This is a genomic window from Timonella senegalensis JC301, from assembly GCF_000312125.1.
GTDB classification, from domain to species: Bacteria; Actinomycetota; Actinomycetes; order Actinomycetales; family Cellulomonadaceae; genus Timonella; species Timonella senegalensis.
This window is the reverse complement of the sequence record NZ_HE978643.1, coordinates 480,943-538,613: the sequence shown is the minus strand read 5'-3', so window position 1 is coordinate 538,613 and position 57,671 is coordinate 480,943. Positions and strand designations below refer to the sequence as shown.

Genomic DNA, 57,671 nt, shown 5'->3' with positions numbered 1-57,671 from the left:
GTAACAACCCCGATGTTGATAAGGGCCTGACCTAGGATCCACGCCGCGATACCCGCGGTCGTGATCTTGACCATCGGATCCTGGTGTCGGAGGATCACGCGAACCATACCAATGCCGAGCGAGACGAAAGCAAGCAGGACAAGGAGGGAGCCAAGAAAACCAATCTCTTCCCCAATGACGGCGAAGATGAAGTCGTTTTGCGCCTCAGGCAAGTACTTCCACTTTTCGGAGCCGGAACCCAACCCGACACCTGTCAATCCCCCGGAACCAAGCCCTTCAAGGCCGCGGATCACTTGGTAACACAACTGGTCCGAGGCATCGCATGTGGAGTCGTACGCGGCCATGATGCGGCCCATGCGATTGCCGTTCGGAATGACGAAGATCGCGACTGCAACTGCGCCCAGCGCGCCGAGACCTGCAAACCACTTGAGCGGAATACCCGCAACAAAGAATGCGGAGGCAATGACCAGACAGATCACGAGCGCGGTTCCAAGGTCGTTTCCGGCCATCACAAGGCCGAGTGCGGCGAGCGAAGCCGCACCCGTGGGAACCAGAACGTGCACCCAGCTCTTAGAGGTTGCAAGAGTTCTCGAGAGCATCGTGCCCAGCAGGATCGAGAGCGTCACCTTGATGAACTCCGAAGGCTGCAGCGAGATTGGGGTGCCAGGAATCGCGAACCAGTTGTTGTTACCTAGAACTCCACCGGACATACCGTTGAGCGGAGTAAACACTAGAGTTTGCAAAAGGAGCGAGCCCCCAAACAGAATCCAGGCCAGGCTCTTGTAGATTCGCAGAGGAATCCTGCACGCGACTGCCAGTGCGACCGCGCCGGCAACTGCAAAGAGCAGCTGCTTGGTGAAGATCCCGTACGCGTTCCCGCTGCGGTCTAGGGACTCGATGGAAGAACTCGAGAGCACCATAACCAGACCCAACACCACCAGGGTGCCGGTGGTCCAGAGGATGAGGTAATAGGAGGTGATGGAGGAGTTCCAGACACCCGCCCAGTTCACGCCACGGCGTGAATTAGTATCCTCGACGCGGCGGACTCGAGTCACCACATTCACCGCCCAACCGAAGAAGTCTCATCTACGAGTGCACGAGCTGCAGTTGTGAACGCATTACCGCGGTCAGCATAGGAAACGAACTGATCCATCGAGGCACACGCCGGAGCCATGAGAATCACGTCGCCGTCCTCTGCGTACCCGAAAGCAGCCCGCACTGCACGGGCCATGACGGTCTCAGCCTCGGCAGGGTCAATGACCGTCACCGGTAGTTCAGGGGCGTTTCGTTCGAGCGCGCCGAGCATTGGGGCCTGATCCACGCCAATAACAACCACAGCCTTCATCTTGGCCGACCGAGTTGCCACGAGGCTGTCGAACGACGCACCCTTGGCGAGGCCGCCAGCGATCCAGATGACCTTGCCATTGTCGAACGAGTCCAACGATGCCGCAGCCGCGTGAGCGTTGGTCGCCTTTGAGTCGTCGACAAAAGACACCGTGGCGTTGTTTCCGGAACCACCACGGGTCGTTGATGCCACCAAGGCGATGCGGTGTCCGCCAGGGTGGAAGTTACGAAGACCGTCGCGAACAGCGCGGGAGGATACCCCCGCCGCGCGTGCCAACGCCGCAGCGGCCAGGGCGTTCGCAACGACGTGCGGCGGAACCATCCCGCCCGGCCCCGCTAGGTGGTCAAGGTCCGCAAGCGTGGCAAGTTCGGCCGCGTGGTTGTGGCGGTCCGGGTGATCACTCGCCATGTGGAACGCGCGATCGCACAGGACGTCCTCTATCAGCCCAACTTCGCTTCTACCAGGAGCACCGAGCGTGAACCCCACAGCGCGGGCGCCGTCTGCCACATCCGCGTTCTCGACGAGAACTCGGGTCATGGGGTCAGAGACGTTGTACACGCACGCGGTCTGAACATGCTCGAAAACACGGCCCTTAGCCTTGGCGTACTCCTCAAGAGATCCGTGCCAATCAAGGTGGTCCGCCGCGATGTTGAGGACCGCACCGGCCACAAGTTCCATGGAGTGGGTGTAGTGCAGTTGGAAGCTCGAGAGTTCAAGGGCCAGCACGTCGAGGGTTGGGTCGAGCGCCGCCTCGATTACTGGCTTTCCCACGTTTCCGACCGCAACGGTGTTACGGGAGTCAGCCGCAAGGATGGACTCAAGCATCTGCACGGTAGTGGTCTTGCCGTTCGTACCCGTCACACCCAGCCAGGGAGCGGGTACGCCGGTTTTCTCATTCGGCACACGCAGGTGCCATGCGAGTTCGATCTCGCTCCAGATCGGGATGTTGAGTGCGGCCGCAGTGGAAAGTACCTCGGTCGAAGGTGCCCAACCAGGTGAGGTGACAACGAGGTCGATGTCATCAAAGGAAATCGCGGAAGCGTCCGAGAAGGTTGCGTCCGGGTTCTTGGAATCGAGGGTCACCACTGACCTCGGGCGGTCCTGCTCCAGCAGCGAGCCGAGAGCCCGAACCACGGCGAGCCCGGTGACGCCAAGACCAACCACGAGAACCCGCTTACCAGAAAGCTGCGTCACCGTTGCACGACCCATTCGCCGTAGAAGACGCCAAGCCCGAGGAAGACAAAAATTCCCGCAATGATCCAGAACCGGATCACGATGGTTACCTCACCCCAACCCGACAGTTCAAAGTGGTGGTGAAGCGGCGCCATCTTGAAGACGCGTCGTCCTGTGGCCTTGAAGAATCCAATCTGGATGACGTCCGAGAGAACGATGACCACAAAGAGTCCGCCCAGGATGACTGCAAGGAACTCGGTGCGGCTCAGGATTGAGAATCCAGCAAGTGCACCACCAAGCGCCAAGGAACCCGTGTCACCCATGAAGATCTGAGCGGGTGAGCCGTTCCACCACAGGAAGCCAAACAGCGCCCCGATGATGGCTCCCGCGATCACCGCAAGGCTCAAGGGGTCACGCGTGTCATAACAGCCAGCAATGCTTGTGACTTGGAAGGCGCAGTTCTGGTTGTACTGCCAGATGCTGACAAAGAGATAGGCACCGAACACGATGAGCGAGATACCCGTGGCGAGGCCGTCTAGGCCGTCGGTCAGGTTGACGGCGTTCGACCACGCGGTGATCAGGAAGTTTGCCCAGATGACAAACAGGATGAGGCCGACTGTCGCACCCGCAAAGGCGAGATCGAGGTTGGTGTCACGTATGAACGAGATCTTGGTAGAGGCCGGGGTCGCTCCGTTGCTGTTCCTGAACTGGAGCGCCAGGACCGAGAAGATGATGCCCACAATGCCCTGGCCAATGATCTTGCCTCGCGGCGATAGGCCCAACGAGCGTTGGTTCGAGATCTTGATGAAGTCGTCAAGGAATCCAATTAGTCCCATGCCCGCCATAAGGAAGATCAGCAGGACTGCCGAAGCAGTCGGCAACTTTCCGGATTGGACGATCGAGGCTAGCCAGCCCGCGATTGTTGCCAAGATGATGACCACGCCACCCATGGTGGGTGTGCCGCGCTTAGTGAAGTGCGCGGTTGGCCCATCCTGGCGGATGAACTGTCCATAGTTCCGATGAACAAGGAACCTGATGAAAAGCGGCGTTCCGACGAGTGACACAATCAGTGCCACTGAAGCGGAGACAAGAATCGATAACATCTGGGCTTATGCCTTTCCAACGAGTTCATCAGCGAGTTTCCACAGGCCAGAGCCGTTGGATGCCTTGATCAAGACGACGTCACCCGGAGCCAAGGTTTCTTCAAGAAGTGCACGAGCTTCATCAACGCTTGCAACCTCCACGACTTCCTCGCCCCACGAGCCCTCCTGTTGGGCGCCGTCAGCAAATCCACTTGCGCCTGCACCCACAACAACCAGGAGCGAGATGTTCAGGCGCACAACCAAGCGCCCAATCTCGTCGTGCTGATCCCGTGAGGTCGGGCCTAGCTCGAGCATTTCGCCAAGGACTGCGATCGTCCGGCGCTTGCGGCCTGCGACGACTGCCAGCGACTTGAGCGCGGCACGCATCGAGTCAGGGTTTGCGTTGTACGAATCGTCGATGATTGTCACGCCGTCTTCGCGCTCTGTGACATCCATGCGATGCGGGCTCAGTGCCTTCGCGTTGTTGATGTGGCTCACCGCATCTGCAAGGGGCACTCCCAACGCCGCAACAGCAGTGATTGCTGCAAGGGCATTCGTCATGTGGTGTTCACCCACGAGGCCAAGTTGGACGCGTTCGCTCGCACCCGTGCGAGCGTCTGTCACGTCAAAGTGGACTCGACCAAGTGGGTCGATCTCGGTATTGGTTGCCTGGAACGTCGTGTTTCGCACGGCGCCGAAGGTCAAGACCTCGCCTGCAGCCTTCTCGCGCATTGCTAGGACGCGAAGGTCATCCGCATTGAGGACGACCTTTCCACCCTCAAGCACGCCCTGAACAAGTTCTGCCTTTGCACGAGCCACGTCCTCGATACCTCCGCCAAAGCCGCCGAGGTGCGCCGCACCAACGATAAGAACAACGGCGACGTCCAATGGCGCTATTGAGGTGAGATACGTGAGGTCTCCGGGGGCAGATGCGCCCATCTCCAGCACGAGGTAACGGGTGTCAGCCGTGGCCTTGAGAACCGTGAGCGGAAGTCCGAGTTCGTTGTTGAACGATCCAGCGGGGAACACCGTTTCACCGACCGAAGACAGCACGGTCCCGATCAAATCCTTGGTGGTCGTCTTGCCGGCAGAGCCCGTGATTCCCACAACGCGCAGATCACCGGCTTTGCGGAGCACGGCCAGGTGAGCCTTGGCCAACAGGCCGAGCGCCAGTTGGACGTCATCCACGACGACACTTGGGATACCGGGTAGTGGCTTGGACGCAAGCACCAACGCTGCACCGTTACTGACAGCCGCCTGCGCATAGTCATGCCCGTCGCTGTTTTCGCCAACGACCGCAATGAACAATGAACCTGGCACGGCCGCACGAGAGTCAAGGACGGCCTCTCCGGCCACCAGAATCTGCGGGTCGGCATCCAGTCGACCACCTGTGATGGAAGCGATTTGCTCCGCCGAGAACACGCTACGTTTCTCCCTGATCTTCTTAGGTCTATCCGACTGTTGAACGTAAGTACCTGCCCAGCGATGGCTAAGCGGTGCGACCGTTCCCTCTCGGGCGCACAGTACAACTCATCTATTGAACCACCGTTTGAGCCGCCCACTACGCAGGCTGGTACCTGCACAGAAGATGTCCCACCCTACCTTCACATTTGAGGAGTCGAAACGCGCCGACGCCGCAGGACCTCACGCGCGAACGCTCGATCATCGAGGTGATGCTTCACGCCATTGATTTCCTGGATCGTCTCGTGCCCACGTCCCGCAAGAAGTACGGTGTCACCCTCCTTCGCGAGTTCAATCGCCTTTTCAATCGCCTTGCCCCGGCCCGCAATCTCCAGCACCCGAGCCTCGCGTTCCCGCTCGTCCAATGCCTGGAATTGATTGCTTGAAGTAATGCCCTCCAGAAGGTCGGACCTGATACGGGACATGTCCTCGGAGTAGGGGTCATCGTCGGTAATAATCGCAATGTCAGCGAGATCGAAGACCGCGCGGCCCATGGCCGGGCGCTTCGTAGCATCGCGCTCCCCTGCAGATCCCGTCAGACCGATGAGTTTTCCCTGGCCCTGCGCGTGGTGGCTCGCACGCAGCGAACGGAGCGCGAACTCAAGCGCTTCCGTGGTGTGTGCGTAGTCCACAATCACGAGTGGTTCGCCCGGCCCGGACACGACCTCCATTCGACCTGGAACGATCGCGAGCTGGGTGAGTCCCCGCAGAATGTCCTCGGGAGAGTATCCAAGGTCCCTCGCCATGATCGATGCCAGCGCAGCGTTCGACACATTCACGTCCCCGAGAAGGGGCGAATGGCTCGCTAGCCTGGCACCGTCCGGGCCTTCAAGGTCGAAATCTAGACCCAGACCGTGGTCTGCGAGCCGTACATTGACTACTTTCCATGTGGCCTGGAAGTTGAGGTCATCAGTCAGCGGGGTCGAAATGGTCTGGAGCGGGATATCGGACTGAACAGCTAGTTTGCGGGACCAGGAGTCGTCGGCAACAATCACACCGCGATCGGCGTACTCCGCGCTGAACAGCACCGCCTTGGCCTCGAAGTACTCCTCCATAGTGTGGTGGAAGTCGAGGTGGTCGTGCTGCAGGTTGGTAAAGCCCACGACTTTGAAGTGTGTACCACGGACGCGCGACAGAGCGAGGGCGTGCGACGACACCTCCATCGTGACAAGCGACGTACCAACGTCCTTGCACCGGGCGAGGAAACCCTGCAGCACCGGTGCTTCGACGGTTGTGCGCTCAGAGGGCTCCGAATCCTCGCCGAGCCTAATTTCAACGGTACCTAGAAGTCCCGTGCGCTCCCCTGCCGCACGCGCGATCGCATCAAGAAAGAACGAGGAGGTTGTCTTGCCGTTCGTTCCGGTTATGCCTGCCATCCGAATATCTGCGGATGGGTTGCCATACAGAAAGGCCGCGCACTGCGCAGTCACTGCGCGCAGATCAGCAACCTCAGATACAAGCAGTGGCACGTCCAGGCCACCCGCCGCGTTCAAGACGTCAACGCCTGCTGGATCTGTCAGAACGGCAACTGCGCCGCGGGCCAATGCATCAGCGGCAAAATGAACTCCGTGGGTCTTCAGGCCAGAAAGAGCCACAAACAGATCGCCCTGCTCGACTGACGCACTTCCAATAGCAATCCCTCGGATCACCGGAAGTTCTGGATTTGCACCCGCCGCAGAGGTGGCTTCAGGAGAAGCCTCGCGGGTCGTACGGACGACGCGCAGGCCACACTCGACAGCAAGATCAGCCAATGGAACACGTGGCCGGTTGTGTGGGCGAAGCAGCCCAGACTCAGAACTCATATATCTCAATCTAGTTGTTGAAGGCAGTCAGTGACGGGTCATGCGCGCGTGAGCAATGTCGCTTGGGGATCTAAGTCCATGCTCAGGGCTACTTTTCCCAAGATGAAGGGAACAGGTCGGGCTTCGACGTGGAGGGTTCGATGTTCAGTCGCTGGAGCGAATATGACATGACATCCGCAAACACAGGCGCCGAAACTTCACCACCATAAATAGAAGCCTGAGGGTCTCGAATAATAACCGACACCACGAGCTGCGGATCTTCAACAGGAGCGACACCAATGAACGACGCAACAAACGAGGAGAGTTTCCCATCGGCGCCTGCTGCCTGCGCAGTACCCGTTTTGCCGGCTACCCGGTAGCCCTTGACAGCACCCGTCTTACCCGAGCCCTCAACCACAACGGACTCCATCATCTTGAGCACCTTGTCAGCAGTGTTCTTCGAGACGACGGTCTTGGTGTCGGACTTCTGCGACTCGGTGTAGACCCCATTGGTGTCGGTTGTCCCCTTGACCAGGTGAGGCTGGCACATCTGCCCTTCATTCGCGATGACCGCGAAGGCGTTGGTTGCCTGGAGTGCATTCGCTGCAACACCCTGACCGAACAGAACGCCATACTGCGTACGCCCGTCCCAGTCCTCAACCGAGTGCAGGATTCCTCGAGACTCTCCCCCGAGTTCGATTCCGGTCTTTTCACCAAAACCAAACTTCTTCAGGTAGTCATAGCGAACCTGCTTGGGCAGCAACTCTCCGACTTGGACGGTTCCCGTGTTAGACGAGTCCGACAAAATTCCAGTCAGCGTCATGGGCTGGGTCGGGTGCATGTGAGAGTCCTGGAACACCTCGCCGTTCGAGGTGGTGTATCGGTATGGCACAGTGAACTTCGATAGTGGCGTAGCCTTCCCCGTTTCGATTGCGGCTGCCATGGTGATGATCTTCGCGGTCGAACCAGGCTCGAACACATCCTGGACAGCGCCAATACGGCCCGTCGTAGCAGTGTTTCCGTCCTGAGTAGTACTACGGTCTGCAAGCGCGAGGATCTCGCAGGTCTTGATGTCCTGGACAATCACTGTCCCCGCAGAAGCTCCCACCTTTTTGATCCTGTCATCCAAAGCGGCCTCCGCGTGCCACTGGATGTCGGTATCGAGGCTGGTAGTGATATCAGTCCCCGACACGGCCTCCTGCGTTGTCACCTCGCCAGACGGAAGAATATAGCCATCAAGCGAGCGTTCAAACGTGGTCTTTCCGTCCTTGCCTTGAAGGAGGTCATCAAGCGAGTACTCGAGACCCGACAAGCCCTTCTCCGTGCCAGCGATGCCGATAATGTTCTTGGCGGTATCCCCCGACGGGTAGACCCTCTTGCTCAGAGTCTCCTTGAAGATTCCCGTTATTCGGAGTTCTTTGATCGCGTCCCAAGTCTCCGACGGCACGTCCTTTGCAATGACCACGTACTGGTTGAACTTCTCCTGCTCAGGAGACTTTGTCAGGAGCTGCGCAAGTTCGTCCTCGTCAACATTGATGACGGGCGCGAGAAGCTCGGCAGCATATGCCGGACCCTCACCAATGACGTCACCATTCTTGTCCTTGACCTTCCAAGCGTCGAGGAGCTTCTGGTCTCCATACACTTTGTACCGGGTCACAGACTTGGCGAGCGCTTGCCCATTGCGGTCGGTTATGTCGCCACGGGAGGCGGGCAGGACCTCGGTTGTGGTCCGGAGCGCCTTAGCCTTGGCTGCCAGTTCCGATCCCTGGACAATTTGAACCTGCGCAAGTCGCGCCGCAAACAGGGTCGTAATAAGTAGGAACACGCCTGAAATCGCAATAATTCGCTTGCGTGAGAACTGGAACCCAATTGGACCAGCGTTACGTTTTTTGGCTCGCTCCTGACGGCGGCGCTCACGTTCCCTATCCGCCTGTGCCTTTTCTAGGAGGCGCTGGCGCGACTGAGCAGCGGATGATCCTGCTGGACGTGACGTACCCTCTACGGCGCGAGGACGGGCATCATCCGTTCGACGAACACGTACTTGATCCCGCTGCGACTGGCTGCGTGGAGCCCCAGAACCCGGGTTTTGGGAGCGAGTAGCTGGAGCCCTGTTGGACTTGGCGCCTGCGGACGGCCCACGCTCAGGATGAGATTGCGGGTTTCGAGCACGGCCCTGACCCGCGGCTGTAGAACGCGATGTGGCGTTCTGGCGGGGCGTACCTGGGCCTGCGGCCTGCCCACGCTTCGAAGACGCTCCTGAGCCCCGAGTTGCAGAAGTGCCACCCGGGACTGGGCGTGAGCCTTGGGCCGGTCGATCTGATCGGGAACGCGCGCTAGAGGCCGAGGAGAACCCTGGCTGTCCAGGAGTTGCTCCTCGACCCACGTTTGAGTTCCATGACTGGCCTGAACTGGAGCGTGAGGCGCCTTGACGGGCTGAGTCGCCCGGACGCGAACGGTTCTGCCCCCGGCGGTTATCCTCAGTCAATGGTCCGTGCCTTAATTGCTCGTGGTGTCCCGATTAATCTTCGATGAGTCTATGTGAAGCACTTCGGGATTTACCATCTGCTTCATTCCGAGTCGCTCAGCCTTCACAGCGAGATTCTCGGGAGTTGACACGTCCGCAAGACGCTCGGTCAGCTGTTCCGTGGTCAGGACCTCGGCGGATAGCTGCTTTGTGAGAGCAGAACGCTGGTAAGCACCATCCGCAAGCTCGGTGTTCATGACAAGGACAGCCAGTACGGAGCACACCAGAAGGGTGATGCACAGGTACACGACACCGGCAATCGGACGCTCAGTGGACGGAGCCGTGATGAGCTTGAGCTTCGGCTTGGATGCCGTTGTCGGGAGCGCCCGCTCGTGCGGACGTACTGGCAGCGCGCGGGCTGCACTTGACTGAAGCGCGCTCATGTCACTTCTCCTTCCTGTTACGCATGTGTTCTGGTGTTGGTCGCAGGCGTTCCACCGCACGCAAACGTACGGAGGCTGAGCGTGGGTTCAGTTCCAGCTCGGCCTCGTCAGCCTTTTCCGCGCCACGAGTAATCGCCTTCAGGTATGGGCGGTGAGTCTCTGGCTCAACCGGCCACTCAGGCGGTGCACTCGAGTTGATTCCGCGCGCAAACTCGCGTTTGGTCGCGCGGTCCTCAAGTGAGTGGTAAGACTCCACCACGAGGCGTCCTCCAATAGCGAGGGAGTTCACTGCGGCGGGAAGCGCCCGCTCGAGCACTTCGAGCTCGCCGTTCACTTCAATGCGCAACGCTTGGAAGGTCCGCTTGGCAGGGTTTCCACCCGAGGTTCGCTTAGCGGCCGGGATACACGCACGTACGAGGTCAACCAGATCAGCCGAGCGCTCCCACGGTCGATCCGCACGCTTCGCCACAATCGAACGCGCAATCTTTGAGGCAAACCGCTCTTCGCCGTACTCTCGCAGGATTCGAGTGAGCTCGCCTTCGGTGTAGGTGTTCAGAACGTCTGCCGCAGTAAGGTCAGCCGTGGTGTCCATGCGCATGTCCAACGGCGCGTCATGCGCGTAGGAGAAGCCTCGCTCGGTCTCGTCAATCTGGAGCGAGGAGACACCAAGGTCCATCAGAATTCCTTGAACCCCGTTGAGCCCCTGGTCCGCAATGACCTCTTCGATCTGGTCGTAGGTTGCGTGAACTGGAACGAAACGGTCACCGAACTCGCTGAGGCGTTCTCCTGCAAGCTTAAGTGCCTGGGGATCACGGTCAATTCCGATAGCGGTCACATGCGGAAATGCCTTAAGCACTCCCTGTGTGTGTCCACCCATGCCTAGAGTGCAGTCCACATACACCGCACCCTCCGCGCTCAGCCCAGGAGCAAGGAGGTCAATGCACCGCTGCAGGAGCACTGGGACGTGCTTGCGCGATGCTTCGGAGTTGTCCGTGAACTCGTCCATCGATCTCCTCAATTCGTCTGGCTAAATGCGATCTTTCTTCGCACGTGGGGGTGCTGACAAACTCTCTTCGATTCGGTCTCGGGTCTCCCACCGCCGAGGTCTGACATCGGGGAAGTGATGTCAGAGTCGCGGGAGGAGGCCCGAAACCGCTCGAAGTATCAGAAGTGCAGGTCCGGGAAGATTTGCTCGGCCGTCTCGGAGTATCCGGCTTCGCGTTCCGCGAAGTAGGTGTCCCACGTTGCGGCATCCCAAATCTCTACTCGAGACCCAGCTCCGATGACCGCAATATCGCGGTCAAGACCTGCGTAGGTACGCAGTGGCGCCGGGATTGAGATACGTCCCTGCTTGTCTGGAACTTCGTCACTCGCACCGGAGAGAAAGACACGCATGTAGTCACGCGCCTGACTTGAGGTGACGGGGGCCTGCCGCAGGTGTTCGTACATCCGGCGAAACTCATCGAGTGGAAGAAGGAAGAGGCATCGGTCTTGCCCACGCGTAAGGACCAAACCAGGAGCGAACTGGTTGCGGAACTTCGCGGGCAAGATGAGACGACCCTTCTCGTCCAGCCGTGGCTTGTAGGTCCCCAAGAACAAGCTGGGGATACCGCCAAGTAATTCCTGCATGGGTAACCCCCTCTCGCTCCGAGTACCTCCACGTTACTCCACTTCCCACCACAAACTGGGCAGGTTTGGCGAGTTTCACCTCCATTTTCCGCAAACTTGCAGGTCAAGGCGGTGGAGTGATGTGGAGGGATTTTCGGCGTTTCCTGTGAATCCCCTCCACATGCACCGCTCCTGCGAGGCGGATCACACAGAAGGGCCGTCCAGAAATGGCGAGATTATGCGGTTCTTGCGCGCGGACGAGAGCACCACACCCAACTCGCCTTATCGGTGGAGGGAAGTGGAGAGCTGGGTAGAGGCTCTGATTGGCAACCTGGCAACGAGCACGCGAGCGACGGGCCGAAGTTAGGGCGAATAACTAGGGCGAAAGGTTGGTACCCAGAGGCAGAGTGGGGCCAAGTGGAGCCCAGGGCGTTCCTCAAGGAGTGTCCGGACACAAAAAGTAGGGACGCCGGTCAATGACCGACGTCCCTACGAAGTCCTGCGCCGTTGCGAGCAACTCATTGCTTACACAGTTATGCAGTCACACCTTGTGGCAGTTATAGATCTCCCGAAGAGCGGTTTTCCCAACGTTCTTCCATGCGCTGCATGAAACTACCGCCGGAGCGATGGTGCTTCTTTGCTGCAGCTGGCGCCCCAGCTCGAGGGTCACCAGGAATCACATGCAGGTCGTGCTTCTTCTTCGAGCCTGACGCCGCAAAAACCACAGCAAGAAACATGATTGCGAAACCGATTACACCTACCCACGCCTTGGAGTTCGCTACCCCAATAACTAGGAGCAGGATCCCAATAGCAACGCCGACAATTCCAGCAACGATGCGGCCCATCGAGGCACCACGGCTACCTGTCATTGTGGTAGCGAGCTTTGGGTCTTGCGAGGAGAGGTCGCGCTCGAGTTGCTCGAGTATCCTCTGCTCATGCTCGGACAGTGGCATTTTTCTTACCCCCGAGTTCAAATAGGGCCTTGTCTTATGTCAAGGATAGTTGCTGACACGCATACTTGAAAGTCGTGCAGGTCTCTGCGCCGCGCGATTTATCGCGCCTTGCCCAAACTTAGCTCGAATCTCATCCATAACCTTCTCGGACTCGCTCATTGCCACGGCGGCACCTGCAATAGCGTCTTCGAGTGTGTCTTGGACTGGGTTCATGTCGGCAGATTCCAAGTTCTCTGCGCGCACACCCAAAAGCCTTACAGCCTTATGACGTGGGAGCGCGAGGAAAAGTTCCCGCACGGTCTGATAGATCACGGAGGTGGTGTCGGTTGCGGAGGGCAACGTCACTGACCTGGCAACCGTTACAAAGTCCGCATCCCTGACTTTGATTGCGACGGTCTTTGCAACCAGTCCCCTAGATCTCAACCGTGAGCCGCACTCATCGGCAAGGCTAAGCAGCTTTTCTAGGAGTACGTCCGTATCAGTTTGATCTTTGAAGAACGTTGACTCGGAGCCGATGCTCTTTTCTACTCGTTCGTGTTCGATCGCACGCGAGTCTTTACCCCACGCAAGCGCATGAAGGTGTCTGGCTCCAGCACGCCCGACCATGCGCTCCAAGGTTGCGATGTCAGCATGAGCTACCTGTTCGACACTCGTAATCCCCCACTGCCCCAAGCGTTCCTGAGTCTTTGCCCCAACACCCCACAGTGCACCCACGGGAAGCATGTGTAGAAACTCAGTGGTGGCAGCGTCGGGCACGAGCATGAGCCCATTCGGCTTTGACTGCGTGGAGGCAAGCTTGGCCACGAACTTGTTACGGGCAATACCCACGGAGCAGGTTACGCCAAAGGCCTCGAAGACCTGCTCGCGGATCATCGATCCGATGTCCAATGCGCTTCCGAGCCTTCTGCGGGAACCGGAGATATCTAGGAACGCTTCGTCAACGCTGACCTGCTCCATCTCGGGCGTCACCGCGGCAAGGATTTCCATCACGCCGCGCGACACGCGCCGGTATTCGTGGTGATCTGGCTGAACGAAGATGGCTTTGGGAGCGAGCGCTCTTGCGCGCACGACAGGCATCGCAGAGCGAACTCCGAACTCCCGTGCCTCGTATGTCGCGGCAAGGACGACGGACCGCTCCCCACCGCCCACGACAACAGGTAGGCCCCTGAGTTCCGGATGCCTTGCGACCTCGACAGAGGCAAAGAAGGCGTCCATGTCGACGTGCATGAACGGGCAGCCGGTATCGTCGCTCCCCCAGTCACGGCGAGCCTGACTCAGGCGCGGTGCGTTACTCATCGCTCCGCCTCCTTTCGCACGACCGATCGTGTTTTTCTAGCACTCCAATGCCTCGACTTCTCGAGCGGGAGGAACTGCAGGTGGACTCTATGCCACTCGATCGTACGACAGGCTGAAGTTTGTCAGCGGATCGATTCCGAAGGACTGCAGAACCTTGACCCGGAACTCCCGCGTTTGGTTGAGCCAGTACTCTGAGTCACTCCGGGAAATGGTGTCGAGCCGTCCAGACTCCATTGCAGCCCGGACCTGAGCGCCCTCCTCGAAGATTACCGCCCAGAGCGCCAGCTCCGGTGCTACCCGGGCAAACCGCTCCCAGAAGCCTTCCACGCGGCGGACCCGTTTGGCTCCGACAACGGACTCAACAACGGCGCCAGCAAGCCGCAAGGCGGCGAAGTGCGCGTGGCTGAACCGGTCGAACCCATCGGACGCCGTGAGGGCGAGACCAAGTTGAGTATCCGCGCTCTTGATGTACTTCACCGCATTGGGCACGAGCTCGTACGCACTCACATCCGTGCGACCTAGCGCGCTCGTGGCGGCCACAGCCGCGACAGGACGGGTGTCAACCCGCGCTTCCATTCCGGGAACGGCCAGCGCATTGCGAACCATTGATTGTGTACTCATCAGTGTCACCTCCGTCGGTCAATCCATCTTCGAACATTTGTTCGAAGATGTCAATGGATAAGCAACCACGCTATTGCGGTTAGGCTTGAAACATGGCCGCTCGATCATCACGTTCATCATCCCGCGCCCCTCTGACATCCACGGGTGACACCATCCCCGAGGCACCCATCACCACCGCATTCACAACCATTCGCTTGGAGAAGGACCGGGACAACCCGCGGAGAATCACGGTCTACCTCGACGAAGCACCGAGCTCGTTCATCGACCTTGACGACCCACTCAACGTGGGGTTCGAGTACATGAGCATTTTCCTTACGTTCATCGAGCAACTCCCCGAGGGCCCCATTTCCGTGGCTCACCTCGGTGCTGCTGGCTCCACCATGGCTCGCGCCGTCGCGCATGTGAGGCCGGGGTCCCGCCAGATCGGAGTGGATATCGACGGGGAACTGATCGACCAAGCGCGCTTGTGGTTTGATCTGCCACGTTCTCCTCACCTCAAGCTGCGAGCGGGTGACGCCCGAAAGGAACTCGCCACTCTGCGCGACTCGAGCCAAGATGTCATCATTAGGGACGTGTTTGCGGATGCGCGAACCCCCGAGCACCTCGCCACCCACGAATTCACGGAGCTCGTCCTGTCCAAGCTCAAGCCAGGTGGCCTCTACCTGGTGAACTGCGCAGACAAGCCCCCGCTACCGATCGCGCGCCAAGAGGTCGCGACCCTTCTAAGCGCTGCCGCCGCATTCGACGCGCGATCCGAGCACACGATCTCTTCCGAAGTCGCTTACGCCGCGGAAACTGCGATCGTCAAGGGCCGGCGATTTGGCAATTTGGTCCTTGTGATCGCCCGGGGGGCTCAGGACGATCAGGCTGGCTCCGCGTTTGATATCGAGTCAGCAATGCTCGCTCGCGCGCTACGCACGCTCGCGATCCCCGCTCACATATTGATTGGCGACGATGTCCGCCAGTTCGCGAGGACTTCGAACGTCCTGCGCGACTCGGCTCCCGAAACCCAGCCGCACGTTTCATAGTCCTGAGGGCCGTGGGACCTCTACCCGCAACCTCTTACTGGCGGCAAAAATGCGGCACTCTGCCCGCAAGGCCAGGGTGCCGATAGCGCCGACTACTCTGCGTCGGGCATTCCTGGCTGCTGGGAGAGGAACTGTTCGAACTCCGCACCAAGTTCCTCAGCGGTTGGGATGCGCGTGGTCTGCGCTAGTAGGGACTCCTGTGGGTGCGCTGACACGAACGCGTCGTACTGATTTTCCAGACCCTTGACCATTTCCGCGACTTCGGCCGAGTTCTCTACCTGTCGGTCGACCTCTGCCACGGCCTCGCGTGCGTCCTCGACGAGGTCCTCGGTGGCGAACGAGAGGCCGGTGATTCCCTCGACCTTGGTCAAGCCGACGATCGCGGCCGGGGCGTACTGCGACTGCGCGAGATAGTGGGGCACTTGCACGGCCACGCCTATAGCGTCACGCTCACTCTCACCGAGACGGTACTCGATCAGGTTGGACACGGACGCGGGCACTGTCATGCTGCCCATCCAGTCCTTAACCTCGTCGAGCAACCCTTCACGGCTTGCGTGCAGAACCGTGCCCTGAGGGCGCGTGTGAGGTACACCCATGGGAATCCCATACATGCCGACAGACAACGACACGTTGAAGTCGTTGATGAGCCCAATCACCGCTGCAACAAAACTGTCCCAGTAGCGGTCGGGTTCATTTCCGTGGAGAAGAAGATAGTTCGCGCCATCGGCGTCTTCGAGGAGATCGAGCACTATGTGGGGCCCATCGTACCGACCCCAGCGGGTACGTTCGAACAGCATCGTTGGGCGCTTTGCGTGATAGTCAACGAGCCTGTCGTGGTCGAATGTGGCCACCCGCACGGGGTTTCCAGTGGCGAGGAGGTGCTCTACTGCGAGCTCTCCCATGTGGCCCGCGTCGATGAAGCCCTTGAGGGAATTGACGAGTACGGGTCCAATTTCGCGCGCTTGGGAGCGCGCACGCAGTCCGTCAACTACGGGTTCGTTGAGCTCGTAAAGATCACGAGGGTCAAGCATTAGGGGTTCCTCCAAGGTGTTGCGTTCTGTCTTGTCTAACCACTCATCGCCGCAGATTGTTCCCTCATAACCAGAGTAATCGTCCTCGCCAGCTCACGACCCCATACATCCGGACAGGCCCCACCAAACCCAGCTACCCTCCTCCGCATCACACGCCATGGACAGAGGGTCCCACCAGCCGGATTGGAGGTGCGTATCATCCACTTTTCGGGGGATAATAGACGGCCCGCTTTTATCGTTTGAACAGGAATGCGTGTGTCTGAGCAGAATCTCGATCTGGTCCATGAGCAAGAGCGACTGGACGTTGTCTATGCGCGACTCGATGAAATGCGCCAAACGGCGAGAAACCGTCTTGCCGCCATTCGTCGGGCTGGCCCATCGGGCTCTCCGCAGAACCGCAGCGAGCGGGACTCCTTCGCAACCCTCTACGAGGATCGCATCGCGCTGCTCGAAGCGGTCGAGGACCGCCTCGTGTTTGGCCGACTGGACTTCGATGAGGGATCTGAAAGATACATCGGCCGCATCGGGCTCAACGACACCGAGCAGGTTTCGCTCCTGACCGACTGGCGCGCGCCGGCAGCACAGCCTTTCTACCGAGCGACGTCCGCCAACCGCGACAGCGTTAAGCGCCGCCGCCACCTCGTCACGCAGATGCGCAAGGTCACCGGTGTCGAAGACGAAATACTTGACTTGACGCTCCCCCAGTCCGAAGTGGAGGAACTCAACCTCTCCGGTGAAGGTGCGCTGCTGGCTTCGCTATCCGCTGGGCGCACCGGGAAGATGCATGACATCGTTGCCACCATTCAGGCGGAGCAGGACGAGATCATCCGAGCACCGCTGAACGGCGCGCTCGTGGTTCAGGGCGGCCCTGGCACCGGGAAGACTGCCGTGGCACTGCACCGCGCCGCGTATCTCCTCTACGCCCATAGGCGCGTTCTCGAACGCTCGGGTGTTCTCCTCGTCGGCCCTAGCTCTTCCTTCCTTCGCTACATCGATCAGGTTCTGCCATCGCTCGGTGAAACGGGCGTCGTGTCGACCACGCTTGCCTCGCTCCTACCGGATATCACCGCCACAGCAACCGATGACCCGGCCGTACAGCGACTCAAGGGCGACCCTCGGTTTGCCACATTCATCAAACGTGCAGTCAAGGCGCGTGAGCGTGTTCCTTCGGCGGACCAGACGGTCCGCATCGACGGGCACGACCTCGTCATCCGGAGGCGCGACATCCGCGATGCGATGTTCCGCGCGCGCCGTACGAACAAGCCACACAACTTGGCCCGCAAGACCTTTGTCAAGGACATGCTGTCCAAGCTTGCGGCCCAGTACGTTGCGGACATGCCGTACGAGGTTGCGCCCGAGGACCGCAGCGAGATCATCGACGAGATTCGCCTCAACCGTGAGGTTCGCGTAGCTCTCAATATTGCGTGGTTCCCGATCACCCCGATGAAGCTTGTTGAGGATCTGTTTGCCAAGCCGCACCGCCTCGCGCAGGCCGCTCCTGAGTTGACCGCAAGCGAACGCGCGCTGCTCGCCCGAGAGGCAGGCTCCCCGTGGACCGATTCCGACATCCCGATCCTTGACGAGGCCTTCGAAATGCTTGGTGAGGATGACAGCGCCGCCCACGCCGAGGCGCAGCGCGCACAGAAGGCGCACGCGCAGGCCCTCGAATATGCTCGCCAGGTTCTCGAGAGTTCGGGCGGAGACTCGATCGTCGGCGCGGACGTTTTGGCGGGCCGTTTTGTGGACTCTGGCCCAACGCTCACCACAGCAGAACGCGCGTCCCGCGACCGCACCTGGACGTACGCACACGTGATCGTCGACGAGGCCCAGGAACTCTCGCCCATGGCGTGGCGTATGCTCGTGCGCCGCTGCCCTACTCGCTCGTTTACGATCGTGGGCGACGTCGCGCAAACCTCGAATCCGGCTGGTGCGACGTCGTGGTCTCGCATGCTTGCCCCGATTTTCCGCGACCAACGGCAGATCCGCGAACTCACCATCAACTACCGCACGCCCTCCACGATTGCGGATGCCGCGATCGCGTTCGCTCGCGCGAACTCGCTTCCGGTCTCTCCGCTTACCTCAGCTCGCGACGCAGCCGACTCGCTGCGTTACGTGCCAACGGACCGGACCACAATCGTCGAAAATATGACACAGCAAATTACCGACGATATTGGCGCGTTTGTGTCCGCCGGTACCGGCCGCGTCGCGGTCGTGGCGCCACCAGAACTCCTGACGGAGCTCGAAGCCGCACTCCCAGCGCAGTTGCGCGAGCAGCTAACAGGACCAGACCCCATCGTCTCTCTGGTCACGCCCGTACAGGCGAAGGGCCTCGAGTACGACGCTGTGATTGTGGGGCTCCCGAACGAGATCGTTCGGAGCATCAATGGCGTTTCAGACCTGTTCGTGGCGATGACCCGAGCGACCCAGCGGCTCACGATGTTCCACACGACCGGCCTACCGGCAGGGCTGTGACCGTGCGGCGCGCGAACAACTGCGCGCCACACGCGCTGTGAAATCGGATAAGTCAGGCGCTTAACTCGCGTCCGAGGGTCAAGATTCATTTTGAGAATGCGGTACCGCGGGTGGACGATAGGGGGGTGTTGAAGGCGCTGCTCCTAGAAAATGTCCACCCGCTATCCGTTGAGATCCTTGCCGCAAACGGTGTCGAAGTTGTGACCCGTTCCGGCGCACTCGACGAAGAAGAGTTGATCGAGGCCCTCAAGGGCGTACATCTCCTCGGCATCCGATCCAAGACCCAGGTCACCGCAAAGGTTCTCGAGTCCGCTAAGGACCTCGTGGCCATCGGTGCATTCTGCATCGGAACCAACCAGATTGACCTTAAGTCGGCCGCCCTGCAGGGCGTTGCCGTATTTAACGCGCCATTCTCGAACACCCGCTCGGTAGTTGAACTGGCAATCGGTGAGATCATCTCCCTGACCCGCCGCCTGACCGAGCGCGACAAGGCATTGCACAACGGCATCTGGGACAAGACCGCAGAGGGATCGCACGAGGTCCGAGGCAAGACGCTCGGAATCATCGGCTACGGAAACATCGGAACCCAGCTATCCGTGCTCGCTGAGAACCTTGGCATGAGCGTCGTCTTCTACGACACTGCCGAGAAGCTTGCACTCGGAAATGCCCAGCGCCTCACCTCGATGGACGAGTTGCTCAAGGTGTCCGACATCGTGACGATTCACGTTGATGGACGCCCAGGCAACGCCGGCCTCTTTGGTGAGTCCGAGTTCTCCAAGATGAAGCCTGGCGCGATCTTCCTGAACCTGTCGCGTGGGTTCGTCATGGACAACTCCGCACTGCGCTCCGCAATCCTTTCCGGCCACATCTCGGGCGCGGCAGTGGACGTGTTCCCTGTAGAGCCAAAGAAACGCGGCGACCAGTTCGAATCCGAGCTTCGCGGTCTGCCTAACGTCATCCTCACCCCACACGTGGGTGGATCCACCCTTGAGGCGCAGGAGTCCATCGGAGAGTTCGTTGCGAACAAGATGAAGGACTACATCCGCACCGGAACTACGACCCTCTCGGTTAACTTGCCTAACCTCGCACTCGAGTCGACCACCGGAATCACGCGTATCGCGTTCCTACACCGCAACACCCCGGGTGTACTCGCTGCCGTCAACAACACCCTTGCGGCGTTCGGCACGAACATCGAAGGCCAGCTGCTGGCAACCCGCGGCGAAATCGGTTATGTAGTCACCGACACCGACTCGTCCGTGGACATCGAGGCTCTTGAGGCTCTCAAGTCGATGGACCAGTACATCCGCATCCGCGTCATGCCACCGGCTGCACCAAAGAACTGATAACTCGGCCCCTGTGTCGATACCGCCGGAGGCGGCACCCGAACTACTGTTTGGGTGCCGCCTCCGGCTTTTTGGCGTATCGCTGTACCATCTCGCTCTGTTTGGTGGCGACACCTTTGGAGCAAAGGCCACCCAATCGCGGGCAAGTTCGCTACGGTTAAGTCATGCACTCACCGAACCTGAGCCGCTATGACGACTCACCACAGAACGTGCCCTACCGACGCGTAGGACGCAGCGGACTGCAACTCCCGGTCATCTCGCTGGGGCTCTGGCAGAACTTTGGCGAGGCCTCTCCCCTCGCCGCCCAAAAGGACCTCGTGCTGCGTGCCTTCGACCGCGGTGTCACCCACTTCGACCTCGCAAACAACTACGGGCCGCCTCCCGGCAGCGCAGAGAAGAGCTTCGGGGAAATCCTGCGCACGGACCTGCGCGGGTACCGTGACGAACTCGTGGTCTCAACCAAGGCCGGCTACAACATGTGGCCCGGCCCCTACGGTGAGGGCGGCTCGCGCAAGTACCTACTCAGTTCACTCGACCAGTCGCTGAACCGACTCGGGCTGGACTATGTAGACATTTTCTACTCCCACAGGTTCGACCCCGAGACTCCGCTCGAGGAGACCATGGGTGCGCTGAAGACAGCCGTGGACAGCGGAAGAGCGCTGTACGCGGGAATCTCGTCCTACTCCGCGTCCCGCACCCTCGAGGCCTTCGAGGTCGCACGAGGAATTGGGCTCAACCTGCTGATCCACCAGCCGTCGTACTCGCTCCTTAACAGATGGATCGAGGAGCCTGACGCCTCTGGGATGTCCCTCACGGACGTCTGCGCACAGGAAGAGCTAGGCGTCATTGGGTTCTCTCCCCTAGCTCAAGGCCTCCTCACGTCGAAGTACCTGACAGGGCAGATCCCAGCGGGTTCACGCGCCTCAGCGGATGGCTCGTTCAAGAAGGAGTATGTAAGCGAGGAGAACGTGGCAGCGCTGCGCGTGCTCAATGAAATCGCTTCGGCGCGAGGGCAGTCACTCGCCCAAATGGCCATCTCGTGGTCTCTGCGCGATGAGGTTGTCACCTCGGTTGTCGTGGGGGCTCGCACCACTGAGCAACTCGACGAAAACCTCGACGCTGCACGTTCCCTCACTTTCACCCCAGAGGAGCTCAAGGCAATCGATGCAGCCTGCGTCGACGGCGGGCTCAACCTCTGGGCCTCGAGGTCCAGTGACCTCTAACTGCGCGCCTGATCCAGGCTCAGTAGTACTGGACTAGTGCTGCACCAGCGGCCCTGCGCAAGCTGGCAAATATGGAGCACGAAGGTGTCGAAATACGCGTGTGGCGGGCGATATCAGTGATATCGCCCGCCACACGCGTTACATCATTCAAGTAATCTCGGCAGCCCGGTAGCACAGCAGGCTACGGCGCTCAGGCTCGACTCTAGTCCTCCACCGGACCGGCGAACTCACCCTCGGGGGACGCGGACTGCACGACTGCGGCACCCTCGGCGGCCACCTTCGTGGCATGCTCCTCGCGTTCCTTGCGCAACAACTCGATCGCTTCCTCGAAGTCCTCAAGTGAGTCAAACGCTTGGTAGACGCTTGCGAAGCGGAGATAAGCAACCTCGTCGAGTTCCCTTAGCGGGCCGAGGATCGATAGGCCGACCTCGTACGCCTCAAGCTCAGCGATTCCCATCGAGCGGATGTTTTCCTCGACCTGCTGCGCGAGCACGGCCAAGTCGTCGTCAGAAACGGGGCGCCCCTGGCATGCCTTACGCACACCGTTGATGACCTTGGTGCGAGAGAAGGGCTCCGTGACTCCTGAGCGCTTGACCACGGAAAGTGACGCGGTCTCCACGGTTGTGAATCGCTTCATGCACTTGGGGCACTGACGCCTACGACGGATCGCTGACCCGTCCTCTGAAGTACGGGAATCAACTACCCGCGAATCAGGGTGCCTGCAAAATGGACAGTGCACACGTTCTCCCAACCTAGATGCCTACCCAGCCACTTTACCGTTTGCGTTCAACAATGACCGCATAGGGCGCGTGCAACTAGTACGGGGTGGGTCACACAGGAAGGGAGAAGTAAGGTGGCAACTTACTCAAAAGTCGCCGGATCGGGCGTCACCAGGAGCAGACACACCGTCCTGAGAACTGTGCCGCGGAGACCCCTAATCTTCGTATACGGGGAGCAGAATGATCGAGCCTGCCTCAATTGCGGCGCTCGGGAGTTTGTTGAGCTCTACGATGTCGGCAACCACATCCCGGATGTCCCCACCAACCGACATGGACTCGGCAATGCTCCAGAGAGAGTCACCCTGGGCAACAGGATAAGTCTCCACAGGAACAGCGGAGAGTGGCTGGCGTGCCATCGCGGAGGACCCGATCAGGAACAAGCCGAGGGACATCAGGAATGCGAGGAGGATGAGCGTCACTTTGCCGCGACGCGTCAGACGAAGGCCACGCAAGCCCGTGATCCCATATTGGGAACGGAACACACGACGCTCCATTTTGCGGGTCATGGGAAACGCGATCACTGCCGACTGTGCGTTGATTCCTACCGACATGACTTCCTCCAGAACTCCAACTACGGACTCATTCGAACATATGTTCGTTAGAACAAGTGTACGAATGGATTTCGAAAAATCAAGCAACATCCGCGACTCACTCGAACAAATGTTTGAATGCGGGGCGTTTCTTCCCTACTCTTGAACTACGACAGTGAGTTCACCACGAGCCACTGACACTCGATCGGAGGACGGAATGGGAACCGCCATGGCGCAGTTGGATCGCGATTCGCTTACGACTCGTCAACGGGCCGTCTTGAGCACCGTGGAGTCGAGCCTAGCCAAGCGCGGCTATCCCCCAACCATGAGGGAAATCGGCGCAGCTGTGGGCCTCACAAGCCCGTCAAGTGTTAAGCATCAGCTCAAGGTTCTCGAGGAGCGCGGTTTCCTGCGCCGCGACCCCAACCGCCCGCGAGCGATCGAGGTCGTCTCGCCCCTGTCCCCCTCTTCGGAAGTTCCCGGCACCGAGATCCACAACGATTCTGACGCCTCCGTGGTCCGCCCACTTTTCACCCAGGCTGAGGCTAACTCAAGCCGGGATGTGCCACTCGTGGGCCGCATCGCCGCGGGCTCACCAATCCTCGCGGAACAGGACGTGGAGGACGTGTTCACCCTTCCCCGGCAGATCGTGGGTGAGGGAAACGTCTACATGCTCAAGGTTGCCGGTGACTCGATGATCGATGCCGCAATCTGCGATGGCGACTGGGTGGTAGTCCGACAGCAAAACACCGCCGAGAATGGCGAGATTGTGGCTGCGATGCTTGACGGGGAGGCCACGGTCAAGACGCTCAAGCGCAAGGACGGCCACGTCTGGCTGCTCCCTCACAACCCAGCATACGAGCCGATCCTCGGTGACGAGGCGACCATCCTCGGACGCGTGGTCTCCGTGCTACGCAGCCTCTAGCGCGCTGGCTGTCCGGTAACCCGACACGGGCGACCGTGCATCTGATCCGTCTAAAAACAAGAAGGCTGTGGCCACCAGAATCATTTCTGGTGGCCACAGCCTTCTTGTTTTCTGTGGGGACAGCCCCGCCCTCAGTAGGTGGCTAGAAACCGAACTCCCTAGCAACTTGCTTCAGCGATAGCGCCGAAGCCTTGAGTCCGTCATATTCTTCGTCAGACAACGGGATGGGCAGTTGATCCGCCACGCCGCCGCCATATACAACGCTCGGCACGGAAAGGCACACGTCGGACAGGCCGTAGAAGTCGGACAGCAGGGTGGAAACAGGCAACACCCGGGACTCGTCGTTCAGGACTGCCTCGATGATGCGCGAACCCGCGAGCGCCACTGCGTAGTTGGTCGCACCCTTGCCCTCGATGATTCGGTAGGCGGAGTTGATGACCTCGTCGGCGATCGCGGTACGACGCTCGGCGTCCAGTGGTGGGCGGCCGTGCACTCCTGGCCAGTCCAGAAGAGGCACCCCACCAATGGTGGCCGAGCTCCAGAGCGGGAACTCCGAATCTCCGTGTTCGCCCACAATGTACGCGTGCACGTTCTGCACGGCAACGCCGGTCTCGCGTGCGAGGACGTAGCGTAGGCGTGACGAGTCCAGGACTGTTCCGGAACCAAAGATCTGGTTTGTTGGCAGCCCTGAGATCTTGAGGGCTGCGTAAGTCACGACGTCCACGGGGTTTGTCACCATGACGTAGGTGGCGTCTGGCGCCACCTTGAGAAGTTCAGGAAGGATCTTCCCTACCAGGTTGATCGTGGCGCCCGCGAGATCAAGGCGGGTTTGGCCCGGGCGCTGCTTTGCGCCCGCGGTGATCATGACAACATCGGCATCGCGGCATACCTCGATGTCGTCAGACCCAATGACCTCAGCCATTGGCATGAACTGGATTCCGTGGGAGAGGTCGTAGACCTCCGCCTTCACCTTGGCGGCGTTGATGTCGTAGAGCGCGACAGTGCGGGCTGCGCCGCGCATGAGGGCGGCGTACGCCATTGTTGATCCCACGGCGCCGGCGCCAACGATTGCTACTTTCGAGGTTCGCCGACCCGGTTCATCGCTGCGTTCCGCGGGAACGAATGGGTTGTGCTCAAAATACATGCGACTTCCTTAGTAGTCTTGCTTTGGCCACGTGCCGTGACCCCTCCCCACCCACGATAGTGCTTACTGCGCCTCACTGAGACGCTGAAGTGCACCAATTGCGACGTCCTTTTTAGTAGTCGTCCAGAAGTTAGGCATTGAGTTGGTCAAGAACGAGCCATATCTTGCCGTTGCAAGGCGCGGGTCGAGCACTGCCACGACGCCCCTGTCATTGATGGAGCGCACGAGCCTTCCCGCTCCCTGCGCTAGGAGCAACGCCGCGTGCGTCGCCGAAACCTGCATGAAGCCGTTGCCGCCAGACGCCGCAATCGCTCGGGTCCTCGCCGCCTTGACTGGGTCGTCCGGGCGCGGGAATGGTATGCGGTCCATGATGACAAGCTGGCAGGCGGGTCCGGGGACGTCAACGCCCTGCCACAGCGACAAGGTGCCGAACAGGCAGGTCTCCTCGTCTTCGGAGAACTGCGCCACCAAAGTAGGTAACTGGTCCTCCCCCTGTATGAGGATGGGGACATCCAGGCGCTCGCGCATCGCTTCGGCGGCGAGTTCCGCTGCACGTCGTGAAGAGAAGAGGCCAAGTGTCCGACCACCGGCAGCGGTGATGAGCTCTGCGATCGTGTCCAACTGCGACTCGGTTGTAGGCGACTGCCCGGGTGTGGGCAGGTCCTTGGCAATGTAGAGGATTCCCTGCTTGGGGTAGTCAAACGGGCTCCCGGCATCCGTGGCGGACCATGCCCGCGCGACTCCGGTCTCAGGGTTGAGCGAGTGGTCTATTCCAATGGAGCGCGCGACCGGGTCAAACGAGTTGCCCAGGCTGAGCGTAGCCGAGGTCAATACTCCCGTGTGCGTGCCCCACAGGTTTGTGCTGAGCAGACCGTTGACGGAGAGCGGCGCAATGTTAAGGCGCTGCATGCCCTCCTCGGAGTTGAATCGTGGGCGCGAGCACCACAGGACATCCCGGCTGGCGTCGTTGGCGGCAATGCGTTCGGAGATCTCGAAGATCTGCAGCATCGCAGCCTGCGCCACCTTGAGGCCAGTGTCGGTGGATTCGCATCCTTCTTGGGCTTGAGCTGGGTCAGAATTTCGCGCGAGGCGTCTCGGATTGCCTCGACGGCGTACTGCGCCTCCTCTGGGAGACCCTGCGGGAAGGACTGCTCCGGGAGTTCCGCGAGCGCAAGCCCGTAGTTCTCAACGGCGTGGTCGAGCGAACCGGTGGAGACTCCGCCGTTTCGCCGTGCCAAGCGTGCCGCGTGGTCGATCGCCCCGATCGTGAGTTCGGAGGTCGCGGCCGAGGTAACCCTATCGACGAGTTCGTGCGCCTCGTCCACGATGATTGAGCTGAACTCGGGCAGGACGTTGGGCGAACCCGTGGAGAAGATTCCGACCATGGTGTGGTTCGTGACCACGATGTCGGACTCAAATGCGGTTTGCTTTGCGTTGTCGGGGAAGCAGTCGTCAATCATGGGGCAACCAGTGCCAAGGCACTCAAGTTTGGATAGCGAGACCTGCCTCCACGCCTTCTCGCTGACTCCGGGCACGAGGTCGTCGCGGTCACCCGTGTCCGTTTCCTGCACCCACTCATGGAGCCGCTTGACCTGTTCCGCAAGGCTTTCGACACCATCGCCGTCAGTCCCAGTTGCCGCCGATACCAAGGCCGCATCCACTGGCCGTGATTGGTCTGAGTTGTTTGGCAGGTCAAACAGCGCGTTCTGGTCCTCCACCGGGTACCCGCCGTGAACCTTGTGCAGGCACGCGTAGTTGTTCCACCCCTTGAGCAGCGCGATGTGTGGCGCACGTGGGAGCTGGGATTTGAGGGCGTCAGCCACGAGTGGGAGGTCGCGTGTCATGATCTGGCGCTGGAGCGCGAGGGTCGCCGTGGAGACGATGATCCGCTCGTTTGCGGTTACTGATCGTGCGACGGCAGGGACCAGATACCCGAGCGACTTTCCCGTTCCGGTGCCCGCTTGCACGAGGACGTGCGACTCGTTGGCCAACGACGCAGCCACAGTTTGTGCCATGTCCCGCTGCCCCTGGCGTGGTGATCCGCCGAGGGCGCCGACCGCCGTGCTGAGCAGTAAGTCAATGTCCGGTTGGGCAGTTGCTTCACTCACGGTTGGGGAACACACTCCAAGTACGGGTCGGAAGCGCGAGGTTGCGCGGGGTTCATTCTACGTCCCCAAGGGCTCTTGAGCGGCGCCGCGTGCACGTTGTGGAGTGTGACATCCGCGTTCACGGTGTTGATAAACGCGGAACGCGGATGCCTATGGGTGCAGTTATTTGACCGTGTACGGTGCTAGCTCGGTTGCGAGCTCGCCGTCGACGCGCCCCTTGATCGCGGTGCCCGTTTCCACGTGCTCGATAGAGTCGATTTCTCCCTCGAGGTGGATGCGGTTGACCAGCTCGCCGCGCGAGTACGGAACCACTACGTTGATCTGGATGCCCGGACGCGGCAGCGCCTCAGAGATGTACTCGAGGAGTTCCTCAATCCCGAGTCCGGTGTGGGCGGAGACTACATGCACGTTTGACTCGTGGAGCCTGATCCTAGCGATGACTTCTGGGTCGGCCATGTCGGCCTTGTTCAGGACGATCGCCTCTGGGATGTCGCTCACCCCGTCAATGTCCGCGAGCACGTGGCGCACCGCGGCGATCTGCCCCTCTGGGTCAGGGTGGGAGGCGTCCACAACGTGCAGGATGAGGTCGGAGTCCCCGACCTCCTCGAGGGTCGATCGGAATGCCTCAATGAGTTGGTGCGGAAGCGAGCGCACGAACCCGACCGTGTCGGCGAGGGTGTAAAGTCGCCCGTCCGGGGTCTTTGTGCGGCGCACGGTTGGGTCGAGCGTGGCGAACAGTGCGTTCTCCACGAGCACTCCCGCGCCAGTCAGAGCATTGAGTAGCGACGATTTACCTGCGTTGGTATAGCCGGCGATCGACACAGCGGGGATCGCGTTCTTCTTGCGGTTGGCACGCTTGGTGTCTCGTGCGGGCTTCATCGCGGCGATCTCGCGGCGCAGTTTTGCCATGCGGTCGCGGATTCGACGGCGGTCGAGCTCGATCTTGGTCTCTCCGGGACCACGGCTACCCATACCGGCGCCTGCGCCACCGACCTGTCCACCGGCCTGCCTGGACATCGACTCACCCCAACCACGTAGGCGGGGAAGCAGGTACTCAAGCTGAGCGAGCTCGACCTGGGCTTTGCCCTCTCGGGACTTGGCGTGCTGGGCGAAGATGTCGAGGATCAGGGCCGTGCGGTCGATGACCTTGACCTTGATAATGTCCTCGAGCCCACGGCGCTGGGAGGCTCCGAGCTCCCCATCCACAACCACGGTGTCGGCGCCCGCGTGGGCCACGATCTGCGCGAGTTCCTTGGCCTTACCGGAACCGAGGTAGGTTCCTGGGTCCGGGTTTGTGCGTCGCTGGAGGAGGCCGTCGAGAACCTCAGAGCCGGCAGTCTCGGCCAGCGCAGCAAGTTCCCGCAGGGAGACCTCCGCGTCGAGTGCGGTTCCGCGGGTGTAGAGCCCGACCAAGACGACCTTTTCGAGTCGCAGCTGGCGGTATTCAACCTCGGTGACGTCCTCGAGTTCGGTGGAGAGACCTGTCACGCGGCGCAGCGCGCTGCGTTCTTCGAGTTCGAGCTGGTCGCCGTCGTGCGAGGTGTGTCGGGTGGATCCCTCGTCGAGCGCGGTTCCGGCGCGGGCTAGTACACGCTGGACAACATCAAGGGCGATATCGCGCTCCGAGCGTGTGTCATTTTCCCACTCGGCGTCGGGTGAGGGGGTGTGCTCGGGGGACGAATCGTTATGCATGCATTCCTCTTTGGTGTTGGGGTCTTCGGTTCCGCTGCTTCTAGTCTAGGGCGTGGGCGCGTGCGCACCGCATCTTCCTGGCCCTAAACCCTGCGGCGCTCCCCCATCGTGACACTTGTCCCACTGCCTTTTCACGTTTATTACGCGTCAATGGTGTGGCTTACCCTTGAACTGTGAGTACAGGCAACCAGATTCCCCAGAACGATCACTACTTCACGGCAGCACCGGCGTCCCCCGAGGAGCGCCGAACAATTGAGGTTGAGATCGCAGGACGCTCCGTCGAGGTAGAGACAGCTGGCGGAATCTTCTCCCCCGGGCACATCGATGCCGGAACGCGCGTTCTGCTCAAGGAGATGACTGCGCCACCGTCGGGTCACCTTCTCGACCTGGGTTGTGGCTGGGGCCCCATCGCGCTGACCATGGCCACGCTGACGCCGTCAGCGTCGGTGTGGGCAGTGGATGTCAACGAACGATCGCTCGATCTGACCCGTTCGAACGCGCAGAAGCTCGGTCTGTCCAACGTGCGCGCGGTGTTCCCCGATCAGGTTCCGCCAGAGATTCAGTTCTCCGAGATCTGGTCCAACCCGCCCATTCGAGTGGGCAAGGACGTGCTGCACTCGCTCATGCTGCGCTGGCTTCCGCGCCTCGTTCCCGGCGCAAGCGCATTCCAGGTGGTCCAGAAGAACCTGGGCGCGGATTCTCTCCACAGCTGGCTCAACGAGCAGTTCTCCCGCCACAACCCAGAGGCGCTCATGTACGCGGACACCGTGCGTATGGCCTCGTCCAAGGGCTTCCGCGTCCTCGAGACAATCCGCGAGGAACCAGAAGACAACTAGGCTTACTGCGCTACGGTAGTTCGACCTGCCCCGCGGCCACGAGCACGGCGGGGCCAGACAGGTAGACGTTCCGCCCCTCGACCTCGACCTTGACCGTTCCACCCGGGACGTCCACGAGCCACGCGTCGGGCACTGACGAAGCGCCTGCGTCGCGCCCATCGTCCACGCCGGCTCCAACGCCCGCAAGCGTCATCCAGTGGCGAACCGCGAGCGCAGCCGCGCACGCGCCGGTTCCGCAGGAGCGGGTCTCCCCCACCCCGCGCTCGTGAACGCGCATGGTGACATGCCCGGTGAGGTGACCACGATCGTCGATAATTTGGGGGCCCGGGACCACTGCCTCAACATTTGTGCCGTGTGGAGGGACCGGCTCCACCGCAGGTGGGGCCGTGAAGTCAATGCCGGCGAGGTCCTCCAGACTGGCGAGCGCGACCACAGTGTGCGGGTTGCCCATGTCCACTGACAGGGCTGGGCGGGCGTCACTGCCGCCGATACCGGAAAGTCCGCGGATCGCCACGGAGGAGTCTGCCCCCAGGGCGACCTGCTCGGCGGGCGCTGGGAAGGAGTACTCGCCCATGCCGACGCGGAACCACTCGCCGATCTTCTCGATTGTGCGCAAACCAGCGCGCGTGCCGATCGGCACGCGGACTCCGGGCACAAAGGTCACAAGCCCGAGTTGCTCCAGGTAGGCTGCGAACACGCGGACGCCGTTCCCGCACATCTGCGCGATCGAGCCGTCCGCGTTGCGGTAGTCCATGAACCACGTGGCGCCCGGCTCGGACTCGAGCACACGGCGGCCCTCCTCCACCTCGATGGAGCGTACGACCCGGATGACTCCGTCCGCGCCGAGGCCCGCGCGGCGATCCGCGAGGAACCGCACCACGTCATCGCTCAGTTTAACGGGCAGGGTGCCGTCCGAATCGTCGAGCAGCACAAAGTCGTTCTGCGTGCCGTGGCCCTTGGTGAAGTCGAGGGAAGTCATGAGCCCAGACTACGCCGCACGGGCCCCTCGGGCTGCGGTGTGATCACCCCATGGTCAGCGCGTTCGACGGCCTCTAGCGCGGCGCCCAGTACGTCTGAGGACGCGCCATCGAGCCACACGATTCGTGGGTCGCGCCCGAACCAGCCCATCTGCTTGCGGGTGAGTCGGCGCGTGTTCGTCACGATCTGCTCGCGCGCCTCATCGAGGGAAATGTCCCCGGCCAGGTGCGCGAGCACCTCCGCGTATCCCACGGCGCGTGCCGCTGTACGGCCCATGCCGAGTTCGGCCAACCCCTTCACCTCGTCCAACAGGCCGCGTTCAAACATGATGTCCACGCGCTTCTCCACGCGCGCGTCGAGAGCCGCGCGGTTGTAGTCGAGGCCGATTGTGAGCGCAGGGCGCACGTACTCCTGCTTGGGCAGGTTCGCAGAGTACAGGTCTCCCGTCAGCTCAATGACCTCGAGCGCGCGGATCATGCGGCGCACATTTGAGGTTCCAATCGACTCGGCCGCGGCGGGATCGGCGCCCTTCAGTTCGTTATACATCGCGCGGGTGCCCAGGCGTTCAGCCCGCTCCTCAATGCGCGCACGGACCTGCGGGTCCGTGCCTGGGAAGTTCATGTCGTCGAGCAGCGCGCGTACGTACAGCCCTGATCCGCCTACCACGATGGCCCGGTCGCCTGCAGCCGCGATGGCGTCAAGATCCGCCCTCGCACTGGCCTGGTACGCGGCGACCGATGAGTCCTCGGACACGTCGAGCACGTCGAGTTGGTGGTGCACGACCCCTCGTCGCTCCGTGTCCGTGACCTTTGCCGTGCCGATGTCCATGCCCCGGTACAGTTGATACGCATCGGCGTTGATGATCTGGGCGCCCGGGGTGCCAGCGTTGGGCCTAGTGGCGGATAGTTGGGCGGCTGAGCCGCCCAGTGCGAGCGCCAGCTCAACCCCAAGGTCCGACTTACCCGTGGCCGTAGGGCCCACAACAGCAACAATGTTCACCGCAACAACTTACCTTTAGCGGCCCACGGCCGCGCATTGATTCTCGACGATGTGGTCAATCTCGCGCTGCGCGTCCAGTCGGTCCCCGGCGAGTGAGTCGGGTAGATCCCCATCTACTCCCCGCCTGCCCGTTGCAATAAGCACTCGGGCAGCGGATGAGGCTAAGTCCGAGAGTAGTTCGCGTTCCCCCGCGTCGAGTTCCCCTGCAATGGTGACGATCTGAACAGGAATGCCTGCAGTGACGGGGGAAGCAGCGCGCGAGGCAAGGAAGCGCACGACCTCATGTCCGACGCTGGTTTGGAGGCTCGCTGCGAGTATCTCGGGCTGGTCCTCGATCGGGTCTTGGGTCGGGGCTTGAGCGGTGAGCTCGCCCGGCGCAGCAAACACACCGAGGGCACCGTAAATGGGGGCAAAGGACTGCGCAACCCAATCGTCGAAAATCAGTGAAACAGGCTCCGCCAAGCGAGCGCCGGAACGGCGCAACGAGAGGCCGCCGGACTCGGCAATCACAACGAGCGAGTCCGCGCCTACGAGCCACGAACGAAACTGGGCCACGAGCGCATCGCGATCCGCACGAGCTCCATCGATCCGGCCGGACACTCCAGGCAGGAGCACTGGCGCGGCATCAACAATGAGGAACTCCCCGGTAGCACCCGCCACACGAAACGGACTCGCACTCTCACCCACCACGACGAACTCCCTTGCGTAGCCAACTGGTCCCTCCATTAAACCCGCCCACGGTCACGTTCACGGCGAACGCGCCCGCAATTCGGGCGACCGGTAAAAGCCGAGTAGTCTAGGAATACAACCCGAACATGGCCCGCACGTACCGGTTGTCGCGTTTCACCGCGCGCCCTCCGCTACCCACCGGACTAGAGAATGGGAGCACAATGGACACGCACACCGCGCCCGTTCAGGTCACAGGAGACCTGATCGTGGATGCGCTTGCCTCACAGGGAATCCGCTACTTCGTGGACAGCGAAGGCGAGATCGGCTGCCTCGTGGGCAACCGCGTATTCCTGTTCATGCGCTTTGGGAACCAGCGCGAAGTCATCCAAGTCCGTGGCTGCTGGAACCGCGTGGCCACGATCGAGCGCGCAAGTTTGATCCTCGACTTCTGCAACAAGTGGAACTTCGACATGGTCTGGCCCAAGGCCTACTACCGCGTCCGAGACGACGGAGTGATCTCAGTGTTCACTGAGGTATCGCACGACTTTGAATTTGGCGCAACCGTTGAACAACTCGCCGAGTTCCTGATGAACGGACTCCGCGCGGGTGACCACTTCTTTGACCGGCTCGACGAACGCTTCCCAGACCCGTTAGGAAAGCCCGCATGAACCCCCTGAAGTGGTTCTCTAAGCGAACCGAAAAGACGCCTGCCCGCGATCCCCACAGCCAGTGGCGCTCAACCGGCACGCCGTCCTCCCCCGATTCTTCGGCGGGCACACCGGCGGGTTCAGAGTCTGGGGCTGCGGACGGTAACGTGTTGGGTGACAACCCTGGGATCGGCCTCGTGGACAACCTGAAGAAGGCAATCCTGTCCACACCCCCCGCTCCCAGTGCCAAGTTTGGCCAGGACGCCCCAACTCCTGTGGACCGCGAACGAGTCACCGACTTCCTCACAGCCAAGGAATACAAGTTCACGCTTGACGATAACTCGAACCTTTTTGGGATTTGGGACGGCAACCCGTTCTGGTTCATCTTCCTCGGCGAAAGCAAAAGCTGCTTCCAAGTACGATCACGATGGAAGCGCGAGCTGAGCGAGTCAGCACGAGCAAGCGTGCTCTACGCGGTAAACGATTGGAACCGGGACAAGATCTGGCCAAAGTCCGCTGTGTTTGTGGACGAGGAGCAGCACCACCTCCAGGTTCACGCCGAAGTCTCTTTCGACTTCACCGCTGGCGCTACAAAGCCACAGTTTGAGTACGCGTTCGGGTACGCCATGGACACGTCCATGCAGTTCTACGAATACATGGAGTCACGTATCTCCCCCGACTGGCAGGGCGAAGCCGAGCAGGACTAGGAAGTCCCTGGCGGCGCGATCACGCGATCTAGAGTGGGCCGCGAGGCCACTCGCCGTTGGGTGCGGCGTAGTTATGTGTGGCCGTGCAGCTGCAGTTACGTGCGGCTGCAGTTACGTGCGGCTGCGGTTACGTGCAGCAATGAGGCCGCACGTTTTGTAGGTGCCGGGACCCTTATGCGTTGCCGCGCAGGGACGGCAGACCCAACATGACTGCGCCGGACTCCGAACGCTCCGGTTGATTCTGGTGCGAGTGCTCCTCCGCAATGATGCCCAGGCGCGTCTTCTCCCGCTTAGCCCACGCATCCCCCGCACGAGTCCTGCGCACCGAATATGCTCCACCCTCCACAGCCGAGTCTGCGACAAGGTGATACGGGGCGCCCTTGGTGACAGTCACAGTAACCACGTCGCCGGGGCGAGGTAGCTCGCTGTCCATCTCGTCCGCTAGGCGCGGATCAGCGGCACTCGTGATGTCCGAGGCTGCGACAAGTGCGGCCACCCGGGCTGGAACGGCAAGGTGCACGAGGCGGTTGTCCTCAGCTCGTCCCGTCAGTCGATGGGTCTCGCCGTCCTTTCGGCCAGCCCCCTCTGTGACAAGCACATTCACCGTGGTTCCCACGAGGTTCTCTGACTCGGTTGCGGAGACCCTGTCCTGGAGCGCCATGAGCCGCTCATAGCGCTCCTGGACAACAGCCTTGGGGATCTGGTTGTCCAACTCCGCCGCCGGCGTGCCAGGACGCGGCGAGTACTGGAACGTAAATGCCGAACTGAAGCGCGAGGCCTCAACGACTCTCAGGGTCTCTTGGAAGTCCTCTTCGGTCTCCCCCGGGAAGCCCACAATAATGTCTGTGGTGATGGATGCGTTTGGCAGCTTCTCGCGTACCTTGTCCAGGATCCCAAGGAACTTGGCCGAGCGGTACGAGCGGCGCATCGCGCGCAGAATCTTGTCCGAACCGGACTGGAGTGGCATGTGGAGCTGAGGCATGACGTTCGGGGTCTCGGCCATCGCGTCAATGACGTCATCCGTAAACGCAGCAGGGTGAGGGGACGTGAAGCGCACGCGCTCGAGGCCCTCGATCTCACCGCAGGCGCGGAGCAGCTTGGCAAACGCACCGCGGTCCCCAAACTCAACACCGTAACTGTTGACGTTCTGGCCAAGCAGCGTCACCTCGATAGCGCCCTGGTCAACGAGAGCCTGGACTTCAGCAAGGATCTGTCCTGGGCGGCGGTCTCTCTCCTTGCCGCGCAGGTGCGGAACGATGCAGAACGTGCAGGTGTTGTTGCATCCCACGGAGATGGAGACCCAACCGGCAAAGACCGACTCGCGCTTGGTAGGAAGCGTCGAGGGGAAGACCTGGAGCGACTCCGCAATCTCTACTTGCGCCTCCTGATTGTGGCGGGCACGTTCAAGCAGCGTAGGAAGCACATCAAGGTTGTGCGTTCCAAACACCACGTCCACCCAAGGCGCCCGCTCAACAATGGTTGAGCGGTCCTTCTGCGCGAGGCAACCGCCCACAGCGATCTGCATTCCCGGTCGGTTCCGCTTAATTGCGGCGAGCTGACCGAGGTTTCCATAGAGCTTGTTTGCCGCGTTCTCGCGGACTGCGCAGGTGTTGATCACGATGACGTCGGCCTCGTTCCGGGCCTCCTCATCGAGCGTGGCCTTGCGGTACCCAGCCTGCTCGAGCATTCCCGACATGTGCTCCGAGTCGTGGACGTTCATTTGGCAGCCGAGCGTCTTGACTACGTACGTGCGGGTTGCGGAAGTGGCCGAACTGGACTGTGCGCTCGTCGGACGATCACCCTGCTGGCTAGCAGAGGAGTCAAAGGCGAGTTCAGAGATTCCAGGGGCATCAAGGGCCACTGCGCCGGGCAGGTGTGGGAAAGGGAGATTAGCAGACATCGTCACCAAGAATACGTCCCCCGGCTCGGCAACCCCAATTCGCAGGAGGCCTGCATCAACGCCACGCACCGACCGTTGCAATACTGTAACAATCCTTGAATAGCACATTACTCAGTTTTGACTTAGATTTGCTCCATGACAGAGATCGAAAAGGTGACCGAGGCCACGCGCGACCCGCTTGTTGTGCTCGACTCGGTCAACAAGCACTTCGGAGACCTCCACGTCCTCAAGGACATCAACCTCACCGTCAACAGAGGTGAGGTCGTTGTTGTGATCGGACCTTCCGGTTCCGGAAAGTCCACGCTGTGCCGTACCATCAACCGCCTCGAAACGATCGACAGCGGAAGCATCTACATCGACGGGAAAGAACTTCCCTCCGAAGGCAAGGCGCTAGCCAACCTTCGTGCCGACGTAGGTATGGTCTTCCAATCGTTCAACCTCTTTGCACACAAGACGATCCTCGACAACGTGACTCTTGGGTTGATCAAGGTCAGGAAAACCCCAGTATCGGTAGCCCAGGCAAAGGCCCGGGTACTGCTCGAGCGCGTGGGCGTCGCCAACCAAGCTGCAAAACTCCCTGCCCAGCTATCGGGAGGGCAACAACAGCGCGTCGCCATCGCACGTGCGCTAGCCATGGAACCCAAGGTCATGCTCTTCGATGAGCCGACCTCAGCACTCGACCCAGAAATGATCAACGAAGTCTTGGACGTCATGATCGCGCTCGCCAAGGGCGGCATGACCATGATCGTCGTTACTCACGAAATGGGGTTCGCCAGAAAAGCCGGAGATCGCGTGGTCTTCATGGCGGACGGACAAATCGTCGAAGAAGCAACTCCCGAAGATTTCTTCACCAATCCGCGGTCCGAACGGGCCAAGGACTTCTTGGCGAAGATTTTGGAGCACTAGACAACCCGCAGTCGCTCGTGCCCAATTGCACCAGACCCCCACCCGAAAGGCTGCCCCGACTAGCACCACGAACAACACTAAGGAGAAGCACCATGCGCATGAAACGAACACTGCTCTCAGCGATCGTTGCCAGCACGCTCGCACTCGCAGCGTGCTCCAGCGGCGGAGACGACCCCGAGGTCAAGGACGTTGACGCGAGCAAGTTCGAGGCCGGAAGCACCATGGCCAAGCTCGCTGACGCTGGAAAGATCACCGTAGGAACCAAGTTCGACCAGCCACTCTTTGGCCTCAAGGCACCAAGCGGGGACCCAGAAGGCTTTGACGTGGAGATCGCAAAGATCATTGCCGGAGAACTCGGCATTTCAGCTGACAACATCGAATGGGTCCAGACGGTCTCCGCAAACCGTGAGCCATTCATCGAGCAGGGCCAGGTCGACATTGTCGTCGCAACCTACACCATTAATGACGACCGTAAGAAGGTCGTCGACTTTGCAGGACCGTACTACGTTGCCGGTCAATCCCTGATGGTCCTCAAGGACAACAACGACATCAAGGGACCAGACGACCTTGCAGGTAAGAAGGTGTGCTCCGTTGACGGATCCACCCCGGCAAAAAACATCCTCGAGAACTACCCAGACGCAGAACTGGTAACCCTCGACACCTACACCGACTGCCTCGACCCGCTACGTAACAAGCAGGTTGACGCCGTCACCACCGACAACGTGATCCTCGCGGGCTACGTTTCTCAAAACGAGGACGAGTTCAAGCTTGCTGGCGATCAGTTCACTGCGGAACCATACGGAATCGGCCTCAAGAAGGGCGACGACGCGTTCCGTGCCTTCATTAACGACACCCTCGAAGCAGCGTTCACCGACGGACGCTGGGAAGAGGCGTGGAAAGCTACCGCGGGAACGGTCCTCCCCGTTCCTGATGCGCCAACCATCGACCGGTACTGACGGCACTAGGTAGCCACCTCCAATTGGCTACCGCAGATGGAAACTATGGGTCGAGGCGGCCGCGCAATGGTGCGGCCGCCTCACCCCGCATCCCCATCAGCGCCCGATGTTTCCTCTCCACGACACTCACTGCCCCACTCTGCCTGCCATTGAGCACCAGGAGGCACTCTTATGGACGCTGTGATCAGCGAACTCCCAAAATTCTTGTCCGGTTTCCAGATGACGCTAATTCTGGCCGTCACCTCAGGCGTTCTATCCCTGATACTTGGCATTATCCTTGCGGCAATGCGTGTTGCGCCGTTTTCCTCGCTGCGCGGGTTTGCAACCATTTACGTTGAAACCGTTCGCAACACACCTCTCACGCTCGTGTTCGTCTTCTTTGTTTTTGTTCTGCCCACCCTGGGAATCATTCTTCCCTTAGGCAAGGTACCCGCCATTATTGCGCTCACCGTCTACACGAGCGCTTTCATATGCGAGGCGGTGCGCTCCGGAATCAACTCCGTTGGAATCGGCCAGGCGGAAGCCGCACGTGCCATCGGTCTGCGGACGAGCCAGACACTGTCCCTTGTGATCATCCCCCAGGCAGTGCGAACAGTTATCCCGCCAATCATCAACGTCCTCATTGCGCTCACCAAGAACACCTCGGTTGCAGCCGGTTTCACGGTTGTTGAGCTCACTTCGACGGGCCGCAGGCTTTCGCTGAACCATCCAGACCAGGTCATCCCGATCCTCCTCGGTGTTGCCGCGTTCTATCTCCTGATCACGATTCCCGCGGGGCTCATTGCCGGAGCCGTTGAACGCAAGGTGGTGTTTGCACGATGACCAATAGAGTCCTCTACGACGCCCCCGGGCCAAAGACTCTCCGCACAGAACGCATTGTCTCCGCGATCATGTTTGTGGCCTTGCTTGCGGGACTGGCGCTGCTCCTGAAGTCCGGAGCTGACCGCGGTATCTTTGACGATCGTTGGAGGGTCCTCTACGACCCTCCGAAATCGCAGACTGCGGTGGACGTCTGGAAGTCGCTGCTCGTGCACGGGCTTGGGATGACCCTCAAGGCCGCCCTGATCGCCGCGCCGAGCGCGTTCGTCCTCGCGTTTATCTTTGCAATCGCACGCAATTCCAAGAACAGGATCGTCTCCTGGGTTTCAGTGGCCATCATCGAGTTCCTGCGCGGAATGCCTGTCCTACTCATGATGTTCTTTGGACTGCTCGCGCTTCGGCTCGATTCATTCTCGGCGGTTGTGTTCGGACTGACCCTCTACAACGCCGCAATCATGGCTGAGATTCTACGCGCAGGGCTCCTCGCGCTGCCACGCGGCCAGGCGGAGGCCGGTACCGCAATTGGACTCACCACATGGGAGAACCTGCGGATCATTCAGTTCCCACAGGTCATCACACTGATGCTGCCAAGCCTGATTTCACAGTTCATAGTGCTGCTCAAGGACTCGTCACTCGGGTTCATCGTGGGATACAACGAGCTGCTCACAACGATGAAGGACAACTACTCGTTCTTTGGGGACACTTCCAGACTTCCCCTGTTCATCGCCGTTGTGTCGATCTACCTGATCGTCAGCATTTCGCTCAGCAGGCTCGCAGTCTGGGTGGAGAAGAAGTTGGCAAACCGTCACGCCTAAGGCGTGCATCACGCATTCGGAGCTACCGTGACCGTGGGCAGGCAACCTGATTGGTTGCCTGCCCACGGTCACGACAGGTCAGACTGACCAGCAAACCGGGAGTCTCTTGAGGGGCAGTGGCGCCTCTGGGCATGACACCACCTTCCTGGTCGAACCGCTACTCCGACTCCTCGTTCAAGGCCTCCGAGACGCAGCGTATCGCGAGTGATGGTGAGTATCCCTTTCGAGCAATGTGCCCGACCGCTCGTCGCATGCGTGCTTGTCGGTCACCGTTTCGGTCCCGCGCGATCCGCTTGCGCGCAAGCTCCTTAGCCACTCGGTACTCGTCGTGGGAGTCAATCTGCTCGAGGGCACTCTCAATAGCATCCTGCTCGAAGCCCTTACGGCTGAGTTCATCAGCGATAGCACGGCGAGATCGTCCCCGCTCTGCAAATCGAGTGCGCGCGATTGCTCGGGCAGTCTCATGCTCATCGATGAGGCCCACAGCTTCGATGCGCGCGATGAGTTCCTCGCAGACCTCACGTTCGTGACCTTTTGCTTCAAGCCTTTCCTGAAGGTCTCGTTTGCTCCGCGGGGCAGCCGCGAGGATCCGCATCGCGGTTTCGCGGGCTTTCTCAAGCTTCTCATTAACGCGAATCCGCGACTCCTGGGGAATCGCGGATTCGTCGTACTCAATAATGTTCACGTTCAGGCTTACTTAGAGGAGCCCTTGGACTTAGCTGGCTCCTTAGCCTTGGACTCGGCTGCCTTGCCTTCCGTAGCCATGCCATCAGCGGCGGGTGCTGGAGCTCCTGGTTCCGCACCCTCTGGAGCGGCAATGATTCCTAGCTTCTCCTTGATGCGGCGCTCAATCTCATTGGCGAGTTCAGGGTTGTCGCGCAGGAACTTGCGGGCGTTCTCCTTGCCCTGGCCGAGCTGGTCGCCGTCGTAGGTAAACCACGAACCTGATTTCCGCACGAAGCCGTGCTCGACACCCATATCGATGAGCGAACCCTCACGCGAGATACCTTGGCCGTAGAGGATGTCGAACTCAGCCTGCTTAAACGGAGGCGCCATCTTGTTCTTGACGACCTTGACGCGGGTGCGGTTACCCACTGGCTCCGAGCCCTCCTTGAGGGTCTCGATCCGGCGGATGTCGAGGCGGACGGACGCATAGAACTTGAGCGCCTTTCCACCAGTGGTGGTCTCCGGTGAACCGAAGAAGACACCAATCTTCTCTCGCAGCTGGTTGATGAAGACTGCGGTGGTGCCTGTGGTTGACAGCGCACCGGTGATCTTACGTAGCGCCTGAGACATGAGGCGCGCCTGGAGACCCACGTGCGAGTCACCCATCTCACCTTCGATTTCGGCCTTTGGCGTGAGCGCAGCAACCGAGTCGATAACGATGATGTCGATTGCGCCCGAGCGAATCAGCATGTCTGCGATCTCGAGGGCCTGCTCACCGGTGTCGGGCTGGGAGACTAGGAGCGCGTCGGTGTCGACGCCGAGCTTCTTGGCGTACTCAGGATCGAGCGCGTGCTCAGCATCGATGAAGGCTGCGATGCCGCCATTGCGCTGTGCGTTCGCTACCGCGTGCAGTGCGATCGTGGTTTTACCCGAGGACTCTGGTCCGTACACTTCAACAACGCGTCCGCGAGGGAATCCACCAATGCCGAGAGCGACATCCAGAGCGATCGAGCCGGAGGGGATGACCTCCACCTTTGGTCGGCTGTCGTCGCCCAAGCGCATGATCGAACCCTTACCGAACTGTCGGTCGATCTGCCCGAGCGCTGCTTCGAGTGCTTTCTCGCGGTCTGCTGAAACTGGCATGAGGTCACCTTTATCTGTGTGAGCGTGGGCTCGTGGTCTATTTCCTCGTTTACCTTAGCGGGACTCACTGACACGCTAGGGTGCGGGGCGCTTCGGCTCTCGCGGGCTGGGGAGAAACGTAGCGAAATGTTCGTGTGGATAAAGCATAACCGAACACATGTTCGAACGCTCGATGGTTGCGGCGTGTCGCTGTTTGCGGGCACCGTCTCCGGCAGTTCGGCTGAAGTGCGCAACCAAGAACACCAACCGCAACACCCCAGACTACGCGCGTGGAGGTGCTTGGCGGTGCTCATCTGTGCCCCAGCGCTGCGCATCAGGGACATCGAGCGCGTCACACAGCGCGTGCCATACGAGCTTTGGTTCCATCCCCGACTCGATCGCTGCTGCGGCAGTGAGGTCTCCAAGGCTCGTTAAGACTTGGTCCGACGCGAGTGTTCTGCCGTACCGGGCGCCAAACACTTCGTCGACTAACTGCCAGAATTCTCGATTTCGCACTCCCCTAGGGTGCCACACCGCGCTGCGAGAAACACGGTTTGTCAGTGGTTCGTTGGACAATGGTGTGGTGGAATCTCCATCACACTTAAGCGACTCGTCCGATCCTGCCCAGCCCTCGCAGCCAAGCCCTGCTCAGCAGGACTCGGCGGACGGCCCTAAGCAGGGACGCACGGAAGCAGCCGGCACAGACCATTCCAGTGTTCTCGAGCTGTTCTCGGAGCCAACCAGAGCGTGGTTTGCTGGCGCCTTTGAGCAGCCCACCGCAGCACAGGCTGGTGCGTGGCGTGCAATCGATCAGAACAACCACGCAGTCATCGTCGCACCCACGGGTTCCGGAAAGACCCTCGCCGCATTCCTGTGGGCTCTGGACAGGATCTTCCAGTCCGAGATCGATCCGGAGAACCCCACCAAGCGCTGCAAGATTCTCTACATCTCACCGCTCAAGGCGCTGGCCGCTGACGTGGAACGCAACCTCCGTTCCCCGCTGCGTGGAATCGAGCAGGCCGCATTCCGCTTAGGCGAGACACCCCGCGAAGTCGTTGTGGGAACCAGAACCGGGGACACTCCAGCCAATGAGCGCCGGAAGTTTGCTAAGACTCCCCCGGACATCTTGATCACGACCCCGGAATCGCTCTTCCTCATGCTCACTTCGGGGGCACGTGCCGGCCTCGCGGGTATTGAGACGGTCATCATTGACGAGATCCACTACGTAGCAGGGACCAAGCGCGGCGCACACCTCGCACTGTCCCTCGAGCGCCTGGACGAGCTGCTTGATGCCCCCGCGCGTCGCATCGGGCTCTCCGCCACCGTAGAACCTGTCTCCGCCGTATCCGAGTATCTCGCTGGCGGGCGTCCGCTTGACCAAGGCGGACGCAGCGTTTCCGTGGTCAAGCCCCGCATTGAGAAGACGTTTGACATCAACGTCGTGGTCCCCATTGAGGACATGAGTGATCTAGGAAACAACTCGCTCCCCGAGAACTTCACCGAAAAACGCGACGCATCCCAAGCCGATCGCGCCCGGCGCTCCTCCATATGGCCACACGTAGAGGAAGAGATCGTCGACCTCGTGGCCGACCACACGTCAACTCTGGTCTTCACTAACGCACGGCGCGGCGCCGAGCGCCTGACCGCCCGCATGAACGAGATCTGGGCCGAGCGCCAAGGCGAGGACGTCATTCCTCAGGGTGAACGACACGCAGCTGCTATCCAGGCGCAATCGGGCGCCTCCGCCGGGATCGAGCCCGTCATTGCGCGCGCACACCATGGCTCAATGAGCCGCGCGGAGCGCACACGCACGGAGACTGACCTCAAGAACGGCGTGCTCCCCGCGGTAGTTTCGACATCTTCACTCGAACTTGGCATCGACATGGGCGCGATCGATCTGGTCGTCCAAGTTGGCCCGCCTCCCTCCGTCTCGTCAGGGCTCCAGCGCGTGGGCCGCGCCGGTCACCAGGTTGGCGCCGTGTCTCATGGCCGAATCTTCCCACTGCACCGCGGCGAGCTCCCCGCCACAGCGGTCATCGCGCAGCGAATGCGAGAAGGTCGGATCGAAACCTTCCACCGCGTGCACAATCCGCTCGATGTCTTGGCCCAGCAAATCGTCGCTATGCTCGCCGTGGACGATTGGCAGCTCGAGGATCTTGCTGCGCTTGTTCGAAGAGCCGCGCCATTCTCCGGACTCGGCGAAGGCTCTCTCACCGCAGTCCTTGACATGCTCTCCGGCAGGTATCCATCGGAGGACTTCGGTGAGCTGCGGGCACGCATTATCTGGGACCGCGTGGGAAACACCCTCTCGGCGCGCCCTGGCGCACTCAGGCTTGCGACCACCTCGGGTGGCACCATTCCTGATCGCGGACTGTACGGGGTCTTCCTCGCGGACGACGCCACGCCCACGAGCTTCGCGGCGGACTCCCCCGAGGACGCAGCCGCAGTGGACCCCAAGATCACGGGTGGCGCCAAGAACATCCGCCTCAAGGGCGGAAAGCGGGTGGGCGAGCTCGACGAGGAGATGGTGTACGAGTCCCGCGTGGGCGACGTCTTCACCCTGGGCTCCTCAACCTGGCGCATTGAACAGATTACGCCGGATAGGGTTCTGGTCACTCCGGCTCCGGGCGTGCCGGGCAGACTCCCGTTTTGGAAGGGCGATTCCCTGGGCCGACCCGTCGAACTGGGTGAGGCAATTGGGCGTTGGATTAGGACGACCGCTCATTCACGTGACACGGACGCCACATGGCTTGGCCTGGATGCCAACTCGCGCGCAAATCTGGCTGCGTACCTCGACGAGCAGGAAGCCGCAACGGGCGTCTTGCCCTCGGACGCAACGATCGTCATTGAGCGGTTCCGCGATGAGCTCGGTGACTGGCGCGTAGTCATCCATTCTCCCCTCGGCTCCCGGGTCCACGGCCCATGGGCGCTCGTCATCGGCGATCGCATTCGCCAGAAGTATGGCATCGACGCGTCCGCCATGCACTCCGACGACGGCATCGTGCTGCGCATCCCCAACCTCGACGATCCACTCGACTTTGCCGATCCATTCGCGGACCTCGACCCGGATGCATCAGCCCAGCCTCGCGAGGCGGTCACCGCCGCGGATCTGTTCCTTGAGCCGGAAGAAGTAGCTACCCTCGTTCGAGAGCAGGTCAGCGATTCCTCCCTGTTTGGAGCGAGGTTCCGCGAGGCTGCGGCCCGCGCCCTGCTCCTTCCGAGAGCCAGGCCAGACAAGCGCCAGCCCCTGTGGCAGCAGCGTCAGCGCTCCGCCCAATTACTGAGCGTGGCAGCCAACTTCCCTGACTTCCCCATTGTCTTGGAGGCGGTGCGCGAGTGCCTCCAAGATGACTTTGACGTGCCCGCCCTGACGCAGCTCATGAAGGACGTGGACGGGGGCGCAATCCGAGTGGTTGAAGTGTCAACCCCCACTCCTTCCCCCTTCGCGCAGACACTCCTGTTTGGGTACACGGCGCAGTTCATTTATGACGGCGACGCCCCGCTGGCAGAGCGCAGGGCGGCGGCCCTCACGCTCGATCCGACACTCCTAGCGGAGCTCCTTGGCGCGCAGGGTGGCGGCGACCTCGCCGATCTCCTCGATCCGGAGGCCGTGCGCACCACGTGTCTCGAACTCGAGTACCTGACTCCCGAGCGGGCGATCCGATCCGCCGAGTTCCTCTGGGAGTTCTTGTTGCGTTGGGGTCCTGCTACGCAGGACGAGATTGTGGAGCGCATCGCGCCCCAGATTTCCGACGATCCACTCGCTTCCAGCGAGTCCTCCGGTGAGGTGGCGGCTCGCTTCCTCAAGCACCTTGAGGACTCCAAGCGGATCATTCGAGTCAAGCTCGCCGGGGTCCCGGACGGGCAATCCTGGCAGTGGGCCGCGATCGAGGATGCCGGGCGACTGCGAGACGCGCTTGGCGTTGCACTGCCGATCGGCGTCCCGGAAGCTTTCACGACAATCCTTCCGGACCCCCTCGGCGACCTCGTCCGCAGGCACGCGCGCTCCCACGGCCCCTTCACAGCTGAGCAGCTCGCGCGAAGGTTTGGCTTGGGAGTCGCGGTCATCCGCGAGACCTTGCGCCGACACACGGCAAACGGAAACCTGGTCACGGGCAGGCTCTTGCCGCAGGACCTAGGTGGAACGGGCGAGGAGTATTGTGACGCCGACGTCATGCGTATGCTGCGCCGCCGCTCGCTCGCCGCGTTACGCGCCGAGGTCGAGCCAGTCTCCCCCTCCACCCTTGGCAGTTTCCTTCCGCAGTGGCAGCACTGCGGCGAGCTGCGGGGCACGGACGGTCTCTACCAGGCCATTGAGCAACTGACCGGGGTGCCGCTTCCGCTCTCGGCTCTTGAGTCCCAGATTCTGCCGCAGCGCGTTCGGGGATACCGCCCTGCCATGCTTGACGAGCTCACCACAAGCGGCCAGGTCACGTGGTTTGGCCACCGGTTGGCGCCCGGCCCGCGGGGAGGCAAGGATGCAATCGTGTCTCTCCACCTCGCAGATGGAGCCGAGCTGACAATCCCAACCGTTGAAGCGTTCGCCGATCATGAGGAGTTGGGCGGTTCCGCGGTGCATGCTGACTTGTACGCGCTCCTGAGCGAGCAGGGGGCCTTCTTCTCTACCCAGCTCTCGGCGATCATGGACCTTCCCGTTACCCTCGTGGAGAAGGCCCTTTGGGATTTGGTGTGGGCTGGTTATGCCACGAATGACAGTTTCACACCACTGCGTTCGCTCTTGGGTAAGAGCGGGTCCGCTCCGTCCTCGCGTACACCGACCCGGCCCCGCGCGAGCCGCTCGCGGTTTGGCACTGCGCGGCCAATCAACTCAGGTGCGTTTGGGGAAGCAACCGCAGCTGGGAGATGGTCGGCTATCGTCCCACGGGACACCGATCCAACCCGCAGGCTCCATGCCAGCGCAACCGTTCTGCTTGATCGCTACGGTGTGGTCACCCGATCGGTCGCCACAATTGAGGAACTGGAGCAGCCATTTGCCCAGGTCTACCGGGTGCTCTCCACCGCCGAGTCGCTCGGGAGGGTGCGCCGCGGCTACTTTGTGGAGAAGCTCGGCGGTTCTCAGTTTGCCACTGAGGGTGCCGTGGACATGCTCCGTAAAGTCGAGGCCGAGGTAGCTGCGGCGAACGACCGCAAGTCGTACTCTGCAAAGGTCTTGTCAGCGATGGACCCCGCCAATCCGTACGGCGCCTTTGTGGACTGGCCCGATTCCACCGCGGACACTGCCACCCACCGCCCGGGTCGTAAGGCTGGGGCGAACGTCGTGCTCGTCAACGGAGAGCTCGCCATGTACGTGGAGAAGGGCGGCAAGTCGCTCTTGACCTTCACCACTAATATCGAGCGCCTCAAGTGTGCGGCAATCGCACTCGTCGAGTCGATTGACCGGGGCGGCCTAGCCAAGGTTGCCGTATCCAAGATCGATGGCGTGGAGGCCCTCAGCTACGTTCGCGCGACGAGTGGAACCGAACCGCTCGATGCGCTCAAGGCCGCGGGCTTCACTGTCACGCCGTCGGGTGTGCGGTACCAGGCCAATCCGACCGCGCGATATGCGTCGTCGAACCCAACGAGGGGGCGACGTGCCTGAAGGCGACACCGTACTCGCAGCCGCGAACAACCTCCATCGCGTGCTCGCCGGGAACACGCTCGTTCGCGGAGATCTCAACTGGCCCTCGGCCCCCGCACAGGGAATCGTGGGTCGCCGCGTGATCGAGGTAGATGCCTACGCCAAGCACATGTTCTTCCGGCTAGACAACGGGACATCCGTGCGCACGCACCTGCGCATGGAGGGCGTTTGGTCAATCGTTCCGGCCCAGTCCCGGGAAGCGAGGCGGCCTTCGCCTCATGTGCGTGCGCAGCTAGCCACGGAGACGACCGCGTGCCTCGGCTACTGGCTCGGAATGCTTGACGTCCTGCCCACCGCCAAGGAAGAAGACCTCCTCGCACACATGGGACCAGACATCCTCTCCGACAGGTTCGTCCCCACCCCGTTTCTCTCGCGTGCACGACTCGACCCGACACTTCGGATCGCCCCTAGGCGGGCGTCAGGTGGGCTTGGCGGGAACCCTCCGGAACTCAGCGATGACTGGTGGCGATTGGGTATCGCTCGGTACGAGGCAGAGGACCAGTCTCGCCCCATCGGTGAGTCGATGCTCGATCAGACGCTGGTCTCTGGGATGGGCACGATTTACCTCGCCGAGGGCCTCTTTGCCATGAAGGTCTCCCCTTGGCGGCCTATCGGGGAGGTCGATATCCCGCGGCTTCTGGCGTCCACACGGCAGAACATGATTCGCTCGGTGACCGACTATCCACGCGGGCGCAGACATCACGCTCACGGCAGAGTCGGAGAACCCTGCCATGCCTGCGGCACACTCATGAAGGTCGCACAGGTTGGCCCTCCGCTCAAGGAACGTCCAGCATTCTACTGCCCACGCTGCCAAGAAAAGTAGCGGCGCTCAGGCACAACTAAGGGGTGGTCGACCAATCGGTCGACCACCCCTTAGCGACGTGGTGTCTCGTTCCTGGCGGACTCTATAGAGTTGCTGGAACCCTCTCGTACGAAACCATTTCGGCTGGGATCGTGTCAGGAATCGACAGACCTTCAGCAATGGCGATACGGTCGCTCACTTCCCGCAGAATGACGGACAGCGGTGTGTCTAGGGCGTCGCAGATCGAACCCAGAAGCTCCGAGGATGCTTCCTTCTGACCGCGCTCAACCTCACTCAGGTAACCGAGCGATACACGGGCTGCCGAAGACACCTCGCGGAGTGTGCGTCCCTGTCGCTGGCGTGCCGTACGTAGCACATCGCCGATTTCTCGTCGTAGTACTACCATCTGGCCACCTCCTCTCGTGTCGCAGCTACCTCGAACATCGCGACGTTTGGCCCTTGCCAAACACGCTATTGAATGCTCGCTTAAGCTCTCTTGCCGTTATCTTGTCACGTTGACTTTACCAAGTCACGCTGAACGTAGTCTGAACGAGGTGTTATTGTCTCATTTCACCTTGCTTTGGTGCCACCCGTTTTCTGGTTAGCGCCAACCATTTCCACGTTCTGATGTGATCAACGCCGGCGCACCCAGATTTGTTCCTTGAGCCAACCCGACTCAAGTATGTTACTAGTCACAGGCCTTACCCGACATCGCCTGTCCACCGCCCAGTGAAACGTGCACCGAACCTACGCGAGTTCAGTTCGAAACGGAACCAAGATCGTCGAGAAGCAGTGACAGTGCGACGAGCACTGTGCAGCGGCGGATCGCCGCCCGCTCACTGTGCCCGCGCTCTTGGTGCGGGGCAAGTAACCCGGAGTCAAAGGTCATCCCCCACACCGCGGAGTTTATCGCAGCAAGCCCGATGAACACTCTGCCCACAGGCTGCCCGTCCTGCTCGGCCGGGCCGGCCACCCCGGTGGTTGCGAGCGCGACGTCCGCGGCAAAGGCGCGGCGGGTGCCGCGGGCCATGGCGTCCGCGACGTCCGGGTCCACCGCTCCTCGCTCCGCGAGCAGCTCATCCGGAACACCCAGCAGAGCCGACTTCATGGTGGTCGCATAGGCCACAATCGCACCGCGATACGTGGCGGACGCGCCCGGGACCTGCACAATCGCGTCGGAGAGCAGCCCGCCCGTCAGTGACTCACTCACTGCTAGGCTCAGTCCCTGCGCAGTCAGATTCTCGACGATTTTGCTCGCGTTCGCACCACCGTCACCGGCCAGTCGCCTGGCCAGTTCGTCGTGGTCGAGCCAACGGAGGGTCACTTTTGGTTCCGGCGGCCCTCAGTGAACACACGATACCCGGTGAACAGGTAGTCGATTCCCGAGACCACCGTGACGATAAGCGCGAGCGCCATAAGGATCACGGCAATGACGTGGAAGAACGGAGGCAGCGCAAACAACGGCAGCAGGAACGCGCCGATCGCGAGCATCTGCAGGACGGTCTTCAGTTTGCCGCCACGGGACGCTGGAAGGACGGCGTACTTGATGACCACAAAGCGCATCGCGGTGATGATGAGCTCGCGACCCAGGATCACGATCGTCACCCACCACCACACGTCGCCCAGGATCGAGAGGGAGATCAGAGCCGCACCGGTCAGGAACTTGTCCGCGATTGGATCGAGGATCTTACCCAGGTCGGTGATGAGGCCGCGCGAACGCGCCAAGTGGCCGTCAACCTTGTCCGTGAGGGACGCGAGCGCGAAGATTCCGACCGCAGCCCAACGCCAGCCAACAGATTCACCCGACTCCTGGAACAGCGCCCACACGAAGACAGGCACCATTGCGATGCGCAGGATCGTCAGGATATTTGCAATGTTCCAGTTTGAAACCTTGGGTTGCCCGTTTTCGGACTCGCTCACGGCGATTTCACCTCTTATGGCGTAGTAGCAGGTACGGACGCGATTGCGCGGAAAAACTCCGTGCAACTTTATCGGATGGGGCCGTTCCAGCCGTCATCTTCCGTGTCCGCGTTGTCGTAGTAGTCAGTGGCAACCTCGGGCATGTGGCCCTCGATTCCTTCACTGTAGTCCACGCCGCCCAACTCCGGAGCGCGTGGTTCCGGTTCTGGTGGGGTCTCCCCACGGAGCAACGCGAGCGCGGACGGAAGGTCGTCAGGCTGCACAAGCACCTCGCGGGCCTTCGATCCTTCCGAGGGACCAACAATCTCTCGCGACTCGAGGAGGTCCATGAGGCGGCCCGCCTTGGCAAACCCGACGCGCAGCTTGCGCTGAAGCATTGAGGTCGAACCGAACTGCGAGGTGATGACCAGTTCCGCGGCTTGGAGCAGCACATCGAGGTCGTCGCCGATGTCGTCGTCGATGACCTTCTTTGCGGCTACCTGGGTCACGTCCTGGCGGTAGACCGGCTTGAGTTGGGTCTTGACATGCTCTACCACGGCGTGGATCTCCGACTCATTGACCCAGGCACCCTGGACACGCATGGGCTTGGACGCACCCATAGGCAAGAAGAGCGCGTCGCCCTGGCCGATGAGTTTCTCCGCACCAGGCTGGTCCAGGACCACTCGGGAGTCGGCGAGCGAAGAGGTTGCAAATGCAAGGCGTGAAGGAACGTTCGCCTTGATCAGACCCGTCACCACGTCCACGGACGGACGCTGGGTGGCGAGTACGAGGTGGATTCCGGCTGCACGCGCCAGCTGCGTGATGCGCTGGATCGAGGCTTCAACGTCACGCGGCGCAACCATCATGAGGTCTGCCAGCTCGTCGACCACGACCAGCAGGTACGGGTACGGAGCAATCTTCCGCTCAGAGCCCGGAAGCGGCTTCACCTTGCCGGAGCGCACCGCCGCGTTGAAGTCGTCGATGTGCTTGTACCCGAACATCGCGAGGTCGTCATAGCGCGCATCCATCTCACGCACTACCCATTCGAGCGCCTCGGCAGCCTTCTTGGGGTTCGTGATGATCGGGGTGATGAGGTGTGGGATGCCCTCGTAGATCGTCAGCTCAACACGCTTGGGGTCAACCAAGATCATGCGGACCTGCTCGGGAGTGGAGCGCATGAGGATCGAGGTGATCATCGAGTTCACAAAGCTCGACTTACCGGCACCGGTCGCACCGGCAACCAGGATGTGCGGCATCTTGGCGAGGTTGGCCATGACGTAGCCGCCCTCGACGTCCTTGCCCACGCCCATGATCATCGGGTGGTCGGACTTCCGAGCAACCGCGGAGCGCAGGACGTCACCCAGGACCACGGTCTCACGGTCTGCGTTCGGAATCTCGATACCGATCGCTGACTTCCCTGGAATAGGCGAAAGGATGCGAACGTCTGCGGAAGCGACCGCGTAGGAGATGTTCTTGGACAGAGCCGTCACACGCTCGACCTTCATGCCAGGTCCAACCTCGACCTCGTAGCGGGTGACCGTTGGGCCGCGCGTGAAGCCTGTGACAGCGGCGTCCACGTTGAACTGCTCAAAGACCTCCGTGAGAGCGTCGACAACCCGGTCATTCGCCTCGGAGCGGGTCTTGTGCGGGGCACCGTGGACGAGGAGTTCCTCGTCCGGGAGGACATATACGATGTCGCCCTCAAGCATCGGCTGCTCACCGCGAGGCACTGGCCGGGTGGGCGGCGCCTCAAGTTCTACCGGAGGCTTGCTGGCCGCCGGAGTCGGAGGCGGCGGAACGGGGTTTGCCCTGGCTGCAGGCTTGGCTGCGCCAGAGTTCGACCCGGCGTTCGATGCGGCATCGACGGCAGCCGAGCGCAGGGATGCTGACGACGACGGAGACGCAGCGGATCGAGCAGAGGGAGAGATGACCTGGGTGGCTTCCGAGTCAGGGTCATTCCCGTATGCAGCAGCCAGCGCCGAGGAACGCTTGCGCGTCGTGCCGGAGGCGCCATCAACGGGCGGCCACTTCTTGCCCGTGTCCTTTGTCGAGACAACCCTGGTTGAGTCGTCGGCGGGGTCGTTCTCAGCGTCAAACGCACGCGCAAACGCCTCATCCCCGTCGTACTTGGCCAGGCGCCGGTCTTCCTCGGCTTCTCCACGCTTCTTCATGCGACCAAACAGCGAAAACCGCTTCTTAGGACCCTTGGCCTGTGCCTGGACAGCGAGGTCGTGCGAGGAAACACCCGGGGCAAGTTCAAGACCACCGCTCGTAGCCGGGACCTCTCCAGTGGCTGGAGCCGCGTTAAGCGCCGGGGACTCCCCAAACACTGCGGTGCGGAACGTCGCGAATTTCTGCGGGATCGCTGAGATCGGTGTGCGGGTAATGACCAGCACCCCAAAGAACGCAAGTAGCAGGAGAATCAGAACAGCCGCAAAGGGCGCAAGTCCCGCGGCGAGTGGGTACCCGAGCGCGAACCCCGCGAGGCCACCGGAGTTGCGCACCTGCTCGAAGCCGTCGCTCAGCGACGGATAGTCCGTCACAGCGTGCGTGATTCCCGTGAGCGCGAGGAAAACAGAGGCCACTCCGATAGTCATGCGGTGGGTGCGGTCTACGCGGTGGCGCCGGCGTAAAACACGCACACCCCAGATAAACAGCGCGATCGGAACGAGTACGGAGAGCTTCCCCACGATTGCGCTTGCAGCCACGTGGACCCAGTGCGCGATGGGAGTGTCCAGGCGGAACCATTCAGGCACTGCACTGGTAATCGCTAGCGCAATGAGCACAAATCCGAACGCATCGAGCCAATGCTCGCGCCTGCGCTCCTGCTGCTCACTGGTCATCGTGGCGCTGCCTGCGGGGGCGCGCTGAGACCGGGCGGCGGGTGCTGCAGCCTTGCGTGGAGCCTGCGTCCGCGTTGACCTACTCGACGAACCACGGCCTTGACCCTGCGACGAGTTGGACTTCGAGGGGTTTGTACGGGAAGCCATGGCTCCAAATCTATCTGGCGAGATGCGGAATCTCGGGGATTTGCCGCCTAAGATACCTGAATAGGAACTAGATCACGTCAACTTTCGGGGCAAGCGCCCGGTACGTGCCCCAACACAATGAGACACAGAGATAATCAGTTGCGCGAATTACGAAGCACTCCGGCTCACGCCCGCTACTCACCGCAGAAGAAGGCCCTTTGGCAGGCCCTCGCAGGAGCAGTGTGCGCGCTGACGCTGTTGACCCCCTTGGCTTTTGCACAGATGACCGAGTCGCCCGTGCAGTCCTCGGCAGATCGGTCCTTGACTCCCGGCTCGCGCACTCCCCGAACCCAGCCGGATGGAAGCGCCCCCGAGCCATTCCCATACCCGTCGATGGACAGGTCCGTGAGGTTTTCGGTCGTCGCAGCAGGGGACGTACTCCCCCACGGCCCCGTCAACGAGTCCGCTCGAACCTCCAACGGATTCGACTTCACGCCGCTCATGGAGAACGTACAGCCTCTCCTCACACACGCGGGTCTCGCACTGTGTCACATGGAGGTACCGATTGCGGCCGTTGGTGCACCGCCCAAGTCGTACCCAATCTTCGCTGCTCCTCGCCCCCTTGTAGCCAGTCTGAAGCGCGCCGGATGGGATGGCTGCTCCACCGCGTCAAACCACTCGGACGACATGGGCGCTAACGGAATCCTCGTTACCCTTGACGAGTTTGACGCCCAGGGTCTCGGGCATGTGGGCACGGCTCGCAATGCCCAGAACGCCACTCCGCAGATCTATGAGGTCAGCGCACACGGTATGAGCGTCCAAGTTGCCCACATTTCCGTCACCAAACTCATGAACGCTGGCGCGGGCGGGCCCCGCCACGTAGAGGCCTGGGAGGTCGACCGCTCGTCAGCCGCGCAGGTCATCGAAACCGCCAAGAAGGCCCGCAAAGCCGGCGCGGACATCGTCCTTGTATCCATCCACGACGGCACCGAGTATGAAGCAACCCCTACAGCGCAGCAGGTTCAGTACGCCCAGGAACTGGCTGACTCCGGCGAGATTGACGCAACAATTGGCCACCATGCGCACGTGCCGCAGCCCATCACGCAGCTCAAGGGCGGTGTGGATGGCAACGGAATGTGGGCTGCATACGGCCTGGGCAACTTCCTGTCCAACCAGGACGTCGAGTGCTGCGTTGCGGCGACTTCAAACGGCCTCATGTACTTCATCGATGTGGAGGCCAGCCCCACTTCCCCCGCGCGCGTCACTGGTGTCTCGTGGCGCGCCACCACAGTTGATCGTAAGGAAGGGCACGCTGTTCTGGACTTGTCCCAACTCGCCCACGAAAAGCGAGGATCCGGGTCACTCTCCGCCACAGAGATCGCGCGTCGGTACGCCGAGGTCAAGGGCGTGGTAGGCAACGAGGCTCCCGAACTGGCTGACATAGAGCCGTCCAAGGTGGAGGTCGAAGTCATCAAGCGCGGATAGCTCGCCCACCTGTGCCACCATCCGCCGCGCAGGTTGAGACGGGCGCGGCCCTAGCAACAGGCACTGCCACGCCCAGATACCCGATAAAACGAAAACGCCCGATCAAACCTGATCAAACAAAGCGGCCCATCACGCGCAAAGGCCGGACTCGCACGATCGTGCGAGTCCGGCCTTTGCGCGTGATGGGCCGGTGAACGCTTTGCGCCCCAACGAGCGGCTCACCTCACGTGAGCCCACTTAGTGCCACTTAGCGGGGCTACGCGATCACAACTACAGGGAGAATCATTGGCTTCCTGCGCAGGCGGCTGGAGAGCCAGCGTCCAACGGTGCGGCGCATGACCTGCTGTAGCTGGTGTGCATCGACGTTTCCGTTCATCGCGGCCTCTTCAAGAGCCGCGGTGACGGAAGGCTTGATCGACTCAAACACGACGTCGTCCTCGGCAAAGCCTCGGGCCATGATCTGCGGGCCAGCGATGACCTTTCCGGTGGAGGAGTCTACGACTGCGAACAGCGAGACGAACCCTTCCTCGGACAGGATCCGGCGGTCCTTGAGCTCGGCCTCGGTGACCGTTCCCACGCTCGAGCCGTCCACGTAGACGTAGCCGCATGGAACAGCTCCGACGATCCGAGCCTGACCGTCAATGAGGTCCACAACCACTCCGTCTTCTGCGAGGATGACGTTCTGGGCTGGGACTCCTGTACGCACAGCGATGGCGCCGTTCGCGATCAGGTGGCGAACCTCGCCGTGAACAGGCATGACATTCTTCGGGCGCAGGATGTTGTAGCAGTAGGTGAGCTCACCCTCGGATGCGTGACCCGAGACGTGCACCTTGGCGTTGCCCGAGTGGACGACCTTGGCACCGAGGCGCATGAGGCCGTTGATCACGCGGAACACAGCGTTCTCATTGCCTGGGATGAGGGAGGAAGCGAGCACAACGGTGTCGCCGTGGCCCACGGAAATCTGGTGCGACTGGTTTGCAATACGTGACAGCGCTGCCATTGGCTCGCCCTGGGAACCTGTACACATGAGCACTACCTGGTTGTCCGGCAGCGAGTTCATGTCGCGGAGTTCCGCCACTACCCCTGGTGGCACCTTGAGGTAGCCCAGATCCGCTGCGATTCCCATGTTGCGGACCATAGAGCGTCCCACAAAGGCGACCTTTCGGCCGTGCTCGTGCGCGGCGTCGAGAACCTGCTGGACGCGGTGCACGTGGGATGCGAATGAGGCCACGACGATGCGACCGTCAGAGTCGCCGAAGACGCGGCCAAGGGTTGGGCCGATCTCGCGTTCGGGGGTCACAAAGCCCGGTACTTCTGCGTTGGTGGAGTCGGCCATGAACAGGTCGACGCCCTTCTCGCCGAGACGTGCAAAAGCGCGCAGGTCGGTGATGCGACCGTCGAGTGGGAGCTGATCCATCTTGAAGTCACCGGTGTGCAGGATGGTTCCCGCTCCAGTGGTCACTGCCACGGCGAGCGCGTCCGGGATGGAGTGGTTGACTGCAACGAACTCGCAGGAGAACTCGCCGAAGGCTACAACGTCGCCCTCACGGACCGGGTTGAGCACTGGCGTGATGCGGTGTTCCTTGAGTTTCGCCTCAACGAACGCGAGCGTGAGCTTGGAGCCCACAACCGGGATGTCCCGGCGCATCTTGAGGAGGTAGGGAACGCCTCCGATGTGGTCCTCGTGCCCGTGGGTGAGGACGATTGCATCGATGAGATCCATGCGGTCTTCGATGTACGAAAAGTCGGGCAGAATCAGGTCAACACCTGGCTGGTGGTCCTCTGGGAAGAGAACGCCGCAGTCGATGATGAGGAGGCGGCCTTCGTATTCGAGGACCGCCATGTTCCGCCCAATTTCACCCAGACCACCGAGCGCTACGACACGTAATGCTCCCGGTTCGAGAACCGGTGGTAGTTCGAGTTCTGGTTGGGGGTGACTCACTTAGCCTCCAAGGGCAGTTTGTTGTGCGTGACGCGGCTGCACTAGAGGAGTCCATGCGCTTGGAGCGCACTGCGGACTGCCGCGGTTTCTGCTTGGTCTGCGCGCACCTGCGGGAGGCGCATCGCGCTTGATTCAATGTGTCCGAGTTCTGCGAGAGCTGCCTTGACCAGTACGGCCCCGGCTCCACTTCCCATGATCGCATTGATGAGTGGGATGAGCCCGGCCGCGTGTTCGCGCGCGAGCGCGTTCGCACCGGAGTCAAAGGCTTGGGCGACGGCCTTGAACTCAGCTGCCGCGAGGTGGGCGGTCACGGACACGAGTCCGACCGCGCCGACTGAGAGGAATGGGAGGAACAGGCCGTCGTCACCGGAGTACCAGGCGAGCCCCGTGTTGGCGATCAGTTCCGCCGCCGCTCCGACGTCTCCGGTTGCGTCCTTGACCGCGACAACTTTGTCGTGACCAGCAAGTTCGTCATACGACTGCGCGGAAATGCGCACGCCGGTGCGGCCCGGAATGTCATACAGCATGACGGGGAGGTCGGTCGAGTCCGCGATTGCGCGGGTGTGCGCGACTATACCGCGCTGGCTTGGGCGCGAGTAGTACGGGGTGACCACGAGAAGGCCGTGTGCACCCGCCTCAGCCGCCTGTTCGGCCATACGCACCGCGTGTTCGGTGTCGTTGGAGCCCGCGCCTGCGACCACGACTGCGCGGTCACCGACGGCCTCCACGACCGCTGCTACGAGCTCTGCTTTTTCTGGCGCGTGGGTGGTTGGGGACTCGCCTGTGGTGCCGTTGAGCACGAGGCCGTCATTCCCTGCGTCTACGAGTCGTTTGGCTAGCTGCACAGCTGATTCGATGTCCATGGACCCGTCCTCGTGGAACGGAGTCACCAGTGCTGTGAGCAGTGTGCCGAATGGTCGGCCCTCTTCAAACGTAATCGCCATGTCCCTCAACTTACCGCTTTGCTGCCCAAGACGTGGGCATTGTCCAAGTCTACCGGTGCCGTTCGATCCGACTGCACCTGTCTCGAACAATATCGCCACGCGGGACGCCATTTCTTAAGTTTTACCGGGTGTGGTGACTCGGCACCATCTCGGCGTGTCCCCGCAGGAACTGATTTTCGACGATATTGGTCCCGTCCCAGCGCACCCTCCCACTCAGGTGGGCGCGCGAGGTCCGGGCTGCTCAGCGCCGGGTATAGCGGGTGAATGCGTACCGCAGGCCTGTGCGCGACTCGAGCCAGACTGGTTCACCGTCGGGCTGGGAGCCCACCCAATCGTCGGTAATCTGTGGCGCGTAAGCGTCACCGTCCACAACAGGGGCGTCCACGAGCGTGACCTCGAGCCGGTCCGCCCACTCGAGAGCCTGCGCATAAATCTGGCCGCCGCCGATCACCCAGACGCGCTCGGGGGCCTCTAAGGTGGCAAGGGTGAGCGCCTCCTCGAGCGAGGCGGCGCGCTCGGCGCCGTCAAAGACGGCGTCTGCGTTGCGGGTGACCACGATGTTTCGGCGGCCGGGCAGCGGCCGGCTGCGCTCCGGGAGCGAGTCCCACGTGGCCCGCCCCATCACAACCGGGGCGCCCAGGGTCTGCGCCTTGAAATGCGCAAAGTCCTCCGGCACGTGCCAGGGGATCTCGCCGCGCACGCCAATGACGCCGGTCGGGGTCTGCGCCCAGATGAGCGCTACTTCGGTACCTTCCCAGCTCACACGGACACCTTGGCCTTGATCGCTGGGTGGTGCTGGTAGTCCTCGAGTTCGATGTCCTCGAACGTGTACGAGAAGATGTCCGCTGCCTTGCGGAGTGTCAGGGTTGGGAACGGGTAGGGCTCGCGGGAGAGTTGCTCAGTAACCTGCTCGGTGTGGTCGTTGTAGATGTGGCAGTCCCCGCCGGTCCAGATGAGGTCGCCCACCTCGAGGTCGCACTGCTGCGCAACCATGTGGGTCAGCAGCGCGTAGGAAGCAATGTTGAATGGGACGCCCAGGAACAGGTCTGCGGAACGCTGGTAGAGCTGGCACGAGAGTTTGCCGTCGGCCACGTAGAACTGGAAGAACGCGTGGCACGGCATGAGCGCCATCTTGTCTAACTCGGACACATTCCACGCGGAGACGATGATCCGGCGGGAGTCGGGGTTGGTCTTCAGGGTCTCAATAACCTGGGCGATTTGGTCGATGTGCTCGCCGTCCGGGGTGGGCCAGCTGCGCCATTGCACGCCGTAGACCGGGCCTAGTTCGCCGTCCTCGTCCGCCCATTCGTTCCAGATGCGGATGCCGTTCTCCTGGAGCCACGCCACGTTAGACTCGCCGCGCAGGAACCACAGGAGCTCCCCCACCACGGATTTCAGGTGCACACGCTTGGTGGTGACCATGGGGAACCCCTCGGCCAGGTTGAAGCGCATCTGGTGGCCAAAGATGGA

Annotated in this window: 49 protein-coding genes (1 of these 49 running past the window's edge); 15 read left to right on the top strand and 34 right to left on the bottom strand. The window is 61.3% G+C overall.

All coding sequences use genetic code 11. The features are described 5' to 3' along the window. The 12 genes from HGSM_RS10345 to HGSM_RS13830 form a co-directional block, all read right to left on the bottom strand. A protein-coding gene (locus HGSM_RS10345; RefSeq protein WP_040595099.1) for a peptidoglycan glycosyltransferase FtsW crosses the window boundary here: on the bottom strand, positions 1 to 1,055 show its 5' portion. It extends 211 nt beyond the left edge of the window; the window shows 1,055 of its 1,266 coding nt (coding positions 1–1,055); its start codon is at positions 1,053 to 1,055; its stop codon lies beyond the left edge, outside the window. A gap of 5 nt (positions 1,056 to 1,060) precedes the next feature. After that, the gene (gene murD, locus HGSM_RS10340) at positions 1,061 to 2,539 is read right to left on the bottom strand and encodes a UDP-N-acetylmuramoyl-L-alanine--D-glutamate ligase (protein WP_019148685.1); all 1,479 of its coding nucleotides are present in this window, start codon (positions 2,537 to 2,539) and stop codon (positions 1,061 to 1,063) included. Continuing rightward, positions 2,536 to 3,621 (bottom strand): phospho-N-acetylmuramoyl-pentapeptide-transferase, encoded by a 1,086-nt coding sequence (mraY, locus tag HGSM_RS10335; RefSeq protein WP_019148684.1) that lies wholly within the window; start codon positions 3,619 to 3,621, stop codon positions 2,536 to 2,538. Before mraY ends, murD begins: the two co-directional genes overlap by 4 nt. A gap of 6 nt (positions 3,622 to 3,627) precedes the next feature. Beyond that, on the bottom strand, positions 3,628 to 5,022 hold the full coding sequence (locus tag HGSM_RS10330) for a UDP-N-acetylmuramoyl-tripeptide--D-alanyl-D-alanine ligase (protein ID WP_019148683.1): 1,395 nt from the start codon (positions 5,020 to 5,022) through the stop codon (positions 3,628 to 3,630). A gap of 182 nt (positions 5,023 to 5,204) precedes the next feature. Further along, the gene (locus tag HGSM_RS10325) at positions 5,205 to 6,863 is read right to left on the bottom strand and encodes a UDP-N-acetylmuramoyl-L-alanyl-D-glutamate--2,6-diaminopimelate ligase (RefSeq protein ID WP_019148682.1); all 1,659 of its coding nucleotides are present in this window, start codon (positions 6,861 to 6,863) and stop codon (positions 5,205 to 5,207) included. 88 nt (positions 6,864 to 6,951) lie between these two features. Then, entirely contained in the window at positions 6,952 to 8,667 is a 1,716-nt protein-coding gene (locus HGSM_RS10320) for a peptidoglycan D,D-transpeptidase FtsI family protein (RefSeq protein WP_019148681.1), read from the bottom strand. A gap of 671 nt (positions 8,668 to 9,338) precedes the next feature. Then, positions 9,339 to 9,749 (bottom strand): hypothetical protein, encoded by a 411-nt coding sequence (locus tag HGSM_RS10315; protein ID WP_019148679.1) that lies wholly within the window; start codon positions 9,747 to 9,749, stop codon positions 9,339 to 9,341. A 1-nt stretch (position 9,750) separates the two neighbouring features. Then, complete coding sequence (rsmH, locus tag HGSM_RS10310; protein WP_019148678.1) at positions 9,751 to 10,755, bottom strand: 16S rRNA (cytosine(1402)-N(4))-methyltransferase RsmH; 1,005 nt, start codon at positions 10,753 to 10,755, stop codon at positions 9,751 to 9,753. A 158-nt stretch (positions 10,756 to 10,913) separates the two neighbouring features. Beyond that, positions 10,914 to 11,348 (bottom strand): division/cell wall cluster transcriptional repressor MraZ, encoded by a 435-nt coding sequence (mraZ, locus tag HGSM_RS10305; RefSeq protein ID WP_019148677.1) that lies wholly within the window; start codon positions 11,346 to 11,348, stop codon positions 10,914 to 10,916. A 566-nt stretch (positions 11,349 to 11,914) separates the two neighbouring features. After that, complete coding sequence (locus HGSM_RS10300; protein WP_019148676.1) at positions 11,915 to 12,310, bottom strand: DUF3040 domain-containing protein; 396 nt, start codon at positions 12,308 to 12,310, stop codon at positions 11,915 to 11,917. A gap of 39 nt (positions 12,311 to 12,349) precedes the next feature. Next, complete coding sequence (gene dinB / locus HGSM_RS10295) at positions 12,350 to 13,606, bottom strand: DNA polymerase IV (protein WP_019148675.1); 1,257 nt, start codon at positions 13,604 to 13,606, stop codon at positions 12,350 to 12,352. Between the two features lie 87 nt (positions 13,607 to 13,693). Further along, a complete protein-coding gene (locus HGSM_RS13830) occupies positions 13,694 to 14,227 on the bottom strand; it encodes an SAV_6107 family HEPN domain-containing protein (RefSeq protein WP_154646312.1) in 534 nt (177 codons plus the stop codon). 92 nt (positions 14,228 to 14,319) lie between these two features. Here HGSM_RS13830 and HGSM_RS10285 point away from each other — a divergent pair, with 92 nt between their 5' ends. After that, a complete protein-coding gene (locus HGSM_RS10285; RefSeq protein ID WP_019148673.1) occupies positions 14,320 to 15,255 on the top strand; it encodes a spermidine synthase in 936 nt (311 codons plus the stop codon). A gap of 92 nt (positions 15,256 to 15,347) precedes the next feature. Here HGSM_RS10285 and HGSM_RS10280 read toward each other — a convergent pair whose 3' ends face one another. Then, the gene (locus HGSM_RS10280; RefSeq protein ID WP_019148672.1) at positions 15,348 to 16,286 is read right to left on the bottom strand and encodes a proteasome assembly chaperone family protein; all 939 of its coding nucleotides are present in this window, start codon (positions 16,284 to 16,286) and stop codon (positions 15,348 to 15,350) included. 249 nt (positions 16,287 to 16,535) lie between these two features. On the opposite strand from HGSM_RS10280, the gene HGSM_RS10275 reads away from it, so the two are divergent. The 3 genes from HGSM_RS10275 to mgrA all read left to right on the top strand — a co-directional run bounded on the left by HGSM_RS10275 (position 16,536) and on the right by mgrA (position 21,324). Then, a complete protein-coding gene (locus HGSM_RS10275; RefSeq protein WP_019148671.1) occupies positions 16,536 to 18,758 on the top strand; it encodes a HelD family protein in 2,223 nt (740 codons plus the stop codon). A gap of 125 nt (positions 18,759 to 18,883) precedes the next feature. After that, the gene (gene serA, locus HGSM_RS10270; protein ID WP_019148670.1) at positions 18,884 to 20,101 is read left to right on the top strand and encodes a phosphoglycerate dehydrogenase; all 1,218 of its coding nucleotides are present in this window, start codon (positions 18,884 to 18,886) and stop codon (positions 20,099 to 20,101) included. A 164-nt stretch (positions 20,102 to 20,265) separates the two neighbouring features. After that, positions 20,266 to 21,324: an L-glyceraldehyde 3-phosphate reductase gene (gene mgrA, locus HGSM_RS10265; RefSeq protein ID WP_019148669.1), complete on the top strand. Its 1,059-nt coding sequence runs from the start codon at positions 20,266 to 20,268 to the stop codon at positions 21,322 to 21,324. A 202-nt stretch (positions 21,325 to 21,526) separates the two neighbouring features. On the opposite strand, the gene nrdR is transcribed toward mgrA, so the two are convergent. Continuing rightward, entirely contained in the window at positions 21,527 to 22,063 is a 537-nt protein-coding gene (nrdR, locus tag HGSM_RS10260; protein WP_081581420.1) for a transcriptional regulator NrdR, read from the bottom strand. 195 nt (positions 22,064 to 22,258) lie between these two features. Next, positions 22,259 to 22,654 (bottom strand): LysM peptidoglycan-binding domain-containing protein, encoded by a 396-nt coding sequence (locus HGSM_RS10255; protein ID WP_019148667.1) that lies wholly within the window; start codon positions 22,652 to 22,654, stop codon positions 22,259 to 22,261. Between the two features lie 196 nt (positions 22,655 to 22,850). Here HGSM_RS10255 and lexA point away from each other — a divergent pair, with 196 nt between their 5' ends. Then, positions 22,851 to 23,558 carry a transcriptional repressor LexA gene (gene lexA, locus HGSM_RS10250; protein WP_019148666.1) on the top strand — a complete coding sequence of 236 codons (708 nt, stop codon included), beginning with the start codon at positions 22,851 to 22,853 and terminating at the stop codon, positions 23,556 to 23,558. A gap of 142 nt (positions 23,559 to 23,700) precedes the next feature. On the opposite strand, the gene HGSM_RS10245 is transcribed toward lexA, so the two are convergent. From HGSM_RS10245 to hflX, 4 genes are all read right to left on the bottom strand, one after another. After that, a complete protein-coding gene (locus tag HGSM_RS10245; RefSeq protein WP_019148665.1) occupies positions 23,701 to 24,702 on the bottom strand; it encodes an L-lactate dehydrogenase in 1,002 nt (333 codons plus the stop codon). Between the two features lie 63 nt (positions 24,703 to 24,765). Then, complete coding sequence (locus tag HGSM_RS15015; RefSeq protein WP_326550033.1) at positions 24,766 to 25,611, bottom strand: ATP-dependent DNA helicase; 846 nt, start codon at positions 25,609 to 25,611, stop codon at positions 24,766 to 24,768. Beyond that, positions 25,530 to 26,810 (bottom strand): ATP-dependent DNA helicase, encoded by a 1,281-nt coding sequence (locus tag HGSM_RS15010; protein WP_326550032.1) that lies wholly within the window; start codon positions 26,808 to 26,810, stop codon positions 25,530 to 25,532. The genes HGSM_RS15015 and HGSM_RS15010 overlap by 82 nt, the downstream gene beginning before the upstream one ends. A 162-nt stretch (positions 26,811 to 26,972) precedes the next feature. Continuing rightward, positions 26,973 to 28,502: a GTPase HflX gene (hflX, locus tag HGSM_RS10235; protein WP_019148664.1), complete on the bottom strand. Its 1,530-nt coding sequence runs from the start codon at positions 28,500 to 28,502 to the stop codon at positions 26,973 to 26,975. 173 nt (positions 28,503 to 28,675) lie between these two features. Here hflX and HGSM_RS10230 point away from each other — a divergent pair, with 173 nt between their 5' ends. After that, on the top strand, positions 28,676 to 29,338 hold the full coding sequence (locus tag HGSM_RS10230; protein WP_019148663.1) for a class I SAM-dependent methyltransferase: 663 nt from the start codon (positions 28,676 to 28,678) through the stop codon (positions 29,336 to 29,338). A gap of 10 nt (positions 29,339 to 29,348) precedes the next feature. Here HGSM_RS10230 and dapF read toward each other — a convergent pair whose 3' ends face one another. The 3 genes from dapF to HGSM_RS10215 are packed head-to-tail and all read right to left on the bottom strand — an operon-like array spanning position 29,349 to position 32,041. Continuing rightward, entirely contained in the window at positions 29,349 to 30,317 is a 969-nt protein-coding gene (gene dapF / locus HGSM_RS10225) for a diaminopimelate epimerase (protein WP_019148662.1), read from the bottom strand. Further along, complete coding sequence (gene miaA, locus HGSM_RS10220; RefSeq protein ID WP_019148661.1) at positions 30,314 to 31,315, bottom strand: tRNA (adenosine(37)-N6)-dimethylallyltransferase MiaA; 1,002 nt, start codon at positions 31,313 to 31,315, stop codon at positions 30,314 to 30,316. Before miaA ends, dapF begins: the two co-directional genes overlap by 4 nt. Before the next feature lie 15 nt (positions 31,316 to 31,330). Next, positions 31,331 to 32,041 carry a hypothetical protein gene (locus tag HGSM_RS10215; RefSeq protein WP_019148660.1) on the bottom strand — a complete coding sequence of 237 codons (711 nt, stop codon included), beginning with the start codon at positions 32,039 to 32,041 and terminating at the stop codon, positions 31,331 to 31,333. Between the two features lie 164 nt (positions 32,042 to 32,205). On the opposite strand from HGSM_RS10215, the gene HGSM_RS10210 reads away from it, so the two are divergent. Next, positions 32,206 to 32,652 (top strand): type III secretion system chaperone family protein, encoded by a 447-nt coding sequence (locus HGSM_RS10210; protein WP_019148659.1) that lies wholly within the window; start codon positions 32,206 to 32,208, stop codon positions 32,650 to 32,652. Beyond that, entirely contained in the window at positions 32,649 to 33,338 is a 690-nt protein-coding gene (locus tag HGSM_RS13825; RefSeq protein ID WP_019148658.1) for a type III secretion system chaperone family protein, read from the top strand. Before HGSM_RS10210 ends, HGSM_RS13825 begins: the two co-directional genes overlap by 4 nt. A 172-nt stretch (positions 33,339 to 33,510) precedes the next feature. Here HGSM_RS13825 and miaB read toward each other — a convergent pair whose 3' ends face one another. Further along, the gene (gene miaB, locus HGSM_RS10200; RefSeq protein ID WP_407635112.1) at positions 33,511 to 35,058 is read right to left on the bottom strand and encodes a tRNA (N6-isopentenyl adenosine(37)-C2)-methylthiotransferase MiaB; all 1,548 of its coding nucleotides are present in this window, start codon (positions 35,056 to 35,058) and stop codon (positions 33,511 to 33,513) included. A 315-nt stretch (positions 35,059 to 35,373) separates the two neighbouring features. Between miaB and HGSM_RS10195 the strand changes: the two genes are divergently transcribed. The 4 genes from HGSM_RS10195 to HGSM_RS10180 all read left to right on the top strand — a co-directional run bounded on the left by HGSM_RS10195 (position 35,374) and on the right by HGSM_RS10180 (position 38,734). Then, positions 35,374 to 36,144 (top strand): amino acid ABC transporter ATP-binding protein, encoded by a 771-nt coding sequence (locus HGSM_RS10195; RefSeq protein WP_019148656.1) that lies wholly within the window; start codon positions 35,374 to 35,376, stop codon positions 36,142 to 36,144. Between the two features lie 92 nt (positions 36,145 to 36,236). Next, entirely contained in the window at positions 36,237 to 37,100 is an 864-nt protein-coding gene (locus tag HGSM_RS10190) for a glutamate ABC transporter substrate-binding protein (RefSeq protein WP_019148655.1), read from the top strand. Between the two features lie 171 nt (positions 37,101 to 37,271). Further along, on the top strand, positions 37,272 to 37,922 hold the full coding sequence (locus HGSM_RS10185; RefSeq protein ID WP_019148654.1) for an amino acid ABC transporter permease: 651 nt from the start codon (positions 37,272 to 37,274) through the stop codon (positions 37,920 to 37,922). Then, a complete protein-coding gene (locus HGSM_RS10180) occupies positions 37,919 to 38,734 on the top strand; it encodes an amino acid ABC transporter permease (RefSeq protein ID WP_019148653.1) in 816 nt (271 codons plus the stop codon). The genes HGSM_RS10185 and HGSM_RS10180 overlap by 4 nt, the downstream gene beginning before the upstream one ends. A 157-nt stretch (positions 38,735 to 38,891) precedes the next feature. Here HGSM_RS10180 and HGSM_RS10175 read toward each other — a convergent pair whose 3' ends face one another. The 3 genes from HGSM_RS10175 to HGSM_RS14155 form a co-directional block, all read right to left on the bottom strand. After that, entirely contained in the window at positions 38,892 to 39,419 is a 528-nt protein-coding gene (locus HGSM_RS10175) for a regulatory protein RecX (protein ID WP_019148652.1), read from the bottom strand. A gap of 8 nt (positions 39,420 to 39,427) precedes the next feature. Continuing rightward, positions 39,428 to 40,543, bottom strand: a complete 1,116-nt coding sequence (gene recA, locus HGSM_RS10170) for a recombinase RecA (protein WP_019148651.1) — start codon at positions 40,541 to 40,543, stop codon at positions 39,428 to 39,430. Between the two features lie 261 nt (positions 40,544 to 40,804). After that, positions 40,805 to 41,038 (bottom strand): DUF3046 domain-containing protein, encoded by a 234-nt coding sequence (locus HGSM_RS14155; RefSeq protein ID WP_081581440.1) that lies wholly within the window; start codon positions 41,036 to 41,038, stop codon positions 40,805 to 40,807. Between the two features lie 208 nt (positions 41,039 to 41,246). Between HGSM_RS14155 and HGSM_RS10165 the strand changes: the two genes are divergently transcribed. Together HGSM_RS10165 and HGSM_RS10160 are read left to right on the top strand one after the other, a co-directional pair. Next, positions 41,247 to 46,121 carry a DNA glycosylase AlkZ-like family protein gene (locus HGSM_RS10165; RefSeq protein WP_051009837.1) on the top strand — a complete coding sequence of 1,625 codons (4,875 nt, stop codon included), beginning with the start codon at positions 41,247 to 41,249 and terminating at the stop codon, positions 46,119 to 46,121. Continuing rightward, positions 46,114 to 46,983 carry a DNA-formamidopyrimidine glycosylase family protein gene (locus HGSM_RS10160; protein ID WP_019148649.1) on the top strand — a complete coding sequence of 290 codons (870 nt, stop codon included), beginning with the start codon at positions 46,114 to 46,116 and terminating at the stop codon, positions 46,981 to 46,983. The genes HGSM_RS10165 and HGSM_RS10160 overlap by 8 nt, the downstream gene beginning before the upstream one ends. Before the next feature lie 82 nt (positions 46,984 to 47,065). Here HGSM_RS10160 and HGSM_RS10155 read toward each other — a convergent pair whose 3' ends face one another. The 4 genes from HGSM_RS10155 to HGSM_RS10140 form a co-directional block, all read right to left on the bottom strand. Further along, positions 47,066 to 47,368, bottom strand: coding sequence for a helix-turn-helix domain-containing protein (locus tag HGSM_RS10155; RefSeq protein WP_019148648.1), 303 nt, complete (start codon positions 47,366 to 47,368; stop codon positions 47,066 to 47,068). Positions 47,369 to 47,719: 351 nt separating this feature from the next. Beyond that, a complete protein-coding gene (locus HGSM_RS10150) occupies positions 47,720 to 48,286 on the bottom strand; it encodes a CinA family protein (protein ID WP_019148647.1) in 567 nt (188 codons plus the stop codon). Further along, the gene (pgsA, locus tag HGSM_RS10145) at positions 48,283 to 48,882 is read right to left on the bottom strand and encodes a CDP-diacylglycerol--glycerol-3-phosphate 3-phosphatidyltransferase (RefSeq protein WP_019148646.1); all 600 of its coding nucleotides are present in this window, start codon (positions 48,880 to 48,882) and stop codon (positions 48,283 to 48,285) included. Before pgsA ends, HGSM_RS10150 begins: the two co-directional genes overlap by 4 nt. A gap of 68 nt (positions 48,883 to 48,950) precedes the next feature. After that, entirely contained in the window at positions 48,951 to 51,851 is a 2,901-nt protein-coding gene (locus HGSM_RS10140) for a DNA translocase FtsK (protein ID WP_019148645.1), read from the bottom strand. Positions 51,852 to 52,235: 384 nt separating this feature from the next. Between HGSM_RS10140 and HGSM_RS10135 the strand changes: the two genes are divergently transcribed. Further along, positions 52,236 to 53,315: a CapA family protein gene (locus HGSM_RS10135; RefSeq protein ID WP_230197532.1), complete on the top strand. Its 1,080-nt coding sequence runs from the start codon at positions 52,236 to 52,238 to the stop codon at positions 53,313 to 53,315. Between the two features lie 256 nt (positions 53,316 to 53,571). Here HGSM_RS10135 and HGSM_RS10130 read toward each other — a convergent pair whose 3' ends face one another. The 4 genes from HGSM_RS10130 to HGSM_RS13820 form a co-directional block, all read right to left on the bottom strand. After that, a complete protein-coding gene (locus HGSM_RS10130; protein WP_040594939.1) occupies positions 53,572 to 55,257 on the bottom strand; it encodes a ribonuclease J in 1,686 nt (561 codons plus the stop codon). Between the two features lie 41 nt (positions 55,258 to 55,298). Beyond that, positions 55,299 to 56,201, bottom strand: coding sequence for a 4-hydroxy-tetrahydrodipicolinate synthase (gene dapA, locus HGSM_RS10125; RefSeq protein ID WP_019148642.1), 903 nt, complete (start codon positions 56,199 to 56,201; stop codon positions 55,299 to 55,301). Between the two features lie 241 nt (positions 56,202 to 56,442). Continuing rightward, positions 56,443 to 56,964 carry a dihydrofolate reductase gene (locus HGSM_RS10120; protein WP_019148641.1) on the bottom strand — a complete coding sequence of 174 codons (522 nt, stop codon included), beginning with the start codon at positions 56,962 to 56,964 and terminating at the stop codon, positions 56,443 to 56,445. Further along, positions 56,961 to 57,671: thymidylate synthase (locus tag HGSM_RS13820; protein ID WP_019148640.1), on the bottom strand; the 711-nt coding region annotated here is incomplete at its 5' end. The genes HGSM_RS10120 and HGSM_RS13820, both read right to left, overlap by 4 nt.

Excerpts from the sequence above, each read along its gene's own strand:
- mraY (WP_019148684.1), bottom strand. The coding sequence starts at position 3,621 with ATGTTATCGATTCTTGTCTCCGCTTCAGTGGCACTGATTGTGTCACTC.
- HGSM_RS10325 (WP_019148682.1), bottom strand. The coding sequence starts at position 6,863 with ATGAGTTCTGAGTCTGGGCTGCTTCGCCCACACAACCGGCCACGTGTT.
- HGSM_RS10315 (WP_019148679.1), bottom strand. The coding sequence starts at position 9,749 with ATGAGCGCGCTTCAGTCAAGTGCAGCCCGCGCGCTGCCAGTACGTCCG.
- rsmH (WP_019148678.1), bottom strand. The coding sequence starts at position 10,755 with ATGGACGAGTTCACGGACAACTCCGAAGCATCGCGCAAGCACGTCCCA.
- HGSM_RS10300 (WP_019148676.1), bottom strand. The coding sequence starts at position 12,310 with ATGCCACTGTCCGAGCATGAGCAGAGGATACTCGAGCAACTCGAGCGC.
- dinB (WP_019148675.1), bottom strand. The coding sequence starts at position 13,606 with ATGAGTAACGCACCGCGCCTGAGTCAGGCTCGCCGTGACTGGGGGAGC.
- HGSM_RS13830 (WP_154646312.1), bottom strand. The coding sequence starts at position 14,227 with ATGAGTACACAATCAATGGTTCGCAATGCGCTGGCCGTTCCCGGAATG.
- HGSM_RS10285 (WP_019148673.1), top strand. The coding sequence starts at position 14,320 with ATGGCCGCTCGATCATCACGTTCATCATCCCGCGCCCCTCTGACATCC.
- HGSM_RS10280 (WP_019148672.1), bottom strand. The coding sequence starts at position 16,286 with ATGCTTGACCCTCGTGATCTTTACGAGCTCAACGAACCCGTAGTTGAC.
- HGSM_RS10275 (WP_019148671.1), top strand. The coding sequence starts at position 16,536 with ATGCGTGTGTCTGAGCAGAATCTCGATCTGGTCCATGAGCAAGAGCGA.
- mgrA (WP_019148669.1), top strand. The coding sequence starts at position 20,266 with ATGCACTCACCGAACCTGAGCCGCTATGACGACTCACCACAGAACGTG.
- HGSM_RS10255 (WP_019148667.1), bottom strand. The coding sequence starts at position 22,654 with ATGTCGGTAGGAATCAACGCACAGTCGGCAGTGATCGCGTTTCCCATG.
- lexA (WP_019148666.1), top strand. The coding sequence starts at position 22,851 with ATGGGAACCGCCATGGCGCAGTTGGATCGCGATTCGCTTACGACTCGT.
- HGSM_RS10245 (WP_019148665.1), bottom strand. The coding sequence starts at position 24,702 with ATGTATTTTGAGCACAACCCATTCGTTCCCGCGGAACGCAGCGATGAA.
- HGSM_RS15015 (WP_326550033.1), bottom strand. The coding sequence starts at position 25,611 with ATGCAGCGCCTTAACATTGCGCCGCTCTCCGTCAACGGTCTGCTCAGC.
- hflX (WP_019148664.1), bottom strand. The coding sequence starts at position 28,502 with ATGCATAACGATTCGTCCCCCGAGCACACCCCCTCACCCGACGCCGAG.
- dapF (WP_019148662.1), bottom strand. The coding sequence starts at position 30,317 with ATGACTTCCCTCGACTTCACCAAGGGCCACGGCACGCAGAACGACTTT.
- HGSM_RS10215 (WP_019148660.1), bottom strand. The coding sequence starts at position 32,041 with ATGGAGGGACCAGTTGGCTACGCAAGGGAGTTCGTCGTGGTGGGTGAG.
- HGSM_RS10210 (WP_019148659.1), top strand. The coding sequence starts at position 32,206 with ATGGACACGCACACCGCGCCCGTTCAGGTCACAGGAGACCTGATCGTG.
- HGSM_RS13825 (WP_019148658.1), top strand. The coding sequence starts at position 32,649 with ATGAACCCCCTGAAGTGGTTCTCTAAGCGAACCGAAAAGACGCCTGCC.
- miaB (WP_407635112.1), bottom strand. The coding sequence starts at position 35,058 with ATGAACGTCCACGACTCGGAGCACATGTCGGGAATGCTCGAGCAGGCT.
- HGSM_RS10195 (WP_019148656.1), top strand. The coding sequence starts at position 35,374 with ATGACAGAGATCGAAAAGGTGACCGAGGCCACGCGCGACCCGCTTGTT.
- HGSM_RS10190 (WP_019148655.1), top strand. The coding sequence starts at position 36,237 with ATGCGCATGAAACGAACACTGCTCTCAGCGATCGTTGCCAGCACGCTC.
- HGSM_RS10185 (WP_019148654.1), top strand. The coding sequence starts at position 37,272 with ATGGACGCTGTGATCAGCGAACTCCCAAAATTCTTGTCCGGTTTCCAG.
- HGSM_RS10180 (WP_019148653.1), top strand. The coding sequence starts at position 37,919 with ATGACCAATAGAGTCCTCTACGACGCCCCCGGGCCAAAGACTCTCCGC.
- recA (WP_019148651.1), bottom strand. The coding sequence starts at position 40,543 with ATGCCAGTTTCAGCAGACCGCGAGAAAGCACTCGAAGCAGCGCTCGGG.
- HGSM_RS10155 (WP_019148648.1), bottom strand. The coding sequence starts at position 47,368 with ATGGTAGTACTACGACGAGAAATCGGCGATGTGCTACGTACGGCACGC.
- HGSM_RS10140 (WP_019148645.1), bottom strand. The coding sequence starts at position 51,851 with ATGGCTTCCCGTACAAACCCCTCGAAGTCCAACTCGTCGCAGGGTCAA.
- dapA (WP_019148642.1), bottom strand. The coding sequence starts at position 56,201 with ATGGCGATTACGTTTGAAGAGGGCCGACCATTCGGCACACTGCTCACA.